Source organism: Streptomyces altiplanensis (genome assembly GCF_053591575.1).
The window spans coordinates 1-55,549 of sequence record NZ_JBSFUB010000030.1 but is presented as its reverse complement, the minus strand read 5'-3'; the positions used below and the strand labels follow the sequence as shown (position 1 = coordinate 55,549).

Annotated in this window: 50 protein-coding genes and 2 pseudogenes; 27 read left to right on the top strand and 25 right to left on the bottom strand. The window is 71.3% G+C overall.

Annotated elements, in window-relative coordinates; all coding sequences use genetic code 11:
* The first annotated feature begins 232 nt into the window (after positions 1-232).
* Together ACWD0Y_RS16150 and ACWD0Y_RS16145 are read left to right on the top strand one after the other, a co-directional pair.
* Positions 233-925 (top strand): GAF and ANTAR domain-containing protein, encoded by a 693-nt coding sequence (locus ACWD0Y_RS16150; protein WP_450260976.1) that lies wholly within the window; start codon positions 233-235, stop codon positions 923-925.
* A gap of 455 nt (positions 926-1,380) precedes the next feature.
* Entirely contained in the window at positions 1,381-1,656 is a 276-nt protein-coding gene (locus ACWD0Y_RS16145) for a hypothetical protein (RefSeq protein WP_450260975.1), read from the top strand.
* Positions 1,657-1,853: 197 nt separating this feature from the next.
* Here ACWD0Y_RS16145 and ACWD0Y_RS16140 read toward each other — a convergent pair.
* Positions 1,854-2,036, bottom strand: a pseudogene (locus ACWD0Y_RS16140) (transposase); the annotation flags it as partial.
* 124 nt (positions 2,037-2,160) lie between these two features.
* Here ACWD0Y_RS16140 and ACWD0Y_RS16135 point away from each other — a divergent pair.
* Together ACWD0Y_RS16135 and ACWD0Y_RS16130 are read left to right on the top strand one after the other, a co-directional pair.
* Complete coding sequence (locus tag ACWD0Y_RS16135; protein ID WP_450260974.1) at positions 2,161-2,430, top strand: hypothetical protein; 270 nt, start codon at positions 2,161-2,163, stop codon at positions 2,428-2,430.
* 684 nt (positions 2,431-3,114) lie between these two features.
* Positions 3,115-3,453, top strand: coding sequence for a helix-turn-helix domain-containing protein (locus ACWD0Y_RS16130; protein ID WP_450260973.1), 339 nt, complete (start codon positions 3,115-3,117; stop codon positions 3,451-3,453).
* Positions 3,454-3,716: 263 nt separating this feature from the next.
* Here the strand turns inward: ACWD0Y_RS16130 and ACWD0Y_RS16125 are convergent, their stop codons facing one another.
* A complete protein-coding gene (locus ACWD0Y_RS16125; protein ID WP_450260992.1) occupies positions 3,717-4,634 on the bottom strand; it encodes an NADP-dependent oxidoreductase in 918 nt (305 codons plus the stop codon).
* 811 nt (positions 4,635-5,445) lie between these two features.
* On the opposite strand from ACWD0Y_RS16125, the gene ACWD0Y_RS16120 reads away from it, so the two are divergent.
* Both ACWD0Y_RS16120 and ACWD0Y_RS16115 read left to right on the top strand, forming a co-directional pair.
* A complete protein-coding gene (locus ACWD0Y_RS16120) occupies positions 5,446-6,099 on the top strand; it encodes a hypothetical protein (protein ID WP_450260972.1) in 654 nt (217 codons plus the stop codon).
* Positions 6,100-6,573: 474 nt separating this feature from the next.
* The gene (locus ACWD0Y_RS16115; protein WP_450260971.1) at positions 6,574-7,191 is read left to right on the top strand and encodes a GNAT family N-acetyltransferase; all 618 of its coding nucleotides are present in this window, start codon (positions 6,574-6,576) and stop codon (positions 7,189-7,191) included.
* Between the two features lie 300 nt (positions 7,192-7,491).
* Here ACWD0Y_RS16115 and ACWD0Y_RS16110 read toward each other — a convergent pair whose 3' ends face one another.
* The 10 genes from ACWD0Y_RS16110 to ACWD0Y_RS16065 form a co-directional block, all read right to left on the bottom strand.
* Positions 7,492-7,980, bottom strand: a complete 489-nt coding sequence (locus tag ACWD0Y_RS16110; protein ID WP_450260970.1) for a gas vesicle protein K — start codon at positions 7,978-7,980, stop codon at positions 7,492-7,494.
* Complete coding sequence (locus ACWD0Y_RS16105) at positions 7,977-8,258, bottom strand: gas vesicle protein (protein WP_450260969.1); 282 nt, start codon at positions 8,256-8,258, stop codon at positions 7,977-7,979. The genes ACWD0Y_RS16110 and ACWD0Y_RS16105 overlap by 4 nt, the downstream gene beginning before the upstream one ends.
* The gene (locus ACWD0Y_RS16100; protein ID WP_450260968.1) at positions 8,258-9,085 is read right to left on the bottom strand and encodes a GvpL/GvpF family gas vesicle protein; all 828 of its coding nucleotides are present in this window, start codon (positions 9,083-9,085) and stop codon (positions 8,258-8,260) included. The genes ACWD0Y_RS16105 and ACWD0Y_RS16100 overlap by 1 nt, the downstream gene beginning before the upstream one ends.
* Positions 9,078-9,548 (bottom strand): gas vesicle protein, encoded by a 471-nt coding sequence (locus tag ACWD0Y_RS16095; RefSeq protein WP_450260967.1) that lies wholly within the window; start codon positions 9,546-9,548, stop codon positions 9,078-9,080. The genes ACWD0Y_RS16100 and ACWD0Y_RS16095 overlap by 8 nt, the downstream gene beginning before the upstream one ends.
* Before the next feature lie 27 nt (positions 9,549-9,575).
* A complete protein-coding gene (locus tag ACWD0Y_RS16090; RefSeq protein ID WP_450260966.1) occupies positions 9,576-10,691 on the bottom strand; it encodes an SRPBCC family protein in 1,116 nt (371 codons plus the stop codon).
* On the bottom strand, positions 10,688-11,179 hold the full coding sequence (locus ACWD0Y_RS16085; RefSeq protein ID WP_450260965.1) for a hypothetical protein: 492 nt from the start codon (positions 11,177-11,179) through the stop codon (positions 10,688-10,690). The genes ACWD0Y_RS16090 and ACWD0Y_RS16085 overlap by 4 nt, the downstream gene beginning before the upstream one ends.
* A 112-nt stretch (positions 11,180-11,291) precedes the next feature.
* A complete protein-coding gene (locus tag ACWD0Y_RS16080) occupies positions 11,292-11,540 on the bottom strand; it encodes a gas vesicle protein GvpG (protein ID WP_450260964.1) in 249 nt (82 codons plus the stop codon).
* A 34-nt stretch (positions 11,541-11,574) separates the two neighbouring features.
* A complete protein-coding gene (locus ACWD0Y_RS16075; RefSeq protein ID WP_450260963.1) occupies positions 11,575-12,288 on the bottom strand; it encodes a GvpL/GvpF family gas vesicle protein in 714 nt (237 codons plus the stop codon).
* Positions 12,289-12,291: 3 nt separating this feature from the next.
* Positions 12,292-12,732, bottom strand: coding sequence for a gas vesicle structural protein GvpA (locus tag ACWD0Y_RS16070; RefSeq protein WP_450260962.1), 441 nt, complete (start codon positions 12,730-12,732; stop codon positions 12,292-12,294).
* A 112-nt stretch (positions 12,733-12,844) separates the two neighbouring features.
* On the bottom strand, positions 12,845-13,198 hold the full coding sequence (locus ACWD0Y_RS16065; protein WP_450260961.1) for a gas vesicle protein GvpO: 354 nt from the start codon (positions 13,196-13,198) through the stop codon (positions 12,845-12,847).
* Positions 13,199-13,631: 433 nt separating this feature from the next.
* On the opposite strand from ACWD0Y_RS16065, the gene ACWD0Y_RS16060 reads away from it, so the two are divergent.
* The gene (locus ACWD0Y_RS16060; protein WP_450260960.1) at positions 13,632-14,270 is read left to right on the top strand and encodes an SAM-dependent methyltransferase; all 639 of its coding nucleotides are present in this window, start codon (positions 13,632-13,634) and stop codon (positions 14,268-14,270) included.
* Positions 14,271-14,886: 616 nt separating this feature from the next.
* A complete protein-coding gene (locus tag ACWD0Y_RS16055) occupies positions 14,887-16,977 on the top strand; it encodes a SpoIIE family protein phosphatase (protein ID WP_450260959.1) in 2,091 nt (696 codons plus the stop codon).
* A gap of 334 nt (positions 16,978-17,311) precedes the next feature.
* Here the strand turns inward: ACWD0Y_RS16055 and ACWD0Y_RS16050 are convergent, their stop codons facing one another.
* The gene (locus ACWD0Y_RS16050) at positions 17,312-18,223 is read right to left on the bottom strand and encodes a helix-turn-helix domain-containing protein (RefSeq protein WP_450260958.1); all 912 of its coding nucleotides are present in this window, start codon (positions 18,221-18,223) and stop codon (positions 17,312-17,314) included.
* Between the two features lie 430 nt (positions 18,224-18,653).
* Between ACWD0Y_RS16050 and ACWD0Y_RS16045 the strand changes: the two genes are divergently transcribed.
* Positions 18,654-19,025, top strand: a complete 372-nt coding sequence (locus ACWD0Y_RS16045) for a hypothetical protein (protein WP_450260957.1) — start codon at positions 18,654-18,656, stop codon at positions 19,023-19,025.
* A gap of 178 nt (positions 19,026-19,203) precedes the next feature.
* Here the strand turns inward: ACWD0Y_RS16045 and ACWD0Y_RS16040 are convergent, their stop codons facing one another.
* A complete protein-coding gene (locus ACWD0Y_RS16040; protein WP_450260956.1) occupies positions 19,204-19,626 on the bottom strand; it encodes a MarR family winged helix-turn-helix transcriptional regulator in 423 nt (140 codons plus the stop codon).
* 176 nt (positions 19,627-19,802) lie between these two features.
* Between ACWD0Y_RS16040 and eno the strand changes: the two genes are divergently transcribed.
* Entirely contained in the window at positions 19,803-21,110 is a 1,308-nt protein-coding gene (gene eno, locus ACWD0Y_RS16035) for a phosphopyruvate hydratase (RefSeq protein ID WP_450260955.1), read from the top strand.
* Positions 21,111-21,517: 407 nt separating this feature from the next.
* Here eno and ACWD0Y_RS16030 read toward each other — a convergent pair whose 3' ends face one another.
* Entirely contained in the window at positions 21,518-22,312 is a 795-nt protein-coding gene (locus ACWD0Y_RS16030) for an MBL fold metallo-hydrolase (protein ID WP_450260954.1), read from the bottom strand.
* A 90-nt stretch (positions 22,313-22,402) separates the two neighbouring features.
* On the opposite strand from ACWD0Y_RS16030, the gene ACWD0Y_RS16025 reads away from it, so the two are divergent.
* Both ACWD0Y_RS16025 and ACWD0Y_RS16020 read left to right on the top strand, forming a co-directional pair.
* A complete protein-coding gene (locus ACWD0Y_RS16025) occupies positions 22,403-23,002 on the top strand; it encodes a CGNR zinc finger domain-containing protein (protein WP_450260953.1) in 600 nt (199 codons plus the stop codon).
* 523 nt (positions 23,003-23,525) lie between these two features.
* Entirely contained in the window at positions 23,526-23,852 is a 327-nt protein-coding gene (locus tag ACWD0Y_RS16020) for a maleylpyruvate isomerase N-terminal domain-containing protein (RefSeq protein ID WP_450260952.1), read from the top strand.
* A gap of 413 nt (positions 23,853-24,265) precedes the next feature.
* On the opposite strand, the gene ACWD0Y_RS16015 is transcribed toward ACWD0Y_RS16020, so the two are convergent.
* The 5 genes from ACWD0Y_RS16015 to ACWD0Y_RS15995 all read right to left on the bottom strand — a co-directional run bounded on the left by ACWD0Y_RS16015 (position 24,266) and on the right by ACWD0Y_RS15995 (position 29,385).
* Positions 24,266-24,796: a GNAT family N-acetyltransferase gene (locus ACWD0Y_RS16015; protein WP_450260951.1), complete on the bottom strand. Its 531-nt coding sequence runs from the start codon at positions 24,794-24,796 to the stop codon at positions 24,266-24,268.
* Between the two features lie 186 nt (positions 24,797-24,982).
* Positions 24,983-25,912, bottom strand: a complete 930-nt coding sequence (locus ACWD0Y_RS16010) for an anti-sigma factor RsbA family regulatory protein (protein ID WP_450260950.1) — start codon at positions 25,910-25,912, stop codon at positions 24,983-24,985.
* Positions 25,912-26,538 (bottom strand): STAS domain-containing protein, encoded by a 627-nt coding sequence (locus ACWD0Y_RS16005; protein ID WP_450260949.1) that lies wholly within the window; start codon positions 26,536-26,538, stop codon positions 25,912-25,914. Before ACWD0Y_RS16005 ends, ACWD0Y_RS16010 begins: the two co-directional genes overlap by 1 nt.
* 125 nt (positions 26,539-26,663) lie before the next feature.
* Complete coding sequence (locus tag ACWD0Y_RS16000; protein ID WP_450260948.1) at positions 26,664-27,095, bottom strand: VOC family protein; 432 nt, start codon at positions 27,093-27,095, stop codon at positions 26,664-26,666.
* 190 nt (positions 27,096-27,285) lie between these two features.
* Positions 27,286-29,385, bottom strand: coding sequence for a SpoIIE family protein phosphatase (locus ACWD0Y_RS15995; protein WP_450260947.1), 2,100 nt, complete (start codon positions 29,383-29,385; stop codon positions 27,286-27,288).
* A 274-nt stretch (positions 29,386-29,659) separates the two neighbouring features.
* Here ACWD0Y_RS15995 and ACWD0Y_RS15990 point away from each other — a divergent pair, with 274 nt between their 5' ends.
* Positions 29,660-30,073: a DUF4190 domain-containing protein gene (locus ACWD0Y_RS15990; protein WP_450260946.1), complete on the top strand. Its 414-nt coding sequence runs from the start codon at positions 29,660-29,662 to the stop codon at positions 30,071-30,073.
* Positions 30,074-30,247: 174 nt separating this feature from the next.
* On the opposite strand, the gene ACWD0Y_RS15985 is transcribed toward ACWD0Y_RS15990, so the two are convergent.
* The 3 genes from ACWD0Y_RS15985 to ACWD0Y_RS15975 all read right to left on the bottom strand — a co-directional run bounded on the left by ACWD0Y_RS15985 (position 30,248) and on the right by ACWD0Y_RS15975 (position 34,989).
* Positions 30,248-31,867, bottom strand: a complete 1,620-nt coding sequence (locus tag ACWD0Y_RS15985; RefSeq protein ID WP_450260945.1) for a GMC family oxidoreductase — start codon at positions 31,865-31,867, stop codon at positions 30,248-30,250.
* Positions 31,868-31,933: 66 nt separating this feature from the next.
* The gene (locus tag ACWD0Y_RS15980; RefSeq protein ID WP_450260944.1) at positions 31,934-33,532 is read right to left on the bottom strand and encodes an APC family permease; all 1,599 of its coding nucleotides are present in this window, start codon (positions 33,530-33,532) and stop codon (positions 31,934-31,936) included.
* Positions 33,520-34,989 (bottom strand): aldehyde dehydrogenase family protein, encoded by a 1,470-nt coding sequence (locus tag ACWD0Y_RS15975; protein WP_450260943.1) that lies wholly within the window; start codon positions 34,987-34,989, stop codon positions 33,520-33,522. Before ACWD0Y_RS15975 ends, ACWD0Y_RS15980 begins: the two co-directional genes overlap by 13 nt.
* Positions 34,990-35,195: 206 nt before the next feature.
* Here ACWD0Y_RS15975 and ACWD0Y_RS15970 point away from each other — a divergent pair.
* The 7 genes and pseudogenes from ACWD0Y_RS15970 to ACWD0Y_RS15940 form a co-directional block, all read left to right on the top strand.
* Positions 35,196-35,521, top strand: a pseudogene (locus ACWD0Y_RS15970) (transposase family protein); the annotation flags it as partial.
* 155 nt (positions 35,522-35,676) lie between these two features.
* Complete coding sequence (locus tag ACWD0Y_RS15965; RefSeq protein WP_450260942.1) at positions 35,677-36,381, top strand: VanZ family protein; 705 nt, start codon at positions 35,677-35,679, stop codon at positions 36,379-36,381.
* A 51-nt stretch (positions 36,382-36,432) separates the two neighbouring features.
* Positions 36,433-37,128 carry a response regulator transcription factor gene (locus tag ACWD0Y_RS15960; RefSeq protein ID WP_450260941.1) on the top strand — a complete coding sequence of 232 codons (696 nt, stop codon included), beginning with the start codon at positions 36,433-36,435 and terminating at the stop codon, positions 37,126-37,128.
* Positions 37,121-38,269 carry a sensor histidine kinase gene (locus ACWD0Y_RS15955; protein ID WP_450260940.1) on the top strand — a complete coding sequence of 383 codons (1,149 nt, stop codon included), beginning with the start codon at positions 37,121-37,123 and terminating at the stop codon, positions 38,267-38,269. Before ACWD0Y_RS15960 ends, ACWD0Y_RS15955 begins: the two co-directional genes overlap by 8 nt.
* A gap of 502 nt (positions 38,270-38,771) precedes the next feature.
* Positions 38,772-39,497 carry a dienelactone hydrolase family protein gene (locus ACWD0Y_RS15950; protein WP_450260939.1) on the top strand — a complete coding sequence of 242 codons (726 nt, stop codon included), beginning with the start codon at positions 38,772-38,774 and terminating at the stop codon, positions 39,495-39,497.
* A 300-nt stretch (positions 39,498-39,797) separates the two neighbouring features.
* A complete protein-coding gene (locus tag ACWD0Y_RS15945; protein WP_450260938.1) occupies positions 39,798-40,196 on the top strand; it encodes a CU044_2847 family protein in 399 nt (132 codons plus the stop codon).
* A 10-nt stretch (positions 40,197-40,206) separates the two neighbouring features.
* On the top strand, positions 40,207-44,574 hold the full coding sequence (locus ACWD0Y_RS15940) for an nSTAND1 domain-containing NTPase (RefSeq protein ID WP_450260937.1): 4,368 nt from the start codon (positions 40,207-40,209) through the stop codon (positions 44,572-44,574).
* Between the two features lie 328 nt (positions 44,575-44,902).
* On the opposite strand, the gene ACWD0Y_RS15935 is transcribed toward ACWD0Y_RS15940, so the two are convergent.
* Positions 44,903-45,361: a nuclear transport factor 2 family protein gene (locus ACWD0Y_RS15935; RefSeq protein ID WP_450260936.1), complete on the bottom strand. Its 459-nt coding sequence runs from the start codon at positions 45,359-45,361 to the stop codon at positions 44,903-44,905.
* Between the two features lie 291 nt (positions 45,362-45,652).
* Between ACWD0Y_RS15935 and ACWD0Y_RS15930 the strand changes: the two genes are divergently transcribed.
* Entirely contained in the window at positions 45,653-46,408 is a 756-nt protein-coding gene (locus ACWD0Y_RS15930) for a hypothetical protein (RefSeq protein ID WP_450260935.1), read from the top strand.
* A 72-nt stretch (positions 46,409-46,480) separates the two neighbouring features.
* On the opposite strand, the gene ACWD0Y_RS15925 is transcribed toward ACWD0Y_RS15930, so the two are convergent.
* Positions 46,481-46,942 (bottom strand): VOC family protein, encoded by a 462-nt coding sequence (locus tag ACWD0Y_RS15925; protein WP_450260934.1) that lies wholly within the window; start codon positions 46,940-46,942, stop codon positions 46,481-46,483.
* 617 nt (positions 46,943-47,559) lie between these two features.
* Here ACWD0Y_RS15925 and ACWD0Y_RS15920 point away from each other — a divergent pair.
* From ACWD0Y_RS15920 to yicI, 6 genes are read left to right on the top strand one after another with little or no spacing between them, the layout of a single operon-like run.
* On the top strand, positions 47,560-48,591 hold the full coding sequence (locus tag ACWD0Y_RS15920) for a LacI family DNA-binding transcriptional regulator (protein WP_450260933.1): 1,032 nt from the start codon (positions 47,560-47,562) through the stop codon (positions 48,589-48,591).
* Positions 48,592-48,607: 16 nt separating this feature from the next.
* Positions 48,608-49,846, top strand: a complete 1,239-nt coding sequence (locus ACWD0Y_RS15915; protein ID WP_450260932.1) for an ABC transporter substrate-binding protein — start codon at positions 48,608-48,610, stop codon at positions 49,844-49,846.
* A gap of 8 nt (positions 49,847-49,854) precedes the next feature.
* Positions 49,855-50,814, top strand: coding sequence for a carbohydrate ABC transporter permease (locus tag ACWD0Y_RS15910; RefSeq protein WP_450260931.1), 960 nt, complete (start codon positions 49,855-49,857; stop codon positions 50,812-50,814).
* Positions 50,815-50,828: 14 nt separating this feature from the next.
* Positions 50,829-51,644, top strand: a complete 816-nt coding sequence (locus ACWD0Y_RS15905; protein ID WP_450260930.1) for a carbohydrate ABC transporter permease — start codon at positions 50,829-50,831, stop codon at positions 51,642-51,644.
* Positions 51,645-51,679: 35 nt separating this feature from the next.
* Positions 51,680-53,113 carry a GH1 family beta-glucosidase gene (locus tag ACWD0Y_RS15900; protein WP_450260929.1) on the top strand — a complete coding sequence of 478 codons (1,434 nt, stop codon included), beginning with the start codon at positions 51,680-51,682 and terminating at the stop codon, positions 53,111-53,113.
* Positions 53,110-55,443: an alpha-xylosidase gene (gene yicI, locus ACWD0Y_RS15895; protein ID WP_450260928.1), complete on the top strand. Its 2,334-nt coding sequence runs from the start codon at positions 53,110-53,112 to the stop codon at positions 55,441-55,443. The genes ACWD0Y_RS15900 and yicI overlap by 4 nt, the downstream gene beginning before the upstream one ends.
* The last annotated feature ends 106 nt before the right edge of the window (positions 55,444-55,549 follow it).

Sequence of the window (55,549 nt, the reverse complement as noted above, 5' to 3'; positions counted from 1 at the left end):
CGTACCGGGACATGCGCCACGCCCTGCGCCGGGCTGCCGGGCATCGGCCCTTCTCCGCGCTCGGCCGCGGACAGCATGACCACCGGCTGCGCGTTCGCCGGCCGGCCCGTCCCGGCTGCCGGCGGTCGTCCCTGGGCGGGTGGGCGTTCCCCGCGGGGTGCACGCCGTACCGGTGTGATCGGGGACAGGTGTGTTCTGCTGATGAGCGGCGCGTGGTGCGGAGGAGGACGGGATGGACTGGCAGGCGTTCGCGCAGCAGATGGCCTTTATGGCCCGGGATCTGCTGGCGCAGGAAAGCGTGGATGCCACGCTGGAGCGGATCACCAGCGGCGCGGTGGAGCTGGTGGAGGGCTGTGAGGCGGCCGGCATCCTCCTGGTCCACGGCGACCGGGTGCAGTCCCTGGCGCCGACCGAGCAGGTGGTCATCGACAGCGACCGGTTGCAGGAGCGTCTGAGACAGGGCCCGTGCTTCGACGTGGCCCGCCGCGCCGGGCACGAGCGGATCATGCGCGTTCACGACTTCACCCAGCACGCCGACCGCTGGCCCGACTACGTGCCCCGGGCCCGGGGGCTGGGGCTGGGCAGCATGATGGGTTTCCTGCTCTACACCGATGAGGAGGAGCTGGGCGCGCTGGACCTCTACTCCCGCAAGCCCGGCGCCTTCACCAAGGCCAGCGAGGCCGCCGGATGGCTGCTGGCCTCCCATGCCGCGGTCGCCTTCTCCAGCGCCCGGGCCGAAGCCCAGATGCGTGAGGCACTCACCACCCGGCACGTCATCGGCGAAGCCATGGGCATCCTCATGGGGCGCCACGGCCTGGAGGAGGAGCAGGCTTTCGACGTTCTGCGCAAGTACTCCCAGGAAACGAACACCAAGCTGCGCGAGGTCGCCCGCCGGGTCTGTGAGACCGGCCGGCTCACCGACTGATCCCGGTGCCGGCAGCACGGTTTTCCCGGTTCTTTTTTGTCCGCGGGTCGTGGTTCCGGCTCTGGCACATATTCCGTGAAAGAACTCGCTGGTGCTGTACCGACAGGGAGAACGAGATCCGCGACCAGTACCGATCGGCGGTCGCACGAGCCCGGTGGAGCCGTGTTCAAGACCGCTCACGCAAGGCGCGCCGGCGTCAGCTCGGGCGCGTAGGTGAGCAGGACGACGCCGGACTTGAGGGAGGCGACGCCGTGGCGCCCCCTTCATGGGTCTCGCGCCCCGGCGGAAGGGCGGCCGTGGCGAGCAGCGGATTGCGGGCATGCGCGGAGCACTCCTGTGTCCCAGTACGATCCGCTCCACTTTTCCGGCGGGCCGGTGGCGCCGCCCAGTGTCGGATATCGCCGTCAACCCCGGGCGAGCCCGCGTTGTCAGTGGTGGCTGGGAGGCTGGGACGCATGGACAGGGACGAGGAACTGCTGCGCGGCCGGGTCTACGGCCAGGACCACGACAACCCCCACCCGGGCCCGCGGCCGGGACAGGAATACGTCGAACTGGTCGGCGGGCCGCTGGACGGCCTGCTGCTGGACGTCACGGGCTGGACGGCTGACGAGACAGCCACCGGCGTCGCCCTCCAGACAGAGCTCGGCCGGTTCGGCGCCGGTGGCCGGGCGATGTACGACCCGCGCCCCGGCGACCCGCGCCGCTTCGACTGGTCCGGCGACACCCCCTGAGCCGCTGCCCGGAACGCGGGCCGGGGCACGGCTGATACGTCGTATGAGCACGCCTCGAACAGGGCATGAGTGATCAAATTCCGGTGCTCAGGACGCCCGCGGTCCGGGCCGGTCGCCCGTGCACGTGATGGTTTCACCCGTCGGTGCGCCTCCCGGCGCGAACAGCGGTCTGCGCAGCCTGCGGCGCGGCGCTGAGTCAGGTAGACGCCCCTCCAGTCGCCGTGCCTCTCCGGCAGGTGGACCCACTGCGTTCCGGTCCGGAACTTGGAGGCGATCGCGTCGATCACCTCCCGGTGGTCCCGCCAGCGGCCACCCCGCTTCGGCGTCCGGTCGGGGAGCAACGGCTCGATCCGCGCCCACTGCGCGTCAGTCAACGACACAACCGGACCAGCGACCGGGTGATCCGGACGAAACGGCCTGGCTCAGCTTCTGCGCCGAGGGCCACCTGCCGATGCGCAGCGCCTCTTCGAGGAACACGCTGGCGCGGCTCGGGACGCCCGAGCGGTGATCACCTCGGTGCAGGCACGTACGTGCCTGTCGTCCGTGACTTCGCGCAGCAGCACCTCGGGCCTCACCTGGGACGGGCTCTTCGACAAGGCAGGTTTGTCCGTTGCCGCCCATTACGACTGGCCGGACGACTCCAGCGGCCTTTTCATGGCCGGCCTGGTGATGGTCGCGGTGGGAAGCCTCGTCGTGACCGCCGCCGTTTCCGCCGTGATCGCCGCTGTGACACGAAACGGACGGCGGCGCGACGCGGGGCAGAGCGGAGATTGACGGCACGGGGCGCCGCTCCGGCAGTCGCCGTCAGGTGCCGGCGGCCGGCTCGGTGGGTGAGTACAGCGCCGCGATCCCCAGCGGGGCATACGGGGAACGCGACCGATGTCGCGAGTGCAGGCTTCCTCTTCCTCCCCTGTGCGGAAATCTATGATGGTGGCAGTAGACATTCGACGGTGGTGTGGTTATGGTTTCTCTCGTAGCCGAGATCGAGCAGGGCCCGGCAGAGATGAACTGCCGGGCAGTAGTACGCAGTTCGCAGGACGGTTCGGTGGTGGAGTTCCGAAGCCAGGGTTTTCGCAGGACGGCGACGGAACTGACGACCGGACCGGGTGGCCCGCGGTGATCAGGGGCCGCCACGAGCGGTAACGCAGTAAGCAGTACCGGTTTGAAAAGCAGTTGATTCCCAGAGGGAAGAACGGAGGAGTCGAGCGCCATCAGGATCGCCCGGGCGACAGCACGACCCGGGTGCCGCAAGACCTCGGACAGGCAGGTGGTCTCCGGTCAAGCACCGCGATCCCCGCACCCCCGCCCACCAGCTTCTCGGGCAGGCATGCGGACACAGAAGGCCGGCGCAGCACTAGGGCCGGCAGATGGTGTTGAAATTCCTTCGGGGCCTTGGTGCCGTACGGCACCAAGGCCCCTCCACGCGTTCCTGCTCCAAGCACTCACCAGTGAGGTGAAATGACAGCAGACAACTCCTTCGACCGTTTCGATGACGACGACTACCCCGCCTACACCATGGGCCGCGCCGCCGAAATGATCGGCACCACTCCCGGCTTCCTCCGCGCCGTCGGCGAAGCCCGCCTGATCACACCCCTGCGCTCCGAGGGCGGCCACCGCCGCTACTCCCGCTACCAGCTCCGTGTCGCCGCCCGGGCCCGTGAACTCGTCGACCGGGGCACCCCCATCGACGCCGCCTGCCGCATCGTCATCCTCGAGGACCAACTCGAGGAAGCCCAGCGCCTCAACGCCGAATACCGCCGGGCTGCCGACTCGTCGCATCCTCCCGCCGCGGCCTGACGCCGCCGGAGCACCTGCCGGGGATCGGCAGGTGCTCCTCGCGCCCCGTGCCGGAGGAGATGCACTTCCCTCTGGTCCAGCTGATCTACTTCCTGAGCCCCTCTCTTCAGGATCGGCTCCCCTGTGGCCTTGGCCGGTGCTCCGCCGTTTATGGCGGAGTCCGTCCCGGAACCGTCCTGATCCGAACCTCACTACGACCATCCATGGACCGGTGTGCGGTTCGCCGCCTCCTGGGGCAGCCGCGAGCCCTTATCGGCGCGGGATCAGACGGTCACGACGACCTTCCCGTGCACATGCCCGGACTGGCTCAACGCGAAGGCGTCCGCCAGCTCCTCCAGGGGGAAGGTCCGTGCCACCGGCACGGTCAGCTTCCCCGCGTCGGCGAGAGACCCCAGCTCGGCCAGGTCGGCGCCGTCCGGCCGTACCCACATCCACTGCCCGCCGGCGCCGATGACGGAGTGGTCCGCGATCGACGCGTGCCGGCCGCCTTCGCGCAGGACGGCCAGCGTCGTGTCCAGGACCCCGCCGACGAAGTCCGCGACGACGTCGACTCCGTCCGGCGCGAGCGCCCGGACGCGCTCGACGACTCCCTCGCCGTACGCCGCGGGCTCCGCGCCGAGCTCACGGAGCCGGTCGTGATTGGCGGGGGAGGCGGTACCGACGACCCGGGCGCCGAGGGCACGTGCGATCTGCACCCCGAGGGACCCCACTCCGCCGGCGGCGCCATGGATGAGTACGGTGTCACCCGGACCGGTGCCCAGGCGCGTCAGCACCTGGTACGCCGTGAGACCGGCCAGCGGCAGACCCGCGGCCTGGTCCCAGGTCAGTGACGCGGGCCGGCGGGCGAGGGCCCGCACGGGGACGGTGACGAACTCGGCGAAGGTGCCACCGTGCACGTAGTCCTTGCGCGCGTAGGCGACAACCTCGTCGCCCACCGCGAACTCGGGCGCGTCGATACCCACTTGCTCGACCACTCCGGCGACGTCCCAGCCGGGGACCACGGGGAAGACCGTGTCCATCAGGTCCTTCAGGCCCCCGGCCATGATCTTCCAGTCGACCGGGTTGACCGCCGCGCACCGCACGCGCACGAGGATCTCGCCGGGCGCGACCTTGGGGCGCGGTTGCCGTGTCTCCGCGAGGACTTCCGGACCGCCGAAGGCCGAGTACGTCATCGCCCTCATGTCACTGCCGCTGTCGGGGGTGCCGGCGCCGTCGTGTCCCATGGCGTGCCTTTCCTCAGTGGTTTCCGGGTCTCGCCCGGCTGATCGTTGTTCATGGGTTGCCGGGGAGAGCGATGGTGAAACGGGGGCCGGGGAAAGAAAGACCTGCGGCCGGGACACAGCACTGCTGAGCCTCCTGGGATCTGCCACGACATCCCGGGGGCCGCCGCGCATGCGGAGTTCCACTCGTAGTGCACCCGGGTCGCAGCAAGGCACTTCTCGAACGGGGCGTCGACCGCGTCCCGGGCCGTGCCCAGCTGCTCCGCATGCCTGCCCGGTCAGCCGCCCGGTCCCGTACGCGCGGTGCCGCTCCGCGACGGGCTGCTCCAGCGGGCGTGTGCCTCCGGCCGGGTGTCAGCGGTCGCTGAGGAAGGGGGCCGTCGACCAGTACGGGCTTGTCGTTCTTGAGGACGTCCGCGTCGAAGGAGGCGTCGGTCAAGGAAAACCTGCGGTGGAGCTACGGGTCTGCTGGCGAGGGCAACGCGTAGCGCTCGGCCTCCGTATCCGCAGCACACTGCAGCCGGGGCGGCCTGGGGCCAAGTGTGGTCGACGGTTTCGCCGCACCGCAGCCGCCTCACCGGGACCGCCCCGAATGAGCGGGGGAGGGCCTGACACCGGGCTCCACCGAAGTGATCGACAGCGTGGCAGGCCGACCGTGCCGGTCATGATGCCGCGTCTGCGGCCCTTGTCCTGAGCCCGTGGGTTTCGTGGACTGCTGACCTGGTGCAATGTGGGGTGGCTGTGGGGCCAGGACAGTGAGGGGCGATTTCGGGTGAGTACTGCGAACCGGGGCCGGGAGACGGTCGAGCGGGCGAGGGCGTTGATACCGGCGGGCGAGGTGCTGCGTGGTGAGCACGGGGTCTCGTTGGCCGGCAGGGCGCCGCGGCCTGGCTATGTCCGGCGCCCGCGCGCTCTGCGGTCCGAGCACCGCACGCTCGGGAGCTGGCTGATGCTCCCCGTGAACGGGGCCGCGAGATTCTGTGCCATCACCTGGAACCCGTTCGAGGCGTTCTTCGAAGCGGTCTTCTGGCGTGAGGGGAAGAAGCCGGGCAAGCCGTTCCACGGCGGCTGGAACAGCATGGCCGGCCACCTGGCCCGCGCCGTACTGCCTCGGACCAAGAACAGCACGGCCGTGGTGCTGCACGTCACCGACCGCCGCCTGCAGCTCGTGTACGTGTCCCGCGCGCGCTCCGTCACCGGCGGGCTCGGTCCGGCCGAGGTGGGGTGGGTCACGGATCTTCGCAACGTGACCTGGATCCGTGACCGGAGCGACGTGGCGGGCGGCAACCACGAGATCGGCTTCGTCGACGGTTCGTGGTGCTCGGTCCACTTCGGCGGCCACGGCTGGAGCCGTATGGCGGAGGCGTTCCCGGTCCGGCTGAGTCACCTCGAACCGGTTCCGAATCCGGTGTGGGCGGCCAGTTGAGAGGCGGCCGTCAGTGCATCCGTCCGGGACCTGCTTGCCCGGTCCCGGACGACGCTGTGGCAGCACCTCTGGGTGAGCCGGTCAGCGGACCGTCCCGGCCCACCGACCTGACGGCATGTCAACCGGGCGGTTTCGTGTGGGTCAGCGGGCGAGCCAGGGAAGACCGGGGAAGATGCCTGCGATGCGCTGCTGCTCGGCCGGTACAGCGGCGTGGCAGAGCCGCACGCCCCTTGGTGGCGGGGTCGCGGCGGACGATCTTCTTGCCCGCGTCGACGCTCTGCTCCAGGGCGGGGACGGTGGCGGAGGTCTTGATGCTTGGGAGCCGATGACATGCGCACTCGGTTTCTCCTCCCGGCCCTCCTGCCGGCTCGTCCTTTCGCCATCCCCTGCACCAACTCCCTTCAGGAGAATGCTCCGTCGGCTCCGGGAGCGGACCAGGACCCACCACGAGGCCGAGGATCACAGGAGCGCAGAATGATCCATATGCCGATAACGAACACGCCGAAGACAGCAACGGTCGACGACGCTCCGTTGATCAGTCGCACCTTGGCCCGTGCCTTCGACGACGACCCGATGATGCGCTGGTTCTTCACCGGTGATGCCTCTCGTGAGACAGGACTGGGCCGTTACTTCACCACGATTTTCACCCGGCAGTACGTCCACCACGGGGTGTGTGAGTACACCGAGGCGGCGGCCGCCTTCTGGGTGCCGCCGGAGGCCCAGGCCAAGGCCGTTCCCGGCCCGGAGACCATCCAGGAGCTCCAGAGCATCCTCGGCGACCGGGCCCCGTTGTTGAAGGACGCTGTCGAGATGGCCGCCGAGCACGCGCCCCGGGAACCGCACTGGTACCTGGCGGTGATCGGGGCCGACCCGGCCGGGCAGGGCCGGGGGCACGGAGCCGCTCTGCTGCGCTCGGGACTGGCCAAGGCCGACGCGGCGGGTCTGCCCGCCTGCCTGGAGTCCTCCAAGCCGTCCAACCTGCCCTTCTACGAGCACTTCGGCTTCACCGTGCAAGAGGAGCTGCGGCTGCCGGGGAACGGACCGGTGCTGTGGACGATGCGGCGCGAACCGCGCCGCCCGGCAGACGCGTAGAAGGTACTGGTCGCAGCCACTCGTCGATGACCGGGACCAGCACCGTCGCTTCGTGGCGGACGGCGGGCTCGGCGTGCCGGGTCACTACGGCGCGGTGCCGCTTCGGGTGATTGATCCCGCACTCCGCCCCGCGCGGCGTTCGCGGTGGTCGGCCCTGCCGAACCTCAGGGGGCGCTTGCCGCGCGGGCCGAGATTCCCGCGTTGTGGGTGTGTGGCCCGCCTTCTCCGGGACGGTGCACCGGATCTTGCGTCGGCGCAGGCAGGAGCGGTCAGCGCGGGAGCCTCCGCGTCCGTCCGGTGTCAGGCGGGCGGGTCGGCGGGCGGGTCGGCGGGCGGCAGCAGGGGGCCGAGGGGGCCCAGGTCCAGGTTGAGGTCCTGCATGGTCAGGCCGTAGCGGGCGCAGAGGTCGTTCATGCGGTCGTGGAGGAGCATCAGAGTCAGCCCCAGGCGCTCCTCCTCGTCCTCGGTGAGGTCGCCGGCGTCCACGCGATGCATGGCCTGGCGTTCCATCAGCTGACGGAGGAGTTCGACGAGCGTGAGGACCAGCTTCATCAGGTCGCGTTCCACGGTGTCGGGGTCCGTGTTGACGCGTGCGCCCGGGCGGGTGCTCCGGTGCCGGTCCGGGCGAGGCAGATCCTGCGGGGCGGCGGGGAACAGCCGGAAGGCACGGACGGCCGCGTCGGCCACTTCGTCGTAACGGCGCTGGGGGAACTGCGCGTCCGGCCCGTCCGGTCCGTCCTGTGTGCCCGGTACCGGTTCATCGGGTACATCCGGTACGTCCGGCGTCATGGCGTGGGGGGACGGTCACCGGGCGGCAGGACGGAGACGGGCCCGCCACGGGGCCAGGGACTCGGAACCTCGGCGCTGATCGAGGTGATGAGCGAGCGCAGCGAGATCCGGACGAGATCGATGTCGGCGATCGACAAGGTGATGTCACCGGTGATGACGGCGCCCCCGGTGAGCAAACGGTCCAGCAGGTCGATGAGTGCTATCTGCCGGTCCGGCAGCGGCCCGCGGTCCGGCGGTCCGGACGCCGTGGGACCGGACACGGAGTAGTCGGCTGTCATCAGGTGATCACCTCCTGATCTTTCTCACCGTGTTCGTCCAGCCCTGACGCGGCGAAGGAGTACGGCGCCCACGGCCCGGTGATCTCGACGCGGATCGGGTCGGATTCCCCGGCGGCGCTCCGGACGGCGTGCCGGAAGTCGTCGGCCCGGTCGTGCGGCACCAGGTAGGCGTCGTTGACGATGTTCTCGCCCGAGTCGTCGGCGAGAGGGCCTTGTTGCAGGCGGTGGCGGGCGTGTGCGACCGCGTGGGCGCGGGCGGCGGCCTCGACGTTCCGCGCGGCGATCGCGGCTTCCCGGAAGGCGTCCTGCCGGGCGTTCCGCTCCTGGTGCCTGCTGCGCAAGTAGGCGCGGCCGGGGCTGATCCCGGCCGCGGGGGCGTCCTCCGCGGAGGCGGCGGGTGCCGAGGGGGGCTCGAAGTAGACCTTGACGCCCCATTCCACGCGGCCGTCCACGTGGGAAAGGCGGCGCGTGAACGCGGCGCGGTCCGCGGTGATCAGGGCGCGGACGCGGTCGTCGTCGCGGTAGATGGTCGCCAGCCGCAGCGGCAGGACCGTGCCGGTGGCCGCGATGGCGTCGATGACGTGGTGGTGGGCCCGGGCGACGGCTTCGAGCCAGGCGAGGTCCTCCAGGTGGGCGGAGAGCGGCGCTGCCTCGAAGTCGGCGGCCGGGACGCTGCTGACGACCGCCACCAGACCGGTGTCTTCGTCCGGCACCAGACGCACCGAGGCTCCGGCGACGCCGCGCAGGGGAGCCGCCGTCTCGTACAGCCCGTCTCGCAGGGCCGCCACGCCGTACAGGTAACTCACGGTCGCAGTGGTCTCAGTCATCGTCGGTCCTCGGAGGCCGCCGTGCGGCGGTGCGGCCGGACCTGGCCGAGCCGGCCGATCCGGACGCGCGCCGTGGACGCTCCGGCGTCCGGGACGCGGAGCGCTGCTCGGGCGCCGGCAGCGCCCGGGCGTCACGCAGGGCGGCTACTTCCTCGCGCAGCAGCCGGTTCTCCTCGGCCAGGTCCCGGTCGTCCACGGCCCGGGAGGACAGCGACGGGTCGTGCTCCCACCAGTCGATGCCCATCTCCTTGGCCTTGTCGACCGAGACCACGAGGAGACGCAGCTTCACGGTGAGCAGTTCGATGTCGAGGAGGTTGATCTGGATGTCACCGGCGATGACGATGCCCTTGTCCAGAACGCGTTCCAGGATGTCGGCGAGGTTGGCCGACGAACCCTGGCCGTAGGGCGAGGGGGACGCCCGCGACGGGAAGGAGCCGAGGTTGCCGGGGACTGGTTCGCTCACAGCCGTTCCACCTCGATCCGGCGTGGATCAGCGCCGACCGGCAGCACGGCGGCGCGGGCTTTCCTCTTCGTACGGTTCTTCGTCTTCTCCGTCCTCTTCGTCCTCTTCATAGGGTTCGTCTTCGTAGGGTTCGCCGGCTTCCTCGTCGGGTGCTTTGCGTGCCCGTGCGGGTTCGTCCTCGGGCTCGTCCTCGGGCTCGTCCTCGGGTTCCTCCTCGTCCTCCCAGCCCTCGTCCTCCTCGTCGCTTTCCTCCTCCTCGTCACTCCGCTCCTCGCCTTCGTCCCGCTTCCCGTCCTGGTCTTCCTCCTCGTTGTCGTCGCTCTCGTCGCCCTCATCACCCTCGTCGACCACCTCGCCGTCGCGGATCTCACCGCGCCAGCCCTCGGCGGGCTCGCCCTGGAAGGTGACGAACTTGCGGAACAGTTTCAGGTCCAGACGGAGGCGGCGGCCCTGGGCGCGCCATATGTTTCCGGTCTTCTCGAACAGGCCCTTGGGGAAGTACTCCACCACCACGAGCACCTTGGTCAGGTTTTCCTCGAGCTCGTGGAAGGTCACTGCCCCCTTTGTCGTGCCCTTGGCGCCCTCGGAGGTCCATACGATGCGCTTGTCCGGTATCTGCTCGGACACCTTCGCTTTGTAACTGCGGTTGGACTTGGCCACCTTCACCTGCCAGTTGGAACTGGTGTCGTCGGACCGGTCGACGTTGACGACGCCCTTGGCGAAGCGGCTGAACTGCTGGAACTCGGTCCACTGGTTGTACGCCTGCTCTACGGGCACACCGACGTCGATGTCCTCGATGATGACAACGCTCTTCGACCGGGTCTCGCCCTTGCCGCCCTTGCCGCCACCGAACAGGCCTTTGACCTTGTCCTTCAGACCGCCGGCCATGTGGGACAGTCCCATGCCGCCCGCCACCCGGGCCGGGGATTTGCCCTCACTGAGCTGCTTGCCGCCCTTGGCCAGCGTGGTGAGGGTGTCCCCGACCGAACTGCCGGGTTCGGCCAGTTGCCTGGTGGCCTCGCCGAGCCGCTGCCCCATGGTGGTGACCGTCCGCTCGGCCCGGGCCTGGAGGTACTGCTGGAGCTCTTCCATCAGCCGGTTGCCCGCGTCGCCGACCGGCCCCGTCTTCCCACTGTCGGTCATTCCCCGGACCTCCTCTTCGTGCCACCGCCACGCCGGTCACCGCGCGGCGCGGCGGGCCCGCCCGCCGCCTTCTTCCTGGCCGCGGGCTTTTCGGCCTTACGGGCGCGAGCGCGGCTCGGCTTGTCCGTCTCCGTCTCCGTATCCGCACCCCTGTCCGTATCCGGTTCCTCCTCCGTCTCTGTTTCCGCCTTCTTGGCGCCCTTGGGTTCTTCGGGCTCCTTCGGCTCCTTGGTGTCCTCGGGGCCCTTGGCGTCCTTGTCCCCGGGAGGCTCTTCCTGAAGGCGTACGGTGCGCTCGTGCAGCGAATCGGCCAGCCTGTCCGCCCAGGTGCCGACGGCCGCGGCGGAGGCTTCCTTGCCCGCGCCGACCAGTTCCTTGCGTACCTGCCCGCTGATGGCATCCATGGCCGGCGAACCGGCTTCGGCTATCGCCGATGTGATCTTCTTCGTGTCCACGTTCTTCTTGATCACCCAGGCTGCGACAGCCATGGCCAACTTGGCGCTTTTCGTCCGTCCCAGTGCGTAACCGCCGAGCAACGCTGCGCCTGTTGCTGCTTTTCTCATCGCGAGGGTTCCTCCTGACGTGTCTCTGTCCCTTGGGTCACCGTGGGTCTTCCCGGAAGCTGCGGATCTCCTCCAGCCGGTCCAGCAGCTCGTCCTCACGCCGGTCGAACGTCTCCTCGTCGATCTGGCCGGACTCCAGCGCCTTTTCCAGTTCGGCGAGTTCCCTCATTACGGGGCCGGGGTCGTAGTACTGGTCCTCGGCGGTCCGTACCACCTGCTGCACCACCCACCCGACGCCCCGCACAGGGGCGAGCGGGAGAGTGAGGAGCTGAGTGAACAAGCCCATGACCGCACCTCCTGATCCGGGGCGATTGAGGTGTCTAGACGAAGCTGTACGGCGGAAGCGGCCCGTGGAGGCGGAAGGCGAAGTCCTCACCGCGCCGGTCGGCGAGGTCCTTCTCCGCGGTCATGAACTCGTTCTGCCGGGCCTGCTCCACCAGGAACGAGACGCTGACGAAGTCGTCGCCCGTCGGGTCCGAGGTGCGTATGTCGCGGGCCTGCGGCCGCAGCGCTTCCACGGTCTCCGCCGCGAGGGTCCCGTGCCGCCGCTGGACCTCCGCGGCGACCAGCTCTCCGAGCGCGATCCGCAGGTCCTGGCCACCGCGGCCGCTGCGGATCTCCTCGTTGAGCCTGCGTGCCTCTTCGGACTGGAGCAGGATGTCGCGGAGCAGCGCTTCCTCCGCGCACGACGCCTTCAGGTGGAACTCCACACAGCCGTCGAGCGCCGACAGCCGCTCGCGGTACTCATCGGCCCTCTCGTCCAGTACCTGCCGCACCGCCTCGTCGTCGGGCGCCAGCGCCCCGAAACGCAGCGGCAGCACACTGCCGTCGGCCATCAGCCTCTCCAGCACCGACTGGTGCGCCAGTACGTCGCGCCGCTTGGCCTTGAGTCCTTCGGGCGCGTCGCTGACCACGGCGACCAGTGACTGGCCGTCGACCGTGCGCAGCTGCTCCGGCGGGTCTCCCACACCGTTGACGCCGTCCAGGCGCCGGGGGTGGGCCGCAGCCGTGATCGCGTAGACATAGACCGCCATGGCTCACTCTTCCCGGTGCCGGGAAGGGCGGCGTGACGGCCGGGACCTCTCCCGCTCCTCTGCCGGCTCGGGCTCTTCCTCGCGGCCCTGGTGGAGCGAGTCCGTGAACGCCTCCACCGCGCCCGTGAGAGCGCCCTTGCTCTTGCCCTTGGCTCCGCCCTGTGTGACCTCGCCGACGACATCGGTCAACTGGCTCGGCGCCTTGCGCCCCGTCTCGAGGTCGAGCCGGTTGCAGGCTTCAGCGAACCGCAGGTAGGTGTCGACGCTGGCCACCACGACACGGGCGTCGATCTTCAGGATCTCGATACCGACCAGCGACACGCGGACGAACACGTCGATGACCAGTCCGCGGTCCAGGATCAGTTCCAGGACGTCGTACAGCGAGCCCGAGCCGCCACCGCCCTGGGCTACGCCGCCTCCGCCACTTTGTGGCACCACGGTCATGGTGCCTCCCTTCGTGGGCGACACCGCAAGTGCGTCGCCCGGTCCGGCTGCTGTTTCCACGGTGTTCAGCTGTCAGTGGCGGCGCAGACCCCGGCCGAGCCGGGGCACGCCCTCAGGCGCGCCGGTCGATCTGGCCGCGTGTGTACCGTCGGATCCGCTCGTACGCCATGAGCTCGCCGTCGGCGTCGAGCGTCACCCGGTAACTGGCCATGACACTCGTCGTCTCGGGGATGCGTTCCAGCTCCAGCACTTCCACCTCGGCCTCCCACCCGTCATCGGTGGGCCGTACCGCGGAGACGGACTCCGGCGTCTTTCCCAGCAAGTCCCTCAGCTGCTGCGTCGCCGAACGCATGGCTCGGGGCGCCGAAAGCCGCTGCGGACGCCCGTCCTGCTCACGCTGTTCGTGCTGGTCACGCTGCCGGCGCTTGGGAGGCCGCGCTTCGTCGCCGTCTCGATCCGAGACCATGCTCCACCCAAAAGACTTGAAGAGGTGCATAAACGTTAAATTTCATCCTATCGGACACGCGGTCCGTCGGGCACGTGGTCGGAGCTGCCCGCCGGGAAGCCGTGGCGTTGTTTCCCGCTCCGCCGTCCGGGAGTTCAGGCGCCCGGACGGTGTCGCCCTCCGGTCCGGACGGCGGCTTCTGACGGGCGGCTTCCGGCCGGCGGGCCGGGGCACCGGCTCAGCCCGTCGTTTCCCGCCTCCCCGCTGAACGTCCCCGGAGTGGGCCGGCTCAGAGGTCTTTTCCTGTGGGTTCGTTCGGGATGCCGACGATCCGGTCCTGCCCTGCGCCTCTTTGTTGCCGAACCAGCAACTATGTTTGACGTGCTTCTTTCCGTTCGGCCACCCTGAGCCCAGGTGCCCGCCGGCGCCGTGCAGTCGTCCCGAAGGAGCTCCGATGTCGACACCGCAGCCCAATGCCCCGGCGCAGTTCTGGGAAGAGCGCTACCGCACCAGCGAACGGGTCTGGAGCGGTGATCCGAACCCACTGCTCGTGCGTGAGGCCGGCGCCCTGGAGCCGGGTGGTGCTCTGGATCTGGGATGTGGTGAAGGTGGTGACGCCCTGTGGCTGGCCTCGCGCGGATGGCGGGTGACCGGAGTGGACATCTCCGCCACAGCGCTGGAGCGGGCGGCGACCCGTGCCGCGGAAGCTGGTCTCGCCGGGCAGGTGGCGTTCGAACAGCATGAACTCGGAGTGACCTTCCCCGAGGGAAGCTTCGACCTGGTCAGTGCTCAGTTCCTTCAGTCGCCCGTCGCACTGGACCAGGACGGCGTGCTCAAACGGGCCGCCGAAGCGGTCGCGCCGGGTGGCACCCTCCTGGTCGTCATGCACGCTGGATGGCCGTCCTGGATGGAAGAACACGAGCACCCGTTCGATGCCGTCTTCCCCACGCTCCAGGGCCTGCTCGCGATGCTTGCCCTGCCGCGCACCTGGCGGGTGGAGACTCTGGAGGCCGTGGAACGGCCCTCGCCCTCGCCCGACGGCAAGCCCGGCACGCGGGCGGACAACGTGTGGCGACTGACCCGTACCGCCTGAGCCGCCACGTCCCGAAACGAGGCCCCGCCTCTTCGCCGCCCGCACTCGCGCGGGCGGCGATGCCGTCAACTCGGTACGGGTACCTTCTGGCTGGAAGATCGCCCTGTACGCCGGCGCCGGCCTCCAGGGCCGCAGCCGGCCTCCTGCCGCCGGCCCCCTGCGGGGGAGGCGGCCCCGGCGACCGGCCCTGCTCGATCGGGGCGGGGAAGACCTGATCCGGGGCGAAGCGTCGCGCTTCGCCCCGGACGGGGCAACCGCGACCGCGGCTGATCACGTGCCGCACCTGCCTTCCGGTGGCCCGCCCGCCCGGCGGAAGCCGCCGAGTGCCGCTCGATGGGTCGCCCGGTCCTTTCGGTGCGGTCCCGTCCCCTGGGCGCCGGCGGGACGCCGCCGTGGCGGAATGGTCGTATTGTCCATTTATGCGTGGTGTTGGGTGTGGCTGGTGTGGTGCGGTCCTGCCGGAGTCGGCGGACCGTAGCCGCCGATACCGCCGTCAGGCTCACCGGCGGGCGGCCCGGCGGGCGCGGCGCCGCCCGCAGACCGCGGCCGGCGCACGGCAGCAGATGGTGCCGGCCGGTACGGCCTCCCTGCCGACACGGGTCGAGGCGGGCAGCTGATGGACGCCGCAATGGCCGATGTGGTGCGCGAGAGCCGCGCCTTCGGGGGGCTGCTGTACGTGCTGCCGCCGGACGGAAACGCGCTGTGGCTGGTCCTGATGACCGGGGTCCCGTATGAGATCACCGCTCTGTGGCGGCGGGTGGCGCTGACCGACCCGATGCCGGTGGCGGACGCCGTCCGCGAGCGGCGCCCGGTATGGGTCAGCGGGCAGGAGGAGATGGCGCGCCGCTACCCGCGTCCGGCGCTTGCGCTGCCCTACGACTTCGCGCTGGCGGCTGCCCCGGTCACCAGCGGCGCAACGGTCCGGGGCGGGCTGGTGCTCCTGTGGCCGGGTACCCACCCACCGCAGCTCGGCCCTGAAGAGCACGCCGTCGTCGAAGCGGGCTGCCGCCGCCTGGGCAGGCTCCTGCAACAGGCCGCCGACCGCGGTGACCCGCTGCTGCCCGCCGACCGGCCGCGGACCCTGCCCCCACCGGCCGGGCGCACGCCCTCACCCGTCGAGGCGACAGCGATAGCGGCCTTCCTCGACCGCCTGCCGGAAGGGTCCTGCGGCCTGGACCTGCACGGTCGCATCACCTTCATCACCCCGGCGGCGGCCGAACTCGTCGGCGCCGGCCAGGCCGGCCTGCTCGGCGCCCTGCCCTGGGAGGCACTGCCGTGGATGGACGTCCCCCACGTCGAGGACCGCTACCGGGCCGCACTGGTCAGCCGCTGTCCCCAGGCCTTCACGGTCCTGCGCCCACCGGACACGTGGCTGTCCTTCGACCTCTACCCCGACTCCTCCGGCATCAGCGTCCGCATCACTCCCAGCGCTCCGTCCGAAGGCGCTCATGTCCCGAAGCCGGTGACCGCCGTCGGCCCCGGCCGCGCCACCGTGCTCTATCACCTGATGCATCTGGCGTCCACGCTCACCGAGGCCGTCGGAGTCAAGGACGTGGTCGAGCAGACCGCCGACCAGCTCCTGCCGGCCCTCGGCGCCAAGGCCATGGCACTGATGGCCGCCGAGGACGGCCGGCTGAAGCTCATCGGACACCGCGGTTACGGCGCCGCACTCATGCGCCGCTTCGACGCCGTCCCCCTGAACTCGAACACCCCCGGCGCCAGGGTCCTGTCCACGGGCGACCCGAGCTTCTTCGCCACCTTCGCCGACCTCCAGGACGCCTACCCTGCCGCCGTACACCAGGACCGGATGGCCGCATGGGCGTTCCTGCCCCTGATCGCCTCCGGCCGTCCCATCGGCTGCCTCGTCCTCGCCTACGACCGGCCCCACATCTTCCCGCCCAGCGAACGCGCCGTACTCACCTCACTGGCCGGTCTCGTCGGCCAGGCCCTGGACCGCGCCCGCCTCTACGACACGAAACAGCACTTCGCCCACCGACTGCAGGCCAGCCTCCTGCCCCACAGCCTCCCCGACATCCCCAGCCTGAAGGTCGCCGCCCGCTACCTGCCGGCCGCCCGAGGACTGGGCGTCGGCGGCGACTTCTACGACCTCATCCGCCTCGACGAACAGACCGCGGCCGCCACCATCGGCGACGTACAAGGCCACAACGTCGACGCTGCCGCCCTCATGGGACAGGTCCGTACCGCCGTCCACGCCCATGCCACCGGGGGCGCGTCCCCGGACCACGTCCTGGCCGCCACCAACCGCCTGCTCACCGACCTCGACCCCGGCCTGTTCACCAGCTGCCTCTACGCCCACCTCGACCTGGCCCAGCACCGCGCCCGTCTCGCCACCGCCGGCCACCCCCCACCCCTGCTGCGCCACACGGACGGGCACACCGAGCTCCTCCACGTCCCACCCGGCCTCCTCCTCGGCATCGACCCGGATGCCGACTACCCCACACTGGACTCTCCCCTGCCGCCCGGCTGCGTCCTCGCCCTCTACACCGACGGGCTCATCGAAGCGCCCGGAGTCGACCTCGACGACGCCACCACAGCCCTCGCCGGACTCCTCGAACACGCAGACCCGGACGACCTCGACGCCATGGCCGACACCCTCATCCGGCACGCCCCTTCTCCCGCCGACGACATCGCCCTGCTCCTCATCAGCCCCCAGCCGGCTCCGCCGGCACGACCGACGGGGACATGATCTCCGACAGCTCCGCCCGGCTGCTTCGACGTCATCGCGCGCCGACCGGCCTCAAAGCCTCAAGGAGTGGCAACGCCTCACCGCGGCCCCGTGCGGCGTGGCACGGGGCCGCTCTCGTGCCGTCCGGCCACGGGCCGGCGGCGCGCATCGCAGAGGCGGCCGGAGGCGGTGCGCCCCGCGCCCAGTGACCGGTCGGCCTGCTCAGCGGTGGTTCTTCCGCGATGCCGCGTCGGGGCCTGCCCGCACCTCGCTGCGTGAGACACCGGTCGGCTGGGACGGGCCCGCAGGTCGCATAACGGCACCCGGTCATGCGAGACGGGGGAGGTGCGGCCGGTCAGGTCTGCTCCGCGGTACGCAGGGCTCGCGCCAGCCACTCCAGCTCCCCGGTCGCGTCGGGAGACGAGTACTGTCCGCGCACGCGGGCGACGAGCCCGCGGTAGCGCTCCATCCCTGCCTCGATCCCGGCCTCCAGGCACAACAGCACGGCGGCCCGATCGGCATCGCCGAACAGCTCGGACAATACTTCGGCCGCTGCCCGTCCCTCCGGAGCGATCCCGCGTTCCCTGACCTCCGCGACGGTCTGCACGACCTGCCTGGCCCACCAGATGGACGCCCCGGGGGGACGGCTCCGCCCCGGGGCCGGGGCGCTCAGCTCCAGCATGGTGCGCATCCGGGCGCGGAAGCCGGGGTCCCGGACCAGCTCGGCCAGTTCGATCCAGGCGTCGACCTGCTCGGGCGAGGGGTCGTCGGGCAGTTCGATGCTGAAGGCGCGCATGCGGTCGTGCAGGCGCGGGTCGACGTCGAGACCGCCGAACACCTCCTCCTTGAACTCGTCGACGATCTGCTTGCGTTCAGCGGCGGAAAGCCGTGCCAACCGGTTCATCAGTGCTGTCTCCTCAGCGGTCGAACCACGTTTCGATACGGTGGACAGAACGGCCCGGCTCACCTTGAGGGAACGGATCTGCGCGTCGAGCGCGGCCACGTGCGCGTCGGCGACCTCGGCAACCGTGGTGCGGCCGCTCAGGACGCGGCACACGTCGTCGAGCCCGAGGCCGAGCTCCCGCAGGGTGCGGACCAGCTCGACGCGGGCCACGGAATCGGTGTCGTACAGCCGGTAGCCGCTCGCGGAGCGGGCCACGGGCGGCACTGCTCCCCTGTCCGACCAGAAGCGCAGGGTGCGCACCGGAAGTCCGGTGCGGTGCGCGAGCCGGCCGATGGTGAGCACGTCGGGGTGTTCGTCGTCCATGGCGAGATCATGGACCTTCCAGCCGCTGGACACTCAAGCGCCTGTTGCCGTGAACCGGCGCCTCCTGCGCCTCGGGGATCTCCACGCCGGAGTCCTCGATGACGATGTCGGCCGGTTCGGGTCCGCCGCGTACTCCGGTGTCGAGGTGTCCTCACCGGGACGCGCGCACGCCCCACCCCCGAGGAAGCCGGCGTGCCCCTCTTCGGCGGCGAGCGCCGCGTTCCCGGACCGTGCTGCGGCCGCCGGCCCGCACCCCGCGCATGGACGACGCGAAGATCCGGTACGGGAGCCCGGCGCCGGACTTCGCCCCCGACGTGCGGATCGTCACCTGCCTCGCCGGCCCGGGCGACCGCTGAAGGCGCCTCGGTCGCCCGGCCTTGCCGTCATGGCCCGAACGAGGCCAAGGTTCGCTTTCACGATCACTCAGGCAGTGACGCTCGTCGGCGCCCTGACCTCATTCCTGGCGACCACCATGGCCGAGCGCACCCGGCACCAACGGGCCATGGCGACACGCCGGGACGAGCGCAGACTCGACACCTGCATCGAGTACGCCACGTGTGTAAAGGAAGTATCCAGCACGGCCGAACGAGCCCGCCAGGCGGCAGAAGGAACGGATGACCGGCGGCAGTGCCTCGCCGCGATGGAGACAGCCGAGTCGAGGAGGTCTGTGCTGTTCGAGATCCTCGTCCTCCCGGCGTCACCGGCGGCGATCGAGGCCGCCCACGAAGACAACCTCGTCCTGTGGCAGGAGGAGATCGCGACCAGGAACGACGGCGCCACCCCCCCACGGAAGGGAATCTGACAGACCTGATGAACCGCTATCGCGAACAGGCCCGAGCCGACCTGGGCGTTCCTCGCGGCGCCCGGCGAGACCAGTGCGTGCCCCGGCAGACGACGTTTGCCCGTGCAGGGGCGCCCGCCGCGGTGCGTCCTCTCGGCGTGCCGGGCGTCGCGAGGGGCGGACGTCGCCTGCCGGGGCGCTAGTGTGCGGCGAGCCGCTCCAGCAGGGCGGCGCTCCGCGCCAGCAACGCCCGCTCCTCTTCCGTGAGTTCGGCCTCGATGGCCTGCGCGAGCCAACCGGCCCTGCGGCCGCGCTCCGCTTCGAGCGCGGCCCGGCCCGCGTCCGACAGTTCGACCAGCGACTTGCGGCCGTCCGTGGGGTGCGCCCGACGCGTGATCAGGTTCTGTTCCATGAGCAGCCCCACCGCCCGGGCCATCGACTGGGGGCGTACGCGCTGATCGGCGGCGAGGTCGCTGGTGGTCATGGCGCCGTCGCGGTCGAGTGCGCCGAGCACGGCGACCTGGCCCAGCGGGATGCGGTCCTCGTGTTTGACGCGTCGGGTGAGCTTGCCCATCGCTGTGCGCAGTTCGGCGGCGATGGCGGCGGCTTCCGAGGTGGGCATAGGGCACTTTACCCCGTTGGTCAGCAAAGCTGTGCACCTGACCTGCACAGCAATGCTGTACAGCGAAACTGAACAGCAAAACTGATCAGCATTGCTGTACGGTTTGGTGTTGTCGGGCTCAGCGCCAGCGTTGTCGCAGCCGGGGCCACGGCACACGACAACGGGGAGGAACTCCCATGTCCGCAAAGGCAGTAGGAACCGTCAACGCCACCATCGAGACCGTCACCGCCCGCCGGATCATCGACAGCCGGGGCAATCCCACGGTCGAGGTCGACGTCGTCCTGGCGGACGGTTCCCTGGGGCGCGCGGCTGTCCCCTCCGGCGCCTCCACCGGTGCCCGGGAGGCCGTGGAACTGCGTGACGGAGACTCCGCGCGCTGGCACGGCAAGGGCGTCGACCGCGCGGTGGCCCACGTCAACGGGGAGATCGTGGCGTCCGTGCGCGGCCGGGACGCGGCGGACCAGGCGGGTCTCGACGCCGCGCTGGTCACCCTCGACGGCACCGCCACGAAGTCCCGGCTCGGCGCCAACGCGATCCTCGGCGTCTCCCTCGCCGCCGCCAAGGCCGCCGCGGCGGCCCACCGCCAGCCCCTCTACCGCTACCTCGGCGGCGCCGAGGCCCACCTCCTGCCGCTGCCGATGATGAACATCGTCAACGGCGGCGCCCACGCCGACAATCCGCTGGACTTCCAGGAATTCATGATCGTGCCCGTGGGCGCGGACACCTTCGCCGAAGCCGTCCGCATGGGCAGCGAGATCTTCCACACCCTGCGCCGCGATCTGCTGGCCGCCGGGCACTCCACGGGCGTCGGCGACGAGGGCGGCTTCGCGCCCGCGCTGCGTACCGCTGAGGAGGCGCTCGACTTCGTGATGACCGCCATCGAACGCACCGGCTACCGCCCCGGCACGGACATCGGCCTGGTCATGGACCCGGCGTCGTCGGAGTTCTTCCGCGACGGCGTGTACGACTACGCGGGCGAGGGGGTGCGCCGCACCCCCTCCGAGAACGCCGACTACCTGGCCAAGCTCATCGACGCCTACCCGGTCGTCTCCATCGAGGACCCGATGGCGGAGGACGACCTGGACGGCTGGCGCGAGCTGACCACCCGCGTCGGCGACCGCTGCCAGCTCACCGGCGACGACGTGTTCTGCACCAACGAGACACTGCTGCGCGAGGGTATCCGTACCGGCGTCGGGAACTCGGTCCTGGTCAAGGTCAATCAGATCGGGACCCTGACCGAGGCGCTGGCCGCGGTGGCCACGGCCCACCAGGCGGGCTGGACGGCTGTCATGTCGCACCGCTCGGGCGAGACGGAGGACACCACCATCGCGGACCTGGCGGTGGCGACCGGTTGTGGTCAGATCAAGACCGGCTCCCTCTCCCGCTCCGACCGTACGGCGAAGTACAACCAACTGATCCGGATCGAAGAGGAGTTGGGCGACTCGGCGCGCTTCGCGGGCCGCTCCGCGCTGCGTCGGGCGTGAGCGGCGGGTAGAGGTGCGGGCCTCCCGATCACGATCGGGGGGCCCGCACGCGTGCCGGGGAGACGAACCTTCTCCTCCTGGGTTCACCCTCGTGTGACCTGTGCATTCCCGGACCGGTCGGACCGGTCGGCACGGTCGGCCGGATGGAGCCGGCCAGGCAGGCCGTGGAGAAGCCGTGGGCAGGCCGGGAGTTGCCGCGCCGGCGCGGTGCCCCTGGCTCTCCAGCGGGCGGGCGGCCGTGTTCCAGGCCCAGCCGCCGGCTCGGGTGCCGTGGACCAGGGCAAAGGTGCGCGACATGCGAACGCCTCTGTGCGGGGTGGGCGGTGTCCGTGGCGAGGACCTGCTTTCACGCTCGGCAGGTCCTCGCCACGGACAGGGACGAGTGGTGGGAGCCCGGCGGGGGACGGTCAGCCCTGGTGCCCCCAGTCCACCCGGTCGGCCAGACCGGCTGAGGCGAAGGCGGCCTCCAGCTCGTCGCGGCCCTCGGTGAAGTGGGACCAGCTGTCGTAGTGGACGGGGACCACGCGGCGGGCGCCGAGGAGCTGGGTGGCTTCGGCGGCCTGGGCGCTGTCCAGGACGATCAGCCCGCCGCCGAAGATTTCGGCGAAGCGGGGCGCTCCGGCGAAGAGGAGGGCGGTGTCGATGGGGGCGAAGCGTCCGGCGATCTCCCGGACGGCGTCGAGGGAGGCGTTGTCGCCGCTGACGTAGACGGTGGGCAGGTCCTGGCCGGTCAGGACGAAGCCGATGACCTGTCCGGCGATCGGTTCGACTTCTTCGCGGGGGCCGGGGCCGTGGATGGCGGGGACGGCGGTCACCGTGAGCGCGCCGCCGCCGGGGCGGTCCAGCTCGATGGACTCCCAGTCGGCCAGCCCCTTGGCCTTGTCGCCGAGGCGCTCACCGCCGCCGGTGGTGGTGAGGGTGAGCGGGATGCCGGCGAGCAGGGCGCGGCCGGCGTTGTCGAGGTTGTCGTCGTGCTCGTCGTGGGAGAGCAGGACGACGTCGACGGGACCGAGGTCTTCGGGGGTGCCGGTGGAGGGGGCGGTCTTGGTCAGGGCCGGGGCGCCGGGGCGCGCGGGGTAGGTGCAGGGGGCGTCGAAGGTGGGATCGGTCAGAAAGCGCAGGCCGCCGTACTCGAACAGGGCCGTGGGGCCGCCGAAGGCGCGGACGGGGAACTGGCCGGTGGGTGTGATGGCAGAAGACATGAAGGATTACCTCACGGATGAATAGGGGTTTATCCGTGAAGTGACCGTAAGCGCTTCTCATGGATACATGCAACCCGTACCATGAGGTTCATGAGTGAGACCGTGAGTGCCGAGCCCGGCCCGCCGCCCGCGCCGGGCGCGGAGCAGTACCCCTCCCTGGCCCTCGCCAACAGCGTCGTCGCGCTGCCCGGCGGGCACTTCGTCGACTTCCTCGGGACCCCCGCAGGGGCGAATCAGTGGCTGACCGAGCGCGGCCTCGCCCCGGTGGACGTCGGCATGCGGGAGATGTGCGCGACACAGCTGCGCTCGCTGCGTGAGCAGATCAGGGCCCTGTTCGCCTCGCGCGTCGCCGGGCTTCCCGCTCTCCCCGCCGCCCTGTCCGCCGTCAACGACGCCCTGACCAGGGTTCCCACGGCCCCGCTGTTGCAGTGGGACGAGAAGAACGGCCCTTACCGCGCGGCGCCGCACCCCACCACCGAGATCGTCGACCACGCTCTGGCGACCCTCGCCGCCGACGCGGCCGACCTGCTCACCTCTCCCGACGCCGAACGCCTCACCGCCTGCGGCTCCACTCCCTGCAACCGCTACCTGCTGCGGCACGGCCGCCGCCACTGGTGCTCCACCCGCTGCGGCGACCGTGCCCGCGCGGCCCGCGCCTACGCCCGCCGCACCCGGTCCACGGCGGACTGAGCGCGCAGCCGGCTCGCCGCACGGTCTCGCCGGGAGCGCGCCGGGGGTGTGAGCAGCGCGCCGATCGTCGTCCACCGGTCGTCCCGCGCCGGTGGCCGGGGGCACCGTGTACACGCACGGCCGGGACGAGGCCCCCGGCACCGCCTGCAGCGACCACGACCTGGTGGTGTTCCTCGAAGGGCGGGCGTCGGCGATCCCGAAGGCGTGCCGGGCGATCCCCGGCGGGTGCGATGTCCGTGACCGGCGGCTCGAAGTCGCCCACCCCGCGACGCCTGCCGCGCACCGCACCGCCGACAGGCCGGGGCAACGCGCTGCCCGCGTTCCGCGCCGGCACTGGCGGGAAACCTGCGGAGGCCACTTCGGCGAGGGGGGAGGCGGCCTCGCGCATGGCGGTGCGGCGTGGCGCGGGGGTGAAGGTGAACAGCTCGCTGTCGCCCATGTTCTGTACAGGCGTCCTGTTGCGCCCCTGAGCAGGAGATGTCCAGCGAGTTGGCCTCGAAGGCAGGGGGCGAGGAGGTGGCGTATGGCCAGACCCGGTGTCTCTGTGGAGGACATTCCCCGGACTTCTCCGGCCCGGGCGCGCACGGTCAACGAGGCCGAGATACGCGCCTCGCTCGAGACGATGAGCTCGTTGGACACCGAGGCGTGGTCGAGGCCGACCGCGTGCACCGGTTGGACCGTCCGGGACATGGTCGCCCACGAGGTGGGCCAGTTCGAAGAGCTGCCCAAACCCTGGCTCATGATCACGCGCATCCGCCGGGCCGGCGTGCACACCCTGAGCCGGGCGCACTCGACGGCCACAACGCGAGCCAGGTCGAGGATCGCGGAGAAGTGCCGGGAGAGCGGCTGATGGAGGAGTTCGCTCGCATCGCCCCGAAGGGAGCCCGCTCATTGGCTCGTATGCCGGCGCCGGTACGGCGTCGGACGCGCACGAGGAACTCCTCGCGTCCGGCGGGAGGCGTGGCGAGCATCATCATGCACAAGCCCGCCTCGCCGGTCTCTTCAAGAGCCGGCGCGGCCATGGAGAAGGCCGATGGCCACCCGTGTTCATCCCGAACGACCCGAGCAACGGTGAGCAGCGCACGCGCGCTCTTGAAGGCCGCCGCCGCGAGATCGACGACCACCTGCTCCCTCAGGCGCGGGTCGGGGGCCCGACGGCACGGGCGGCATCACCGGCCGGTATGGACCGTGCCAGGACCGACCGGCGGGAAACCGTTCCGGACCCGCTGGAGGTCCTTGTCGCCGGGCGTCCTGCCCCCGCCGTCAGCGGACCCGCCGGGCCAGCACCTGTCCCGGCCAGGTCCCGGACAGGAAACGATCGGTGGGGATGAAGCCGCTGCGCTCGTAGAACGCGACGAGTTCGCCCCCGCCGCCCGCGTAGCAGTCGACCCGCAGCAGTTCCACGCCGGCCTGCCGGGTCTCCTCGACGGCATGGGCCAGCAGCGCCGCCCCGATGCCCCGGCCGGCGTACCGCCGGTCGGAGACCAGCAGCCGGACGTACCGCTCAGGTTCCTCGGCCGGCGCGATCGGCACCTGAGGGCTGGGCCCAGAGTCCAGTACGAGGGCTCCGACAGGTGTTCCGGCCAGTTCCGCGATGTGTGGGGCGTTCTCGGTCATGTACCGCTCGACCCGCGCCACTCCGCCGGGCTTCTGCGAATACGGTGTCGTGCCCCACTGCTCGGTATTGCCGCGATCGTTCATCCAGGCCACCGCGGAGTCGAGCATGTCCAGCACGGCTGGTGCGTCGGCCAGGTTGCCCGGCCTGATCCGTATGTCAGGGGTGGTGGCGTTCACGGAGGAAGCTTAGACGGTGGCGGGCGGGCCAGTGCGGCGGACCGGTGCACGGCGACCCGGGCTGCCTGGCGGCCCCCGGACCGCCGGCCCGGGGGCCGCGTCATCGCTGTCCGCCCCCGAGCCGCTGAGCGGGTCCCTTGCCGGGGCCGGCCTGTACGGCGGAAGCCCCGAGTCGCTGAGGCAGAATCAGCCGCTGCTGAGGTAGCAGCGGATGGCCGTACCGTCGGGTCCGGTGTGGATGCGTACGAGATCGGCGAGGTAGTGCACCAGCAGCAGACCCCGGCCGCCCTGCTGGTCCCGTGCGGGCGGGCGACGGCCGGCGAGCGGATCGCTCAGGTGCCCACGGTCGCGGACCTCGCACACCACCTGGCCGTCGTCGGTCCACATGCGTACAGTGCCCGAACCCCCGCCGTGCACGACGCTGTTGGTGGTCAGCTCGGCCACGATCAGGGCCACGTCCTCCAGCCGGATACCGGACAGACCGAACCGCGCGGCCTGCTCGACCGCGAAGTGCCGGGCGCCCGGCAGGCCGTCGGCGTCGAAGACGAGTTCCTCGGTGGTCGCCGTGTGTGCCAGGGGCTGGTTGTAGTGGGCGATCACATGCTCGGGGGCGTAGGCGTGGCTGCGCCGCTCCTGGCCGCCGGAGATGACGACGGGGTGGGTCGCGTAAGCGTCGGTGAGTATCTGCTCGTCGAGGCGGCCGGCGTCGTAGGGGCAGAGAATGGTGACTTCCCGGCCTTGGAATGCCGGGTTGATCAGCGCCTCGTGCTGGACGCACGCCGGGTACTCCACACTGCTGCGGCCGGCCCAGATCGGCTCACCGATGATCCGCACCCGCGTCTCCCGGTGGGCGTCCGCGAAGGCGCGCAGCACTCTGGGGATGATCCGTCCTGGGTTGCGCCCCGCCTCGGTCATGTCGAGGAACTGCACGTCTGCGGCATCCTCGCCCAAGGCCGTCTTGAGGATCGCCAGATTCGGCCCGGGAACGGCGACCGCCACCGGCTCTCCGGCCTTCAGGCCGTCGCGGATGAAGGGCACCGTGCCGTGCAGGTATTCCTTCTCGCCCCGGTAGAACAAGGCGGGATGAACGAACGGCTCTACGGCCGGGGCAGTCATCACGCCACCACCTCGAGGGTGGGCAGGTCCGGCCAGAACATGTCCAGCACGCGCCGCAAGGCGGCGGGCGGCTCTTCGAGCACGATGCGTCGCCCCTCCGGAAGGCTCTGGGCGGTCACCGCCAAAGCCGAGACACCAGCGACGTCGACGAAGGTGACCGCGGAAAGCTCCAAGTGGAACACCTCTTCGTCGCTCATGGCAAATTGGTGCAGCGTCTTTTCCCAGGCCGGGCGTGTGATCAGACTGATCTCGCCGGCCGCTTGCCAGCCCGGCCGGTCCGCCAACGGGCGCACGCGCAAAGCGCCCGTGGACCCCATGGACCGGGCCGACGATGCTGGCAGCGCATTCGCCTCCCCTGAACTGTCCACGCTGTCCCCCTGGGTTACCTGCCGACTGAGCTCCCAGTATCCCTCATCGGTGAGGTCGTGTGAAAGCGGCAGCACGGCGGAGGCGGCCTGCGGAGTCCGCTCCGTCGTCGGCGACGGGCCGCCGCCCCGGTTGCCGGGGCGTTCGTGCTCAGCCAGCAGGTCGGCGCACTCCGCCGGGAAATCGCCATCCGGCGTACCGCGGGAGTCCAGCGCGAGGAGCTGCTGCTTGCCGGACAGGCTGCCCGCGCCCGTCTGCAACGTCTGGGTCAGCTGACGGCGGCCCCGGCATCCAGCCGGGACGGAACTGCTTCGGGGGAGTGGGCCGAGGACGGCCGGCAGGCGGGCGGGGGCCGGACGGCCGGCTCCCGCCCCGCCCCTGCCGCTCAGCGCTCCGACAGCTCCGACGGGGCCTCCTGGACCACCCAGCCGTTGCCGTCCGGATCCTCGAAGGACATGAACGAGTTCCAGGTTTCGCCCTTGCCGTCCTCCCAGCCCCTCGCGCCGACGTGGCGGATCGGGGAGACGTCCACGCCCCGGCCCAGCAATTCCTCGCGGGCCGCCTCGATGTTCGTCACGCAGAGCTGAAGGCCCTGAAGCGTCCCCGGTTCCATCTCCTTCACACCGGGGGCCGTGGGCATCCCGTGGAGCATCGCGATCGAGCACCGGGAGCCGGGCGGTGTCAGCTGGATGATGCGCATACCGGGGGCGACCTCGTCGTCGAGGTCCACCTTGAAGCCTGCCTTGTCGGCGTAGAACTCCTTCGCACGGTCCATGTCGGTGACAGGGACCGGAACGACTTCGAGTGTCCAGTTCATGAGAAAACTCCTCCGGAACGCCAGCGGATCTTGCCGAACGGATCACCCCGGTGAAGCCGAGGACCTCACGGTGCGACGGCGAACACCAGGGCGAGTACACCGTCGCCCATGAGGGAGCCGCCGCGCACGCCGACCCGCCAGTACGGCCCCACCGGTACGGCCCTACTCGGGGGCGCCCGCTCGCGGCCCGTCAACCGGGGCGGTCGGCCGGATCCGGCCGGGGCGTGACGCCGATGCGGGCGGCCAGCAGGGCGATGTCGTCGTCGGCGGAGGCCGGAACCAGGCGGGTGATCAGCGAGTCGCACAGATGGTCGAGCGGCTGCTGAGGCTCGGTGAGGAGCTGGGTGAGGTCGGTGAGACGTTCGTCGATGTCGCGGCCGCGGGCCTCGATCAGGCCGTCGGTGTACAGCACGAGGACGCTGCCCGGGGGCAGGACGACGTCGGTCGTGGAGAAGTCGATGCCGCCGACGCCCAGGGGCGCGCCGGGCGGGGTCTTGAGCAGGCGGACGGTTCCGTCGGGCGCCGCCGCTGCGGGCGGCGGGTGTCCGGCGCGGGTGATGGTGCAACGGCCTGTGGCGGGGTCGCAGACGGCGTACAGGAAGGTGGCGAGCATCGGCTCGGAGAGGTCGGCGAGGGTGGCCTCCAGCTGGTGCAGCAGTTCGGCCGGGGGCATGTCGAGGCGGGCGAGGGCCCGGACGGTGGCGGACAGCCGTCCCATGACGGCGGCCGCGGCGATGCCGTGCCCCATGACGTCGCCGATGAGGAGGGCCGTCCTGCCGTCGGGGAGGTGCAGTACGTCGTACCAGTCGCCGCCGACTTCGTTGACGTCGCTGGCGGGCAGGTAGCGGTGGGCCACTTCGATGCCGGGCGGCGGGGTGATGTGCTGCGGCAGCATGCTGCGCTGGAGGACGACCGCGGTCTCGTGTTCACGGTGATAGAGGCGTGCGTTGTCGATGCTGACGGCGGCCCGGGCCGCGAGTTCGCCGGCGAGGGTGACATCGTCGGACCCGAAGGGGCCGACGGGCCGGGTGCGGTGGAAGGTGGCGACGCCGAGCACCAGGTCCCGGGCGACCAGCGGAACCATCATGAAGGAGTGCACGCCCGCCCTGAGCAACTGGGCCGGTGCGGTGGAGTGACGGGCCGCGGGGGCGATGGCCCGCTCGTCGAGGCGGGTGACCAGGAACGGCTGACGGGCGGCGAGCGCCTGGGTGTACGGGGCCGCCGCGGGAAAGGTGAGGGTCCTGCCGAGCGGGGCCAGGATGTCGGTGATGGCCGACCCGGTCAGCGGAGCCTTGCCCAGGCGCCGCAGTGCGACGCCGCCGCCGAGGCCCGTGCCGGGCTCGTCGCCGTGGGCGAGGGTGTCCAGTATGTCGACGGTGACGGCGTCGGCGAGGCCGGGGGCGGCCAGGTCGGCCAGCTCCTGGGCGGTACGCTCCAGCTCCAGGCTGGCGCCCATGCGGACGCTGGCCTCGCTGAGCAGGGCGAGCCTGTGCCGGCCCGCCTCGGCCTCGGTGTGGGCCCGCTGCTGCTCGGTGATGTCGAGCAGCGAGGCGATCACACCGATCGGCCGGCCGCCGGGATCCTCCACCCGTACGTACGAGCACGACCACACCCGGTCGTGCTCCGGATCGGCGGGGGTCCGCCCGACGCGGCGCCGGTCGAGGACCGGCTCCCCGGTGTCCAGCACCTGCCGCATCGCCTCCTCCATCTCCTCCGCGTTCACCTCCGGCAGCAACTCGGCGAGGCGACGGCCCACGTGCGCGGACTCCGGGAGCCCGTTCATCGCTTCCAGCGCGGGGTTGGCCTGCAGAAACCGCAGATGTGTGTCGAGTACGGCGATACCGACGGGTGAGCGGGAGAACAGCCCGTCCCACACCGCCGACGACCCTCTGATGCGGCGCGCCGCATGGGCTTCGGCGGCGAAGACCAGCATCGCCGAGGCTCCGAGCCGCCCACTGTGCACCGGACAGGCCCAGATCTCCAGCTCCATCGGGTGCCCCTCACGGTGCCAGGCGGTCACCGTGCCCATCACGCCCCGCCCGGTGGCGGCCGTCTCCCACAACGACCGCCCGAGGCTGCGGTCGGCCCCGGGGTGCAGAAGCTCGGCGATGTGCCGTCCCACCACCTCGGGCGGAGCGTAACCGAGCAGCTCCTGTGCGACGTGGTTCCACCGCACGATCGTCCCGTCGGCGCTGGTGGCCACCTGCGCGACGTCCAGGGCGCCCAGCCACCCACCGGCGTCCTGGGCCGCCCCGCTGATCAGCTCCCCGATCCGGGCCTGCTCGTCCATCCGCAACCCGCCCCCTCTCGAACGGCCGGGAGTACGAGTTTTCGACGGCGGAGTGTTCCAGCGGCAGCACGGGCGCGAGGGCACTCCACATACCCATCCTGACCCCGCCGGCCCCGGACCGCCCTTCGGCAGCACACGCAGGGGCGTGTCCGGCGGATCCCGTGCCGCGTGACGGCCGAGGGGGCGGCCGGGGAGGCATTCGTTGTCGGAGCCGGGGCACAAGGGGGCACGTACAGCAACTCGTTGGCACGGAAGCAGAGATGAGTGTGATGACGTGTCCTTCTCCCACCACCCTCAGACGCCGGACGACTACGGGCAGACTTCCCCGGACACGGGCGTGAAGCGGAGCAACGGCCTGGCGATCGCCGCACTGGTTCTCGGCGTCGTGGCGATCCTCCTCTTCTGGACCGTCTTCGGCGGAATCCTGCTGGGTCTGCTGGCGGTGATTTTCGGGATCATCGGCGCACGCAAGGCACGCGGGAGCCGGGCACCCCACGGCAAGATGGCGATCATCGGCGCGGTCCTCGGCGCACTCGGGCTGATCGCGTCCGTCGTGATCATCGCGATCGGCGCGTCGGTCCTCAACTCCGAGGAGTTCAAGAACTTCGACGACTGCGTCCAGCAGGCCGGGACGCAGAGCGAACGCGAGGCGTGCGAGCGGGACTTCAACAAGAACATCAACGACTGACACCAAAGACTGACCCGTCGGCCTTCATGGGCCGCACCGCGCCCACGGGAGACGACACGGCGGCACCGCGCGCAACGGTGAGAGCGCGCTGCCGCCGTGTCCGGCCGTGCCGAGCGGTGGTGGAAGCGAGGGCTCCGGCCGGGACCGTTCCCGCACCGCCCGCTGCCCGGCCGTTCAGGCCGTCCTGATCAGATCGGCACACTTCTCGCCGATCATCATCGTGGTGATGCACGGGTTGACCGTCGTCAGGAGCGGCATCACGGACGCGTCGGCCACCCGCAGCCCCGTGACTCCCTTGACCCGCAGCTGGGGATCGAGCGGCGAGCCGGCGTCGTCCACCGCGCCCATGCGCACGGTGCCCGCCGGGTGGTAGACGGTGTTGTGGGTGTCGCGGATGTACGCGAACAGCTCGTCGTCGGTCGTGGCCTGCGGTCCGGGTGCCAGCTCGGCGCCGGCCCAGTCGGCCATCGGGGCCTGCGCGACGATCTCGCGGGCGAGCCGCAGGCCGTACGTCATCACGCGGATGTCGTGCTCGTGCGTGAAGTAGCGCGGATCGACCTTCGGCTTGTCCCGGTAGTCCCTGGTGCGCAGCCGGACCGTTCCCGTGGAGCGGGCCCGTGTGACGTTCGGCGTGAGACAGAAGGCGTTGTCCGTCGTCGGATAGCCGCGCCGGTACGTGTTCAGGTCGAACGGCACCGAGCCGTAATGGAACATCAGGTCCGGCCGGTCAAGACCTGGTTCGGTGTGGGTGAAGATGCCGATCTCCCACCACTGGGTGGACGACGAGACCATGGGCTGCTTCGCCTCCCACATGATCACGCCCTCCGGGTGGTCCTGGAGGTTGGAGCCGACCCCGGGGGAGTCGACCCGTACCTCCACACCGCACTCGCGCAGATGCCCGGCCGGCCCGATGCCCGACAGCATCAGCAGCTTCGGCGAATCGATGGCGCCGCAGGCCACGATCACCTCGCGCCGGGCAGCGACCGCCCCGGTGTGAACGGTGTCGGGCTCCAGGTACTCGACGCCCGTGCAGCGCCGCCCGGTGGCGCCGCCGCCGCCCGTGCCGCCGCCCGCGCCGTCGTCGGGGCCGTCGTCGAACAACAGCCGTCTCGCCAGGAGGCCGGTACGTACCTCCAGATTCGGCCGCCTGCCGAGCACCGGGTGGAGGTACGAGACCGACGCGGAGGAGCGGATGCCGTCCGGGCGGGAGTTGATCTGGAACCAGTGGGCGCCGCGCACGACCGTGGTACCGGCGTTGAACGGCGTGGTGGGGATGCCGGCGGCGACGCATGCTTCGAGCAGAGCCGCGCCGCACGGGTCCTCGGGCGGGACGGTACGGATCGTCACGGGACCCGAGCGGCCGTGGTGGTCCCCGGGCGCGTCGTTGCTCTCCAGGCGCCGGTAGAGGGGGAAGCAGTCGGCGGCGCTCCAGCCCGTACAGCCCAGCGCGCCCCACTCGTCGAGGTCCTCGGCGGGTGCCCAGAAGGCGATGCAGGAGTTGTGCGAGGAACAGCCGCCGAGCACCTTGGCCCGGGCGTGCCGCATGAAGCTGTTGCCGTTCTCCTGGGGCTCCACCGGATAGTCCCAGTCGTAACCGGACTCCAGCAGGGCCATCCAGCGGTCCAGCCGCAGGATGCTGTCGTCACCGACGTCCGACGGCCCGGCTTCCACCACGCAGACGGTGACGTCCGGGTCCTCGGTCAGCCGCGCGGCGACGACGGCGCCGGCTGTTCCGCCGCCGACCACGACATAGTCGTACTCGGGCAGGGGGCGCGGAGGGCGTGCTGAGGGCATTGCGTCTCCAGGATCGGCGTATCGGCGTATCGGCGTATCAATGCATCGACGGATCGGATCAGGGGTTCAAGGTGTGCCCCGCGGCGGCGTGTCCTCGGCCTCGAAGCGGTGCTCGTCCAGTACGCCGGTCTTGTGCCGCTGCACGAACCAGTAGTACGCGAAGCCGCCCAGCGCGACGATGCCGATGAAGAGGAACGCGCCCCACCGCAGATACCAGTGCTGCGGCCCCGTCGCGTTGTACACCTCCGCGCGCGGCCACGCGAGGTTGATCGCCATGGCCGTGCCCCACAGCACGGCGGCGATGTTGACCGGCAGGCCGAACCTGCCCAGCGAGAAGTTGCCCTCGGCGGGATGCCACTTGCCGCGCAGGCGCCTGAGCAGCATGGGGACGGTGACCAGGAGGTAGGCCACGTAGATCATGATGATCGCGATGCTCGTGATCACCGAGAAGATCTGCGGCTGATTGATGTTGATCACCAGGATGACGACGGCCACGACGCCGATCAGGACGGCGGGCACCACGGGCGTCTGGAACCGCGGGCTGACCCGGGCGAGCCGCGAACCGGCCGGCAGGTTGTTGTCCCGGGCCATGGCGAACATCAGCCGGATGCCGGCGGCCTGCACGGCCAGTACGCACACCGTGATCGCGACGACCACGGCCCACAGGAAGATCTCACCGATGGTCGAACCGAGTGTTTCCAGTACGACGTACTGGAGACCGCCCGTGGACAGTTCCTCCGCCGCGAGATCCGGTACGGCCATCAGGGCGAAGAGCAGGATCAGCCCGCCGATGAGGAACGACGCGACGAGCGCCCGCAGGATGGCGTGGGGCGCGTTGCGGCCGGGGTTGTGCGACTCCTCGCCGAGTGACGAGGCGGTGTCGAAGCCGTACATGACGTACGCGGAAGCGAGCGAGGCGGTCAGGAAGGCGCCGAGGTAGCCGAGGTTCTGGCCACTGCCGAGCCCGTACGTCTCCGTCAGGACGTTGCCGGGCCCGCGCGTGATGTGCGCCGCGAGGAAGATGATCAGGGCGACGGCGGCGATCAGCTCGATGAACACCCCGGCCGAATTGATCCGTGCCATGAGCTTGACGCCGAAGGCGTTGACGAGGGTGGAGAAGAGGACCAGCACCGAGCCGAGGAGCACGGCGTTGGCCGCCGCGTCCGTCCTGCCGCTGCCGTCCCCGACGAACTGGAACCAGGCGTCGATCTGCGGCAGCGTGATCTGGTACGCGAGTGCCACGGCCGAGAGCGTCACCATGGTCGCCGTCATCATCATCCAGCCGCCGAGCCAGCCGACGTGCGGGCCGCCCATGGTCTTGGCCCAGTTGTAGACCGAGCCGGCGACCGGATAGCGAGCGGCCAGCTCGCAGAAGCACAGGGCCACCATCAGCTGGCCGGCGAAGACCATCGGCCAGGACCACCAGTAGGCGGGACCGCCGAAGGTCACGCCGAAGTAGAAGAGCTGGAAGGTGCCGGTGAGGATGGAGATGTAACTGACCCCGGCGGCGAAGGTGTGGAAGTTGCCGAGGGTGCGTTTGAGCTCCGGGCGGTATCCGAGTTCGCCCAGGGCGTCGTCGTCGTGCTGCGTCTGGGTGCGGGCAGGAGTCTCGGGTTCCGGATCTTCCGGGCTCCGGTCGGCACTGTCCGTACTCACTCGAACCATCTCAGCGGGCTCGGCGCGAGGTTGCGCCAGATGTGTTTGGCCTCCTGGTACTCGGCCAGACCGGCGGGGCCGAGTTCCCGGCCGAAGCCGGACTGCTTCATCCCGCCCCATTCGGCCTGGGGCACGTACGGGTGGAAGTCGTTGATCCACAGTGTCCCGGCCCGCACCCGGGACGCCACCCGCTGGCCGCGCGCCACGTCCTCGGTCCAGACCGCGCCGGTCAGCCCGTAGACGGTGGCGTTGGCGAGCGCGACGGCCTCGGCCTCGTCGCGGAACCGCTCGACGGTGAGCACCGGGCCGAAGGACTCGTCGCGTACGACCGACATGTCCGGGGTGCAGTCGTCCAGCACGGTCGGCAGGTAGTAGAAACCGTCCTGGAGGGCGGGGTCGTCGGGCCGGGTGCCCCCGCAGCGCAGTACCGCCCCTTCGGCCAGCCCGGCCGCCACGTATGCCTCGATCTTGTCGCGGTGCGCGGCCGAGATCAGCGGTCCGGTACGGGCGTTCTCGTCGAAGGGGCCACCGAGCGGGATCGCCCGCGCGCGCTCGACCAGTTCGTCGACGAACGCGTCGTGCAGCTCGTCCTGGACCAGCAGCCGCGCCCCTGCCGAACAGACCTGGCCGGAGTGCAGGAAGACCGCCATCAGGGCGTGGTCGACGGCGGCCTCGAAATCGGCGTCGGCGAAGACGATGTTCGGGTTCTTGCCGCCCAGCTCCAGAGCGACCTTCTTCACCGTCGGGGCGGCGGCCGCCATGATGCGCCGTCCGGTGACGAGCCCGCCGGTGAACGACACCATGTCGACCCGCGGGTCCTCGGTCAGGGGCGCACCCGCGGTCGGTCCGGCGCCCAGGACGAGGTTGGCCACTCCGTCCGGCAGGCCGGCCTCGGCCAGCAGCTTCATCAGCATGATGGCGGTGTGCGGCGTCAGCTCGCTGGGCTTCAGTACGAACGTGTTCCCCGCTCCGATCGCGGGAGCGACCTTCCAGGCGGTCTGGAGGAGCGGATAGTTCCACGGGGTGATCAGCGCGCACACGCCGACCGGTTCGTGCACCACTCTGCTGTCCACGCCCGTGCTGCCCGTGTCGACGATCCGGTCGGAGCCGCCGGAGGCCGTCAGGTTGCCGAAGTAGCGGAAGCAGCGGGCGATGTCGTCCATGTCGTACCCGCTCTCGACGAGCCGCTTCCCGGTGTCCAGGGATTCGGCTCGCGCGAACGCGTCCTTGTCGCGTTCCAGCAGCTCGGCGACGCGCAGGAGAAGCCGCCCGCGCTCGCCGGCGGGAGCCGCCGGCCAGGGGCCGCGGTCGAAAGCGTCCCGGGCGGCGGCGATCGCCGCCGATACGTCCTTGGGGCCAGCCTCGTCGACGGTCGCCACCAGGGTGCCGTCGGCGGGGCAGCGGATCTCGCGAACCTGCCCGTCGAAGGCGGCGGTCCATCTGCCACCGATGAACAGCTCCGGCATGGGGACTCCTCCGGGTCGATGGGCGGGCACCCGTGCGGCGCCCTGCCGGGTCACGCCCTCGCGGCGCTTCACCGACAGACAACGCCCTGTGAACGAGACTAAGGAGGAGCGGCCGCGTCCGCAGTGCGGGAGCCGTCATCCGGCGGAACGGGCTCGGAGGGCAGGCGGTCGCTCGCGCGCCCCGACAGGTGTCGACGGGCGGTCCGGGACCGTTGGTCCCGTCAGCATCTCCACCTCTCCACCTCTCCGCAGCGGGTGAGAACTGCCGGTACTCGACGAACCCGCAGGTCGTCGTCGACGCCAGCAGTGCCTCGCGGTGTCCGTCGGCCTCCCGCTGCCCGGCAGCCGCAACGACTGCCGGGCGTTCAGCTGATCCGGCGTTGACCGGGCCTGTCGCGGAGCTCCGATCACCGCCGACGGTGGCTACCGGGGCACCGGTGCGCTCATCCCGCACCGCCGACGGCGGGGCCGACAGCACCTGAGTGCCGAGCAGGAGGCCGGGAACAAGGTGCACCGCACAGCACGCGCCCGCGGCAGCTGGGCCGGCGCGACCACCGGCGGCGGGACCGTCTCACTGCCGGCTTGCGCCGGTTCCTTGGTGCCGTGGACCCCGTGTATCGCGGTGTATCGCGGACGTATCGAAAATCGCATACGCCACCGCAACGGGCCTCCGTCTCCCATGGGGGCATGAACCACAGCGCATCCCTGTCGGCACCGCCCCGCCGCACCCGCAGGATCGTGTTCCTCAGCCTGGCGGTCCTCGGCGTGGCGAGTGGCCTGTTCGTCGTGCAGGGGCCGCTCATGATGGCCGCGCCGCGGTGCATGGCCGGGCGGTGGCACGGTTGTTTCGACACGTTCAACGGTGTGCTGCTCATGACGGTGGTCACGGTGCCGTTGGCCGTGCTGGTGGCGTGGGCTCTGGCGCGTCGGCGGCGGGCCGCCGGTGTCGCGTCGGCCTGGCGGCTGTCGCTGGCCGAGGTGGGCATGGTCCACGGGACGGTGCCGTTCCTGTGGCTGACGATGATGCCGGGCGGCGGCGCCGGCGCCGTCCCGCCCCGGGTGAGCCTGGTGCCGCTGCGGGACCTGGTCGTGATGGGGCCGCTCGGGGTCGTCGGCAATCTGCTGATCTTCGCGGCGCTGGGGTTCTTCGCGCCGATGCGGTTCGCGGCGCTGGCGTCCGTGCCGCGGATCCTGGCCCTCGGGGCGGGCTGCTCGATCCTCGTCGAGACCACGCAGTACGTCCTGCCGCTCGACCGGGTGACCTCCGTGGACGACGTCCTGGTCAACGCCGCCGGCGCCGTGCTGGCCGGGCTGGCGTCCCGCCGCTGGTGGCGCACCAGGGCGCAAACGCCCTCGGACCGGCCTCGCCCCGAGCCGGCACCGGCGGGCTGAGCTGAGGCGCCTGTCCGGTGAGCACGCCGGCGGGCTGCTTAGGCTTCCGTCATGCGCGTACTGATCGTGGAGGACGAGCCCTACCTGGCCGAAGCCGTCCGTGACGGTCTGCGGCTGGAGGCGATCGCCGCCGACATCGCGGGCGACGGCGACTCCGCCCTGGAACTGCTCAACGTCAACTCCTACGACCTCGCGGTCCTCGACCGTGACATCCCCGGCCCCTCCGGCGACGAGGTCGCCCGGCACATCGTCGCCTCCGGCAGCGGCATCCCGATCCTCATGCTCACCGCCGCCGACCGGATCGACGACAAGGCGTCCGGGTTCGGACTCGGCGCCGACGACTACCTCACCAAACCGTTCGAGCTGCGGGAGCTCGTCCTGCGGCTGCGGGCGCTCGACCGCAGGCGCGCGTACGCCCGGCCCCCGGTCCGCGAGATCGCGGGCCTGCGGCTCGACCCCTTCCGCCGGGAGGTCTTCCGCGACGGACGCTACGTGGCGCTCACCCGCAAACAGTTCGCCGTGCTGGAAGTCCTCGTCGCCGCCGAGGGCGGGGTCGTCAGCGCCGAAGAGCTGCTGGAACGGGCCTGGGACGAGAACGCCGACCCCCTCACCAACGCCGTGCGCATCATCGTCTCCGCGCTGCGCAAACGGCTCGGCGAACCACGGGTCATCGCCACGGTGGCGGGTGTCGGCTACCGCATCGACACCGGCCCCGGCACCACCCGCCCCGGCAGTACGCATGCGTAGACGCCCAGGGCTCAGCGTCCGGCTGAAACTCACCCTCAGCTACGCCGGGTTCCTCGCCGTCGCCGGCACTCTCCTGCTGGCCGTGGTGTGGGTGTTCCTGCTGCGCTACGTACCCGACAACCCCAAGGGCCTCCTCGGGATCGCGCCCAACCGCTACCTCCTTGTGCGCACCTTCGTCCCCGCCGCGGCCGTGGCGATGTTCTTCCTGCTCGTGTTCGGCCTCGTCGGGGGATGGCTCCTCGCCGGCCGGATGCTCGCACCGCTCACACAGATCACGGCCGCGGCACGGACGGCCGGGAACGGATCGCTGTCCCACCGGGTCCGCATGGAAGGCCGCCAGGACGAATTCCGTGAACTCGCCGACGCGTTCGACACCATGCTCGGACAAGTCGAGTCCCACGTCGCCGAGCAGCAGAGGTTCGCCGCGAACGCCTCCCACGAACTGCGTACCCCGCTGGCCATCTCGCAGGCGCTGCTCGACGTCGCCCGCAGGGACCCCACGCGGGACCGAGGCGAACTCTTCGAACGCCTGCGGGCCGTCAACACGCGCGCGATCGACCTCACCGAGGCCCTCCTGCTGCTCAGCCGCAGCGACCGCGGGAACTTCACCCACGAGAGCGTCGACCTCTCCCTCGTCGCCGAGGAGGCCGCCGAAATCCTGCTCCCCCTCGCCGAACAGCGCGGGATCACGCTCGACGTCACCGGCGGAGCGACACGGGCCGGCGGCTCCGCGGAGCTCCTGCTGCGGATGATGACGAACCTCGTCCAGAACGCCGTCGTCCACAACCTCCCCGCCGGCGGCACCGTGACGGTCCACACCGAAGCGCAGGGCGACGCGAGCGTGGTGCGGGTCGAGAACACGGGGCATCCGCTCCCACCGGAACTGGTGCCGACCCTCACCGAACCCTTCCAGCGCGGAACGGAACGCGTACGCACCGACGAGCACGCCGGTGTCGGCCTCGGCCTCGCCATCGTGCACAGCATCGTCCGCGCCCACGACGGGGCCCTCGACCTCGTCCCCCGCCCCGCCGGAGGTCTCCTCGTCACGGTCCGGCTTCCCGGCACGCCGTATCGCCCGGCTTCACAGCCTCACCCGTACGGGACAGCGCCCGCCCCGTACGGGACAGCCTTCGACGAATGAACGCCGGGGCTGCTCCCACCTGCCCCGGGCGGAGCAGCCCGGGAGCACCTGCCCGGACGGAGCGGTGACGACCGCCACGGCGCCGAACACCGCCTGCGGGTTCGGCCATTTTTCTCCTCGGCGGTGAACGAGCCGCCCGGAACGGGCAGCATCAGCACCGCCGGGCCCGCCGCGTCGAACCGCCCGGCCCCCTGGAAGCCGTCCGTGAGCAAGCCGGGTCCGCCCTGGCCCAGGGCGATGTGCCGCCGCTCTTCGGGTGGTTGTCTCAGGTCGTGTCGCCCAGGTGGTGTCTCGGGCGCAGTGACTGCGGTCGGACAGGGCTCCCTCAATGGCGTGGCGTGGCGTGGCGTGGCGACGGCCGGCGGCCCGGTTCGCATCGGCGTCGGGGTGCTCCGCCGGAACCAGAGCCTTCCACCGTGCCCCCACGGGCCCGCGTCCGCGCTGTTCTGCCGACGGTGAAGACCGGCCCGACCGGGTCCGACGATCACTACAGTCCAGTCTCATGACGACGGTTACCACGCGCACGGTCGAGTACCCGGCCGACGGCCTGACGATGACCGGGCACCTCGCGCTCCCGGCCGGTGTCGGCCGCCGGCCCGCGGTGCTGCTCGGACCAGAGGGCATGGGGCTCAGCGACGTCGAGCGCCGCCGGGCCGATGCTCTCGCCGAACTGGGATACATAGCGCTGGCCTTCGACCTTCACGGCGGGCGCTATTTGGGCGACCCCGAGGAGATGCTGGCCCGTTGCCTGCCGCTGCTCGCCGACCCCGACCGGATGCGGGGCATCGGCCATGCGGCGCTCGACGTGTTGCGCACCGAACCGCGGACCGACCCCGACCGGATCGCCGCCGTCGGCTACGGCACCGGGGGCGCCGTCGGGCTGGAACTCGGGCGCGACGGCGTCGACCTGCGGGTGATCGGGACGGTCAACGCACTGACCACGGGCCGGCCGGGCGAGGCGGCGCGCATCCGTTGCCCGGTGTGGGCCGGGGTCGGGTCGGAGGACCCGATCATGCCGCCCGCGCAACGGGACGCCTTCGCCGCCGAGATGCAGGCCGCGGGCGTCGACTGGCGCCTCGTGGTCTACGGCGGAGCCCTGCACGCCTTCCACCACCCGCCGGTCGACCACCCCGTGGTCCCCGGCGTCGGCTACCACCCGCAGCACGCGCAGCGAGCCTGGCGCGACGTCGTCGGCCTGCTCGCCGAGTGCCTGCCCGTGACGGAGTGAGCCAGAGCGCCAGGACTGCCGTCGTCATGACACGACAGCGGAGAAAACGACACCGAACCTGAGGAGCTGCGGCAGTGGGGTTCTTCGGTTTTGCCACTGACCGGGTGAGGGCGCCGAGACCGCCGGGTACGCCGCGGGCAGTGCCGAGGGACCGGGATGTCCGCCGGCCCGGACAGCACCTCCAGCCTCTCGGTACCCGTGCCGTCCGGCGACCGCACAGTACCGCCCCGGTGCCCAACTCGGCCCGGATGTCGGCGTGTTCACGTAACCTGAGAGCACCAGGGGAACAGGGGGTACCAGATGACATACGCCGGTGAGATCCGGCTGGCGGACGGCAGCGGTGTGCTGGTGGAGATCGCCGACGGCGAGTCCGCCGGGATCGACCGTGTCGGGCGGGCGGCGGCGCTCGCGCGTGCCACGTCGGAGACCCTGCAGGACGCCATGGGGCATGTGCGGCCCGCCCTCGACGTCATCGCGGCGGGCCTGCGGGACATGGCGCACACACCGGACACCGTACGCGTGGACTTCGGCATCAAGCTGACGGCTGAGGCGGGCGTGGTCGTCGCCAAGGCGGCGTCGGAGGCCAACTTCACCGTGAGCGTGGAGTGGCGGCCCCGCGCCGAAGCAGAGCCGACGCCCCTGCCGCCGGAGGCGCGGACACGAGCGGCAGGCCCGGACCCGGCTGCGGACCCGGCGTAGCAGGCGCGTTGTGACGGTGGTGCGCGAGGAAGAGTTACTGACGCGGTCACTGGTCCGCATACGTTCCCGTCACGGGGACATCGTCGGAGCGGGATTCCTGGTCGACAGCGACATCGTCTGCACCTGCGCCCATGTCGTCGCGGCGGCGGCAGGGCTGCCGGCCACGTCGGCACAGGCGCCTCGGGACACGGTGAGCGTCGAGTTCCCGCTGCTGAGGGACGGTACCGGAGCCGTACGGTCCGGCCGTGCCGCGGTCGTGACATGGCGGCCGGTCGAGGACGACGACACCGGAGACGTGGCGTTGCTGCGCCTGGAGCAGCCTGTGCCGGGCTCCCGGCCGGTCCCGCTCGTCGACGGCACCCAGGTCTGGAATCACGCATTCCGGGTCATGGGCTTTCCCGAGGGCGCGCGGCACGGCGTGTGGGCCTCGGGAACGCTGCGCGGCACCCAGGGCGCGGGCTGGCTGCAGATGGAGACGACCGGCCAGGGGCAGCGGGTCTCCGCCGGTTTCAGCGGCTCCCCGGTCTGGGACGACGCGCAGGGTGGCGCTGTCGGCATGACCGTCGCCGTGCAGCGTGGCGCCGGCTCGACCACCGGATATCTGATCCCGTCTGCGTCGCTCGTCGACGAGAGCATCCTGCGCCCGCGCTGCCCGTTCCGCGGACTCGCCCCGTTCACCGAGGCCGAAGCGGGCCTCTTCCACGCGCGTGAGGAGGAGACCGGGCGCCTGGAAGCCGCGGTCGGAGTGCGGCCGCTGACCCTCGTGGTCGGCCCCTCGGGCTGCGGCAAGTCGTCGCTCGTCCGCGCCGGTCTGGTGCCGAGGCTGACGGGTGCGGGCTGGACGGTGTCCGAGCTGCGGGCCGTGCCCGGCGCGAGTCCCGCGCGGATCGTGGCGCGTGCCCTCGTCCCCGTACTGGAACCGTCGCTGGCCGAGACCGAACGGCTCCGCGCCACAGAGGACCTGACCGGCCTGCTGACCCGGCCGCGCCCCGGCGCCCCGGAACCGGCCGGCCAGACCTCCTCCGCCCCGGCCGGCGCGTCCGACGAGCCTGCCGCCGACCTGCGTTCCCGGGTGCTGGCCCACGCGGGAGCGGGCGGACACGTCCTCTTCGTCGACCAGTTGGAGGAGTACGCCGCAGCGCAGCCGGCCGACGCTCGCGAACTTCTGCGGCTCCTCATCATCCTCGGCTCGCATCGGCAGTCCGGGCCCGGCCCGGAGCTGCGTGTCGTGGCCACCGCCCGCCCCGAGTCCCTCGACACGCTCGTCACCTCGGCCACCGCCGACTCCCTCAGCGCGGGCGCCGTGCAGTTCCTCGCCCCCCTGTCCGCCACGGGGCTCCACCGGGCGATCACCGCGCCGGTCGAGGCGGTGCCCGGCCTCTGGTACGAAGCGGGCCTGCCCGAACGGATCGTCGCGGACGCGGCCGACGAGCCCGGACGCATGCCCCTCGTCGAGTTCGCTCTGACCCGCCTGTGGGAGCGGCGCGAGGGATCGATGCTCACTCACGCCGCCTACGACGAGCTGGGCGGTGTCGCGGGAGCGCTCGTCGGCTACGCCGAGGACGCGGTCGCCGAACTGCTCCACACGGACCAGGAGTTCCTCGCCCGACGGCTCTTCGCCCAGCTGACCCGCCCCGACGACCGCGGAGGCTTCGCGCGCAGCCCCGCCCCCCTGTCCGGCCTCGACCCCGCACTGCGCTCCCTCGCCCGGCGGCTGGCACCGACGAAGCTGGTCGTACTGGGCCGCGCCCCGGACGGAGAGGAGATCGCCGACCTCGCGCACGAGGCCCTGGCCACTCTCTGGCCCCGGCTCAACGGCTGGCTCGTCGACTCACGTGACTTCCGGCAGTGGCAGGAACAGCTGCGGCAGGACATGCGGCGCTGGCAGGAGGAGGGGGAGGAGGACGGGGCCCTGCTGCGCGGCGGCGTCCTGGCGACGGCGTCCGACTGGCTGCAGAACCATCCCCAGGACCTCAGCGACACCGAGCACGCCTACATCCGGCGCAGCACCCAGCACCACCGGCGCAGCATCCGCCGCCTGCGCGTCCTGGCGGCCGTGCTGACGGTGCTGGTGCTGCTGGCCGGGAGCCTGGCCGTCGGCGTCTGGCAGAGCAACAGGCGTGCCGAGGAGCAGCTGCGCACACAGGCGTCCCGACTGCTGGCCTCGCTCGCCGACCGCCACTCCGCGAACGACCCCGCCCTCTCCCTCCAGCTGGGCCTCGCCGCCTGGCGCACCGAAGAGACCTCCGAGTCGTACGCCGCGCTGCTCCGCCAGTACGCACGCGGGCAGCAGATGTCGGGCAGCCACCCCGGCCTGTGGCCCGGCTCCTTCACGGACATGAAGACCTCGCGGGACGGAAGGACCGCTGTCGTACGGTCCCGCCGGGACGTCGGCGGGCCCGCGCTCACCCTGGTCACGGGCCTGGCGGACGGCGCTCCCCGGCAGCGTCCGCTGGGCGGCGTCCCGGACGGGGAGGCGGGCGGCGACCTGAGTCCGGACGGCCGCTACTACGCCCAGGCGGAGGCCGACGGCGGCGTGTGGCTGTGGGACCTCACCGAGCCCGCCGCGAAACCCCGCCACCTGGCGTCCGACGACGCGGCCGGGCGCAAGCCGAACGGTGTCTCAGTGGACTTCAGCGGCGACGGCCGGCGTCTGCTGCGGATGTTCAAGTTCTACGACGCGTCCGGCGCCAAGGACGCTCGGGAGCGCCAAGCCGTCGTCTCGGCCTGGGACGTGGCCACCGGCCGGCAGCTGCCGGCCGACCCCGGCCTCGTACCGGACCACACGCGCGCGGCCGCCTTCACCAAGGACCCCGGGCAGGTCGTTTTCACACCGGAGTACTCGCCGCCCGACGTCCGGCGAACGGTGATCCGCGACCTTGCGACGGGCCGCCCGGTCCATGCCTTCGCGGCCCGCAGCCACACCACGGTCGCGGGGGGCGGCGAACTGCTCGTCGAGGAACCGGACAGCATCCACGACGCGACCTTGCGCGTACGCCCCGCGAGCCCGGCGAGGGAGCGCGCCGTTGCCCTGCCCGCCCCTGCGGGCGGCACGACAACCACGGGCGACCTGATCGACGCGACCGGGGAATTCGCCGTCTACATCCAGTTCGTCGAGGAAGGGGCGTACGCCGAGTTCACCCTGATCCACCTGCGGACCGGCGACGCCTACCGGACCAGATCGGCCGCCGACAGCTCGTACGACGATCTGTCGGCCGCGAACATCACAGTCGTTCCCGCCGAGGGTGACGACCGCCATGTCACCGTCGCCGTTCCCACCCCCAACGCGCTGCTGACCGCCCGGGCCGCTCCCCTGGAGGCGTCCGCCGCATCCCTGGTCGGCGAGGCCAACGCCACCGAGCAGGGCGCACTGGCACCCGACGGGAAGCACCTCGCGTTCCTCGCCGACCAGTCGCTGACCGTCGTCGACACCACGACCGGCGCCACCCGGAGCATGCCCTGGGACTCCGGAGCCGGCACCGCCCCCCTGCCGGTATGGACGGCCGACTCCCGGTGGATCGTGCTGCACCGACCGGACCGCGAGCTCACCGCCGCCTCCCACGACCTCCGTACACGCACCGACCTCGCATGGGAGGACACCGGCCGCCCGGCCAGGAGCAAGGGTGTGGAAGCCGTCGAACCGGTGCGCGGCAGCGAGATCGCGGTCATGACCACCGACGGCAGAGTGATGCTCGTCGACGCCGCAACCGGCAGCCGCGTCGGACCGGCGATCCAGGTGGAACGCCGCACCGAGCAGCAGACGGCGAACTCCTTCACCTCTTACGGGCAACTCCGGGCCCGCCCCGGCCACCCGGACGAGGTGGCCGTCGTCACCAGTGCCGGCGGGAACACCGGCAGCGTCGAACTCTGGAACCTGCGCACCGCCACCCGTCTGCGCGCCCTCACCACAGGCGAGTTGCACCCTCGCTTCGAGACGACCGATCCGACACCACTCGTGTTCACCTCCGACGGCCGGCACCTCATGACGCGCAACGCCGACGGATTCCTGCGCCGCTGGGACGTGAACGCGGGCAAGGAACTGGGCCCCGCGCTGGCGGCGGCGGGAGCGCAAGTCACCGATCTGATCGGCTTTGGCGCGCGCGGCACACTGATGACCCTGGGCGGCGGCTTCGTGGGCGAGGTGCAGTTCTGGGACTTGGAAAGCGGGCTGTTGCTGACCGGCCACCCGGTGGGCAGGCCGCTCGGCATCACCGTACGCGACCACCACCTGATGATCGCCGGCCGCGACTGGTACCAGAACCTGGACTTCCTGCCCGACGCCATGGCCGACGCCCTGTGCGCGGGCGTGGCCCGGGACTTCACGCCCGCGGAACGCGCGCTGCTGCCTGCGGGTTCGAGGCGATCCGCGCCCTGCTGAGCACCGGCGTGCGCCGGGGCGAACCAGGGACGGAAAGCCGCGCCACCACTGACGTCGCTGCGGTCGGGACGACGATGCCCTGGCGTCCGCCTCACCACATTCGACGGGACGCGTGCCGTCGAGGACTCCCACCGGCTGACCGCCCTGCGCGGGCAACTCCTCGCACACCGGGAGCCCCGCACACGCAGGACGTGAACGGGGCATCGGTCCGGTTGCGAGACGGGTCCCGGCTCCGGAGCCGTACGGGCTCCGCCATGAGATCCACGGCTCGGCCGCGCACCACCTGCCGGCGCTCCTGACCGCGGTCCCGCCCGCGGCGCCGGTGACCTTACGGAGTGCAGGCCTCGGCGATCGACAGGCTGTTCTCGTAGAGGTGGTGCCGGGTGATCCGGCCGTCCTCGACGGTGAGGCGCAATGCGAACGGGCCCTCGAAGGACTTTCCCGTCGCGCGTACGGTCCCCGACAGGTGCCCCGTCAGGACGGCGTCGGTGCCGTCGACGAGGAAGGCGTCGACGGAGGCGCGCGCGTCCTCGGGCACGGTGTGCTCCATCAACTCCGTGAACTGGGCGGCGCAGTCGGCGGCGGTGGACCGCGGGCGGATCCACGGGACGGCGGGGTTCTCGGCGAGCAGCCAGTCGACCTCGTCGGCGAAGAGCGTGACGAGCCGCTCGGTGTCCCCGGCCACCCGGGCGGCGAGGAAATCCTGCACGACGGTCCGGGTGGCCTCGGTGACGGAACTCGCGGTGGTGGCTGGAATCGGCGTGGTGGCAGGGGACTTGACGGCCATGGCGCTCTCCTCGGGGCTGCGGGCGGGCCCCGGTGGGGGTTCCCGTCGATGTGCTCGATTCTGCCGGGGGATGGGAGAGCGGTCGATTACCCCGGGGGTAATGAGCGGCCGCTGCCGCCCCTTGCCGGCTGTGACACGTGCGGCTCCGACGCGGGCCCGGTTCCGCCGGGGGACCGGCTCCGCGCGGGCCCGGTTCCGCCGGGCCGGTGAGCCCGCCGGCCTGCCCGATGGGCCCCGCTCCATCGGCCGCCTCCGCGGTGGCTGTCGTACCGGGGCGGTACTGTCGCGCCCGTGACATCAGGGGCGAAGGGCCGGGGGCGTGTGATGGATTTCCGGGTGGGCGACGTCGTCAGGATCTCCTGTCCGTTCACGGAGGCCCAGGTCACCGGGAAACAGAAGTACGGCGGCCAGGTCGTGGTCGAGTGGCCGTGGTGGTCGGCCGACCCGGACTGCGACTGGATCCACTGGAACGGCAGGGTAGTCGTCGACGGCGATCCGGGGCTGGACGACGGGCACCGCGGGCTGTTCCGCACCGATCCGGCGCCCGACCGGCTCACCGCCGGCGACACATGCCACGTCGGCATCCCACCGACCCTCGTGCACGTCATCGACGTCGCCCACTACGACCCGCCCAAGGAGACCGGCCGCCTGCCACGCCCCCGGCGGGAAACAGTCGTCCTGTTCGCGGGCCGCTCGTACGACTCCCGCCTGGAGGAGCAGGGCGAAAGCCTCGATCCAGACGACGACATCCCGGTCACCTTCGACCTGGTCCTCCGCCCCTACGCCTTCCTGGAACCCGGAGACGAGGTCGCCGACGCGGCCGGCCGCGCCTGGCGCTTCGACGGCCCGTGGGACTGGCGCCCCTTCGACGGCGCCGAACCCCGCGAACCCCTCTGGCCACTCACCCTCCTCACCCGCGAAGGCCGCGTCGACGCGGCGGCCACAGAAGCGGGAGCGGCCGTCGCCGAAACGACGAAGACCGGCTCCCACCAGGAGGAACGCGCCTGCTGGAGCGCCCTCGCCCAGGCGTGCCCAAACCTGACCTGACCGTCTGGCCACGCCGGCAGACTCCTGCCCGCCCTCCGTCGGCCTCGTCCGCCCGACCGCGGACGAATCGCGTCAGTCCAGGCAGAACTCGTTGCCCTCGGGGTCGGTCATCACGATGAAGCCGGCGCTCATCGGGGGAGCGGGCTCGTGGCGGCGTACCCGCGTCGCTCCCAGCGCGACGAGCCGGTCGCACTCGGCCTCAAGCGCCGTCATCCGCTCCTCTCCCTGCAACCCGGGAGCCGCACGGACGTCGAGGTGGACGCGGTTCTTGGCGACCTTGTCCTCCGGCACCTGCTGGAAGAAGACGCGGGGGCCGTGCCCGTCCGGGTCCTCGATGGCCGATCTCGTGTTGCGCTGCTCTTCCGGTACGCCGATCCGCGCGAGGAAGTCGTCCCACGCGGCCAGCGGGTCGGCGCCCTCGGGCACGTCGACTCCGGGCGGGCCGGGGTGGACGTAGCCCAGTACGTCGCGCCAGAAGGACGACAGCGCCCGCGGGTCGTGGGCGTCGAAGGTGACCTGGATGTGGCGGCTCATCGGGTTGCTCCGTTCGTAGCGGGTTCCGTGTGCGGGCAGAGGTCGCGCAGTGTCCGGTCCAAGCCGAGTCCGTTTGCGTCCATGGAGTCACCCTGACACCCCTTGCGGACAGGATCGGTCCGCTGTCTCCGGCCGGGTGGGTGACATGGGCGTGGCGAGCGGTGACCAGCGGGGTACGACGGATCGAGCGCTCACCCCGCTCGGGCTGCCGCAGCAGCGCCAGGTCCGGCCAGGCCGACGCCGCCGACATCGTCGCGGAGACTGGCCTGATGGCCTGATGGCCCGGCGGCCCGGCGGCCCGGCGGCCCGGCGACCCGGCGACGGATCGACGAGGTGCGGAGCCCGGGGCTGGGGAACCCGCTCCCGAGCCGGGCCGAAGGAACGCGCCGACGGCCCGGCTGCGGCCGCGCTTCGCGCCACCGCGTTCCAGACGGCGGGGGAGCGCACCGTCCTGCACGTCACGAACCCGTACTCCGGCCGCGCCGGCCCATCTCCCGGTCGCCCCGGATTACTTCGCTCCGGACTCTTGTCCGCGATCTCCCAACTGCCTAGCATTACGGCCACGTTGAATCGAATCGATTCGACGAATCGATTCGACCAGTCAGCGAAGGAGCGGCGTGGCAACGATCAAGGACGTGGCCGAGCGGGCCGGTGTGGCCCCCAGCACTGTCTCGTACGTGCTCAGCGGCTCCCGGAAGATCTCCGACGAGACCCGCCGCGCCGTCCGCGCCGCCGTCGAGGAGCTGGGTTACCACCCCCGTGCCTCCGCCCGCAGCCTGCGCAGTGCCCGCACCCGCGTACTGGCACTGGCCGTCCCCCGCGTCCCCGGCAAGTCCCGGGGCGCGGACGGTACGTTCGCCATCGACATCAGCGACGCCGCCCGCGCTCACGGCCACGACGTGGTGCTGATCACCGACCTCGACGGCGTCGCCGGGATGCGCCGGGTCGCCGGCAGCGGCATGGCGGACGCCGCGGTGCTGATGGCAGTGGAAGAGGAGGATCCGCGCGTCGCCGCACTCCGCGAGCTGGAGTTCCCGGCCGCGCTGCTCGGCCGCAGTGAGAGCGACCCCGGTATGCCGTGGGTGGATCTCGACTGGGAGGCCGCCGTCGCCCTGGCCCTGCGGGAGACCGCGGCGGCCGGCCACCGGCGGATCGTGTTCCTGTCCTCCGCCGACCACGAGATCGACTCCCGGCGCGGCTACGCGCTGCACGGTCTCCGCGGCGCCCGGCTGGCCGCCGCGGAGACCACCGCGGAGCTGCGGACCGTGCCCTCCAGCGGCGAACCCGAGGAACTGGGCCGCCGGTTGCGCGAGGTGCTCTCCGTCCGCCCCGCCCCGACCGCACTCGTCGTCCAGCACCTGATCCTCCTGCCGCATCTGCTGGACGAGATCACCGCGCTCGGCCTGCGGGTACCGGAGGACCTGGCGCTCGTGCTGGTCGGCAGCATCCCGGACGACCTGGGCGGCCGGCGGCTGCCCCGTATCGAACTTCCCGTCGCGGAGATGTCCGCCGCCGTGGTCCGGCTCGCCATCGGAGCCATCGGCGCTGACACCTCGGACCCGGCGGGAGAACACCCACCACACCGGCTGATCTCCCCCCGGATGGCGACCGGGTGCGTGATCGGTCCTCCCTCGGAGCCGTCTTCGTGAACGGAGAACCATCACCATGCAACGCCCTGCCAGGCGCACAAGGCTGATCGCGGCGTCCACCGCCGTCACCGCCCTGTCGGCGCTGGGCCTCACGGGGTGTGCCACCACCCCCGACCCCGGCACCGTCACCGTCCTCAACTCGGCCACCGACGCGGCCGAGCACGACGCCAACCAGGAGTTCTTCGACCGCTGCGCGAAGCCGCTGGGCCTGAGGGTCGAGCAGATCAGCGTGCCCGCCGACACCGTCGCATCGAAGGCCCTGCGGATGGCCTCGTCCGACTCGCTCACCGACATCCTCGAACTCGACGGCTCGGAGCTGCCGCAGTTCGCGGGGACGGGCGGACTGCGCCCGCTGAAGGAGATCGGCCTGAACACCTCGGGCTTCTCCGACAGCGCCACCTCGCTCGGCAGCCATGACGGTGAGCAGTACGGGGTCGCCCGTTCAGTGAACTCCCTCGCGCTGCTCTACAACAAGGACATGCTGCGCGAGGCCGGGGTCGAGCCGCCCGCCACCTGGGACGAGCTGCGGGAAACCGCGAAGAAACTGACCGGCGGCGACACCTACGGGATGGCGTTCAGCGCGAGCCCCAACGCCGACGGCGTGTACCAGTTCCTGCCGTTCTTCTGGTCCGGCGGAGGTGACGAGGCACAGCTGGACAACGGCAGGGGCGAAGCGGCGCTGGAGCTCTGGAAGAGCATGCTGGACGACAAGTCCGTGTCGGCCTCAGTCGTCAACTGGAACCAGCAGGACGTCAACGACCAGTTCGTCGCGGGCCGTGCCGCCATGATGATCAACGGGCCGTGGCAGGTGCCTGTCCTCAGTGCGCAGGACGAGGTGGACTGGGCCGTCGCCACGATCCCGGTGCCCGAGGCCGGACAGGACGCGGTGCCGCCGATCGGCGGCACGGTGATGGCCGTGCCGAAGAACGAGGACGGCCCCGAGCGCGAGCGGAACGCGGCGAGGATCCTCAACTGCCTGAACGAGGAGGGGAACCAGCTCGCGTGGGGCGAACGCGTGAACAACGTGCCCACCCGCGCGGCCGCCGCCGGCCGGTACGCCGCGGAGAACCCCGAACTGGCCCCCTTCGTGAACCTGGTCGCGACGGCCCGCTCCCGTACCGCACAGGTCGGAACCCGCTGGCCGGTGATCCAGGACGCGCTCGCGGGCTCCTTCCAGTCGGTGCTGACGGGCCGCTCCGAGCCCGGGGCGGCGTTGGAGCGGGCGCAGTCGCAGGCCGCGGACGAGGAGAAGTGAGGACGCCCATGAGTACCGCTCCCTCCTCCGCCACCGCGACGGCGAGCACCGCCGCTCTCGCGCCGAAGCCCACCTCCCTGCGCGGCCGGCGCTCCGCGCTGCGCCGGCTGTTCGTCCTGCCCGCGCTGGTCTACATGGCGCTGTTCTTCGGCTACCCGCTCGTCCGCAACGTCCTGATGAGCTTTCAGCACTACACGCCGAAGACGTACTTCACCGGTGAGGCACCCTTCAACGGGCTCGACAACTGGCGCGCCGTCTTCTCCGACGAACTGTTCGCCCACTCGCTGTGGCACACCGCGGTCTTCACCATCGGCTCGCTGGCCGGCCAGTTCACCCTCGGACTGGCGCTGGCCGTGTTCTTCTCCCGCCGGTTCCGGCTCTCCGGGACGATACGCGCGGTGCTGCTGCTGCCCTGGCTGGTCCCCATGGTGGTGTCCGCCGTCGTCTGGCGGCGCATCCTCGACCAGGACCACGGCATCCTCAACAGCGCGCTCCAGGCGCTCGGCCTGACCGACAGCGGCGTGCCGTGGCTGAGCAGCCCGAGCGTGGCACTGCTGTCGGCGATCCTGGTCAACATCTGGATCGGCATCCCGTTCAACATGGTGATCCTCTACGGCGGGCTCCAGGAGATCCCCCGTGAGCTGTACGAGGCGGCGTCGCTGGACGGCGCGAGCCCGTGGCGGACCTTCCGCAGCATCACGCTGCCGCTGCTCCGCCCGGTGGTCACCGTGGTGCTGGTGCTGGGCTTCATGTCCACGGTGAAGATCCTGGACCTGATCCTGGCACTCACCTCGGGCGGCCCCGCCGACTCCACCCAGACCCTGGGCACCGTGACCTACCAACTGTCCTTCCTCCAGCTCGACTTCGGCCAGGGCGCGGTCGTCGGCAACGTCCTCATCCTCATCAGCGCGGTCTTCGCCGTGCTCTACCTGCGGGCCAACCGGGCCGACTTCGGAAGGGGGAAGTGATACCAGTGAGACCGATGAAGCCGTCGTCCCTGCGCGGTGCCTGGAACACCACTGCCGCGCTGCTCATCCTCGTCCTCCTGCTGTTCCCGGTGTACTGGATGCTCAACACCGCGTTGCAGCCCGACACCAGCACCGCCGCCACCGGCTGGTTCCCGACCTCGCCGAGCCTGTCCAACTTCGACGCGGCGCTCAGCAGCCAGGGCAAGTCGCTGCTGACGAGCCTGACCGTGGCCCTCGGTTCGGTCGTCGTCTGCCTGGCACTGGCCGCTCCGGCCGCGTACGGGCTGGCGCAGTTCGGGCTCAAGGGCGGGCAGACCATCGTCTTCACCACCCTGATCACCCAGATGGTGCCGGGCATCGTCATTGCCAACGCCCTCTACAGCGCGTACGCGGAGCTGGGCCTGGTCAACTCCTATCTGGGACTGATCCTGGCGGACGCCTCGCTGGGGCTGCCGTTCTCCATCGTGCTGTTGCGGGCGTTCATGGTGGCCATCCCCGGCGAGGTGATCGAGGCGGCGCTGGTCGACGGCGCCAACCGGTTCACGGCGTTCATCCGGATCGTGCTGCCGATGAGCCGCAACGCGCTGATCACGGCCGGGCTGTTCACCTTCCTCTTCGCCTGGTCGGACTTCATGTTCGCCCTGACCCTCAACACGACCGACGACGTCAAGCCGGTCACCCTCGGCATCTACCAGTTCGTCGGGGCACACGTCAGCGACTGGGGTGCCGTGATGGCCACCGCCGTGCTGTCGGCCGTGCCCGCGGCGGTCCTGCTCGTCGTCGCCCAGAAGTACATCGCCGCCGGCATCGCCGGCGGGTCCGTCAAGTAGTGACCGCCGACCGGAGAAGAAGGCAAGCGATCCTGATGAGTTCCCCCACCGACGGCCCCGGGTTCCCCCGCTTCCCGGACGGTTTCCTCTTCGGCGCCGCCACGGCCGCCTACCAGATCGAGGGCGCCCACGACGAGGACGGGCGCACCCCCTCCATCTGGGACACGTACTGCCGCGAGCCCGGCCGGGTGGCCGACGGCGCCACCGGCGACGTCGCCTGCGACCACTACCACCGCTACCGCGAGGACGTCGTCCTGCTGCGCGACCTGGGCGTGGACACCTACCGCTTCTCGATCGCCTGGCCGCGGGTGCAGCCGGACGGAACCGGCCCCGGCAACCCCAAGGGCCTGGACTTCTACGACCGGCTGACGGACGAGCTGCTGGCCGCCGGCATCGCCCCCGCCGCGACGCTCTACCACTGGGACCTGCCGCAGACGCTGGAGGACAGGGGCGGCTGGCGGGTACGGGAGACGGCGGAGCGGTTCGCCGACTACACCCGGATCGTGGCGGACCGGCTCGGCGACCGGATCGGCCGCTGGATCACCCTGAACGAGCCGTTCTGCAGCTCCTTCGTCGGCTACGGCTCCGGCAGCCACGCCCCCGGCGCCCGCGAGGGCCGGGGCGCGCTCGCCGCCGCGCACCACCTGCTGGTGGGCCACGGGCTGGCCGTACGGGCGCTGCGCGAGGCGGGCGCCACGGACGTCGGCGTCACCCTCAACCCGGACGTGCTGCTGCCCGCCACGGACAGCGAGGCCGACCGGGACGCGGTGCGCCGCGCGCAGACCATGCACAACGACGTCTTCCTCGACCCGCTGCTGGCCGGGCACTACCCGGAGCACGAGCGGGAGACCTGGGGCGGACTGGCCGACGGCTCGTACCGGCGCGACGGTGACCTGGAACTGATCGGCGCGCCGCTGGACTTCGTCGGCATCAACTACTACCGGCCGATCACCGTCTCCGACGTGCCGTTCCAGGACCCCGACCCGGCCACGCGCACCGCCGTGGACATCCGTGCCGAGGAGTCGTGGTGCGACGGCGTACGGCGGACCACGATGGGCTGGCCCGTGGTCCCGGGCGCCTTCACGGACCTGCTGACCGGCCTGCGCCGGCGCTACCCCGGCCTGCCCCCGCTGCTGATCACCGAGAACGGCAGCGCCGAGGACGACCGGGCGGACGGCGACGGGCAGATCCGCGACGCCGACCGGGTGGCGTATCTGCGCGACCACCTCGCGGCGCTCGCCGACGCCATGGAGCAGGGCGTGGACGTGCGCGGCTACTACGTCTGGTCGCTGCTGGACAACTTCGAGTGGGCCCGCGGCTACAGCAAGCGGTTCGGGATCGTCCGGGTCGACTACGACACCCTGGAGCGCACCCCGAAGGACAGCTACCGCTGGTACCGGGACCTGATCACCGACCACCGCGACCGCACCCGTACCCGTACCCCTGTGCAGGAGCAGCCCCACCGATGAAATTCACCGACGGCTACTGGCTCATGCGCGAAGGCGTCCGGGCCTCGTACGCCACCGAGGTCTCCGATGCCCGTGCCGAGGACGGCCGGCTCACCCTCTACGCCCCGGTCCGCCACGTGAAGACCCGGGGGCACACCCTCAACAGCCCGCTGATCACCGTGGAGTGCTGGTCGCCCGCCGAGGGCGTGATCGGCGTCCGCTCCACCCACCACGGCGGCGGCGTGGACCGCGGCCCGCACTTCGCGCTGAACACCGAGCCCGGCCACACCCCGAAGATCTCCTGGGACGGCCCGGTGGCCGAGCTGACCAGCGGCAAGCTGTCGCTGCGCGTGGACACCGACGCACCGTGGCGGCTGGAGTTCGTCGCCGGCGGCCGGACCCTGACCTCGGCGGGGAGCCGCGGCACGGGCTTCGCGACCACGGGCGACGGCCGCCACCACACCATCGCCCAGCTGTCCCTGGGCGTCGGCGAGCTGGTCTACGGGCTGGGGGAGCGGTTCACCCCGTTCACCAGGAACGGCCAGACGGTCGACATCTGGCAGGCCGACGGCGGCACGGCCAGCGAGCAGGCGTACAAGAACGTCCCGTTCCACCTGACGAACCGGGGCTACGGCGTCTTCGTCAACCACCCGGGCAAGGTGTCGTACGAGATCGGCTCCGAGTCGGTCGGGCAGACGCAGTTCAGTGTCGAAGGCCAGTCGGTCGAGTACTTCGTCATCCACGGGCCGACGCCCAAGGAGATCCTGGACCGCTACACGGCGCTCACCGGCCGCCCCGCGCTGCCGCCGGCGTGGTCGCTCGGACTGTGGCTGTCGACGTCCTTCACCACCTCCTACGACGAAGAGACGGTGAACCGGTTCGTCAACGGCATGGCGGAGCGCGACATCCCGCTCGGGGTGTTCCACTTCGACTGCTTCTGGATGCGCCAGTACCAGTGGTGCGACTTCACCTGGGACCCGGACGTCTTCCCGGACCCGGAGGGAATGCTGGCCCGGCTGAAGGAGCGGGGCCTGCGGATCTCGGTGTGGATCAACCCGTACATCGCGCAGAAGTCCCCGCTGTTCGAGGAGGCGCGCGCCCAGGGCTTCCTGGTGCGCAAACCGAACGGCGACGTCTGGCAGTGGGACCTGTGGCAGGCCGGCATGGGCCTGGTGGACTTCACCCATCCCGGCGCCAGGAGCTGGTACGCGGAGAAGCTGCGCGGCCTCGCCCGGCAGGGCGTGGACTGCTTCAAGACGGACTTCGGCGAGCGCGTCCCGACCGATGTCGTCTGGCACGACGGCTCGGACCCCGAGCTGATGCACAACTACTACACCCAGCTCTACAACGAGACCGTGTTCGAGGTGCTGGCCCAGGAACGCGGCGCGAACGAGGCCGTCCTCTTCGCCCGGTCCGCGACGGCGGGCGGCCAGCGGTTCCCGGTGCACTGGGGCGGCGACTGCGAGTCGACGTTCAACGCGATGGCCGAGTCGCTGCGCGGCGGGCTGTCGCTGGGGCTGTCCGGCTTCGGCTTCTGGAGCCACGACATCGGCGGCTTCGAAGGCACCCCGACCCCCGCGGTCTTCAAGCGGTGGACGCAGTTCGGGCTGCTCTCCTCGCACAGCCGGCTGCACGGCAGCAAGAGCTACCGGGTGCCGTGGGACTACGACGAGGAGGCCGTCGCGGTCACCCGCGACTTCACCCGCCTCAAGCACCGGCTGATGCCGTACCTGTACGAGGCGTCCCGGCAGGCCGCCCGGCAGGGCACCCCGGTCATGCGGGCGATGGTCCTGGAGTTCCCGGACGACCCCTCCTGCCACCCCCTGGACCGGCAGTACATGCTCGGCGGGGACATCCTCGTCGCACCGGTCTTCTCCGAGGACGGGACGGTGGAGTACTACGTGCCGGAGGGCACCTGGACCCACCTGCTCACCGGCGAGCGCGTCCAGGGCCCGTGCTGGCGCCAGGAGACGCACGGCTACGACACCCTGCCGCTGCTGGCCCGGCCCGGCTCCGTCATCCCGTTCGGCGCGGAGGACGACGAGGCCGTGTACGACTGGGCCGACGGCGTCACGCTCCGGGTCGGCGCCCCGGCCGAGGGGGCCACGGCCGAGGGGGCCACGGTCGTCACCGAGATCCCGGCGCCGGACGGCTCGACGGCCGCGGTGTTCCGCACCCGGCGCGAGCGCGGTGTGCTGACGGTCGAGGCCGAGGGCGCGCCCGGCCCCTGGCGGGTGCTGCTCACCGGCGACGCGCCGGCGGAACTGCCCGCGGGCGCCGAGCGCACGGACCTGGGCACGCTGCTGCCCGCCGCGGCGGGCACGGAGCGGGTGGCACTCCGGCTCGGCTGAGCCCCACCGGGCAGCGAACCCGGGGACCGGTCATGCCCGGTTCCCGGGCTCTTCGTCCGTCCGCTGCTGCCCCGGGCTCCGTCCGGGGCCACAGGAGCGCTGCGGC

What these genes read in the sequence shown, in the direction of transcription:
- ACWD0Y_RS15985 (WP_450260945.1), bottom strand. Translation starts at nt 31,867, where the DNA reads ATGCCCTCAGCACGCCCTCCGCGCCCCCTGCCCGAGTACGACTATGTC.
- ACWD0Y_RS16065 (WP_450260961.1), bottom strand. Translation starts at nt 13,198, where the DNA reads ATGGTCTCGGATCGAGACGGCGACGAAGCGCGGCCTCCCAAGCGCCGG.
- ACWD0Y_RS15955 (WP_450260940.1), top strand. Translation starts at nt 37,121, where the DNA reads ATGCGTAGACGCCCAGGGCTCAGCGTCCGGCTGAAACTCACCCTCAGC.
- ACWD0Y_RS16150 (WP_450260976.1), top strand. Translation starts at nt 233, where the DNA reads ATGGACTGGCAGGCGTTCGCGCAGCAGATGGCCTTTATGGCCCGGGAT.
- ACWD0Y_RS16100 (WP_450260968.1), bottom strand. Translation starts at nt 9,085, where the DNA reads ATGACTGAGACCACTGCGACCGTGAGTTACCTGTACGGCGTGGCGGCC.
- ACWD0Y_RS16090 (WP_450260966.1), bottom strand. Translation starts at nt 10,691, where the DNA reads ATGACCGACAGTGGGAAGACGGGGCCGGTCGGCGACGCGGGCAACCGG.
- ACWD0Y_RS16055 (WP_450260959.1), top strand. Translation starts at nt 14,887, where the DNA reads ATGGACGCCGCAATGGCCGATGTGGTGCGCGAGAGCCGCGCCTTCGGG.
- ACWD0Y_RS16130 (WP_450260973.1), top strand. Translation starts at nt 3,115, where the DNA reads ATGACAGCAGACAACTCCTTCGACCGTTTCGATGACGACGACTACCCC.
- ACWD0Y_RS16085 (WP_450260965.1), bottom strand. Translation starts at nt 11,179, where the DNA reads ATGGCTGTCGCAGCCTGGGTGATCAAGAAGAACGTGGACACGAAGAAG.
- ACWD0Y_RS15960 (WP_450260941.1), top strand. Translation starts at nt 36,433, where the DNA reads ATGCGCGTACTGATCGTGGAGGACGAGCCCTACCTGGCCGAAGCCGTC.
- ACWD0Y_RS16010 (WP_450260950.1), bottom strand. Translation starts at nt 25,912, where the DNA reads ATGACTGCCCCGGCCGTAGAGCCGTTCGTTCATCCCGCCTTGTTCTAC.
- ACWD0Y_RS16070 (WP_450260962.1), bottom strand. Translation starts at nt 12,732, where the DNA reads ATGACCGTGGTGCCACAAAGTGGCGGAGGCGGCGTAGCCCAGGGCGGT.
- eno (WP_450260955.1), top strand. Translation starts at nt 19,803, where the DNA reads ATGTCCGCAAAGGCAGTAGGAACCGTCAACGCCACCATCGAGACCGTC.
- ACWD0Y_RS15980 (WP_450260944.1), bottom strand. Translation starts at nt 33,532, where the DNA reads ATGGTTCGAGTGAGTACGGACAGTGCCGACCGGAGCCCGGAAGATCCG.
- ACWD0Y_RS16025 (WP_450260953.1), top strand. Translation starts at nt 22,403, where the DNA reads ATGAGTGAGACCGTGAGTGCCGAGCCCGGCCCGCCGCCCGCGCCGGGC.
- ACWD0Y_RS15910 (WP_450260931.1), top strand. Translation starts at nt 49,855, where the DNA reads ATGAGTACCGCTCCCTCCTCCGCCACCGCGACGGCGAGCACCGCCGCT.
- ACWD0Y_RS16020 (WP_450260952.1), top strand. Translation starts at nt 23,526, where the DNA reads ATGGCCAGACCCGGTGTCTCTGTGGAGGACATTCCCCGGACTTCTCCG.
- ACWD0Y_RS16110 (WP_450260970.1), bottom strand. Translation starts at nt 7,980, where the DNA reads ATGACGCCGGACGTACCGGATGTACCCGATGAACCGGTACCGGGCACA.
- ACWD0Y_RS16040 (WP_450260956.1), bottom strand. Translation starts at nt 19,626, where the DNA reads ATGCCCACCTCGGAAGCCGCCGCCATCGCCGCCGAACTGCGCACAGCG.
- ACWD0Y_RS16080 (WP_450260964.1), bottom strand. Translation starts at nt 11,540, where the DNA reads ATGGGCTTGTTCACTCAGCTCCTCACTCTCCCGCTCGCCCCTGTGCGG.
- ACWD0Y_RS15965 (WP_450260942.1), top strand. Translation starts at nt 35,677, where the DNA reads ATGAACCACAGCGCATCCCTGTCGGCACCGCCCCGCCGCACCCGCAGG.
- ACWD0Y_RS16000 (WP_450260948.1), bottom strand. Translation starts at nt 27,095, where the DNA reads ATGAACTGGACACTCGAAGTCGTTCCGGTCCCTGTCACCGACATGGAC.
- yicI (WP_450260928.1), top strand. Translation starts at nt 53,110, where the DNA reads ATGAAATTCACCGACGGCTACTGGCTCATGCGCGAAGGCGTCCGGGCC.
- ACWD0Y_RS15995 (WP_450260947.1), bottom strand. Translation starts at nt 29,385, where the DNA reads ATGGACGAGCAGGCCCGGATCGGGGAGCTGATCAGCGGGGCGGCCCAG.
- ACWD0Y_RS16030 (WP_450260954.1), bottom strand. Translation starts at nt 22,312, where the DNA reads ATGTCTTCTGCCATCACACCCACCGGCCAGTTCCCCGTCCGCGCCTTC.
- ACWD0Y_RS15915 (WP_450260932.1), top strand. Translation starts at nt 48,608, where the DNA reads ATGCAACGCCCTGCCAGGCGCACAAGGCTGATCGCGGCGTCCACCGCC.
- ACWD0Y_RS15905 (WP_450260930.1), top strand. Translation starts at nt 50,829, where the DNA reads ATGAAGCCGTCGTCCCTGCGCGGTGCCTGGAACACCACTGCCGCGCTG.
- ACWD0Y_RS15975 (WP_450260943.1), bottom strand. Translation starts at nt 34,989, where the DNA reads ATGCCGGAGCTGTTCATCGGTGGCAGATGGACCGCCGCCTTCGACGGG.
- ACWD0Y_RS15950 (WP_450260939.1), top strand. Translation starts at nt 38,772, where the DNA reads ATGACGACGGTTACCACGCGCACGGTCGAGTACCCGGCCGACGGCCTG.
- ACWD0Y_RS15945 (WP_450260938.1), top strand. Translation starts at nt 39,798, where the DNA reads ATGACATACGCCGGTGAGATCCGGCTGGCGGACGGCAGCGGTGTGCTG.
- ACWD0Y_RS16115 (WP_450260971.1), top strand. Translation starts at nt 6,574, where the DNA reads ATGATCCATATGCCGATAACGAACACGCCGAAGACAGCAACGGTCGAC.
- ACWD0Y_RS15900 (WP_450260929.1), top strand. Translation starts at nt 51,680, where the DNA reads ATGAGTTCCCCCACCGACGGCCCCGGGTTCCCCCGCTTCCCGGACGGT.
- ACWD0Y_RS16145 (WP_450260975.1), top strand. Translation starts at nt 1,381, where the DNA reads ATGGACAGGGACGAGGAACTGCTGCGCGGCCGGGTCTACGGCCAGGAC.
- ACWD0Y_RS15935 (WP_450260936.1), bottom strand. Translation starts at nt 45,361, where the DNA reads ATGGCCGTCAAGTCCCCTGCCACCACGCCGATTCCAGCCACCACCGCG.
- ACWD0Y_RS15925 (WP_450260934.1), bottom strand. Translation starts at nt 46,942, where the DNA reads ATGAGCCGCCACATCCAGGTCACCTTCGACGCCCACGACCCGCGGGCG.
- ACWD0Y_RS16060 (WP_450260960.1), top strand. Translation starts at nt 13,632, where the DNA reads ATGTCGACACCGCAGCCCAATGCCCCGGCGCAGTTCTGGGAAGAGCGC.
- ACWD0Y_RS16050 (WP_450260958.1), bottom strand. Translation starts at nt 18,223, where the DNA reads ATGGACGACGAACACCCCGACGTGCTCACCATCGGCCGGCTCGCGCAC.
- ACWD0Y_RS16105 (WP_450260969.1), bottom strand. Translation starts at nt 8,258, where the DNA reads ATGACAGCCGACTACTCCGTGTCCGGTCCCACGGCGTCCGGACCGCCG.
- ACWD0Y_RS16125 (WP_450260992.1), bottom strand. Translation starts at nt 4,634, where the DNA reads ATGAGGGCGATGACGTACTCGGCCTTCGGCGGTCCGGAAGTCCTCGCG.
- ACWD0Y_RS16075 (WP_450260963.1), bottom strand. Translation starts at nt 12,288, where the DNA reads ATGGCGGTCTATGTCTACGCGATCACGGCTGCGGCCCACCCCCGGCGC.